Origin of the sequence: Blautia sp. OM07-19 (genome assembly GCF_003481595.1) — a bacterium.
GTDB lineage: Bacteria > Bacillota > Clostridia > Lachnospirales > Lachnospiraceae > Blautia_A > Blautia_A intestinihominis.
This window is the reverse complement of record NZ_QULA01000004.1, coordinates 2,826-60,496: the sequence shown is the minus strand read 5'-3', so window position 1 is coordinate 60,496 and position 57,671 is coordinate 2,826. Positions and strand designations below refer to the sequence as shown.

Annotated in this window: 61 protein-coding genes (1 of these 61 only partly in view); 57 read left to right on the top strand and 4 right to left on the bottom strand. The window is 46.4% G+C overall.

Annotated features, from left to right (window positions below):
- The 16 genes from DXC01_RS04665 to rpsA all read left to right on the top strand — a co-directional run.
- Positions 1–193, top strand: partial view of a D-alanyl-D-alanine carboxypeptidase family protein gene (locus tag DXC01_RS04665; protein ID WP_118698380.1) — the 3' portion only. The gene continues 1,022 nt to the left of window position 1, outside the view; 193 of the gene's 1,215 nt are visible here — the last part of the coding sequence; the start codon falls outside the window, past its left edge; its stop codon occupies positions 191–193.
- 51 nt (positions 194–244) lie between these two features.
- Positions 245–1,273, top strand: a complete 1,029-nt coding sequence (locus DXC01_RS04660) for a molybdopterin-binding protein (RefSeq protein ID WP_022213766.1) — start codon at positions 245–247, stop codon at positions 1,271–1,273.
- Positions 1,274–1,291: 18 nt separating this feature from the next.
- The gene (locus DXC01_RS04655; RefSeq protein WP_022213767.1) at positions 1,292–2,152 is read left to right on the top strand and encodes a metallophosphoesterase; all 861 of its coding nucleotides are present in this window, start codon (positions 1,292–1,294) and stop codon (positions 2,150–2,152) included.
- Positions 2,130–2,915, top strand: a complete 786-nt coding sequence (locus tag DXC01_RS04650; RefSeq protein ID WP_022213768.1) for a segregation and condensation protein A — start codon at positions 2,130–2,132, stop codon at positions 2,913–2,915. Before DXC01_RS04655 ends, DXC01_RS04650 begins: the two co-directional genes overlap by 23 nt.
- 21 nt (positions 2,916–2,936) lie before the next feature.
- On the top strand, positions 2,937–3,506 hold the full coding sequence (scpB, locus tag DXC01_RS04645) for an SMC-Scp complex subunit ScpB (RefSeq protein WP_022213769.1): 570 nt from the start codon (positions 2,937–2,939) through the stop codon (positions 3,504–3,506).
- Positions 3,507–3,518: 12 nt separating this feature from the next.
- Entirely contained in the window at positions 3,519–4,313 is a 795-nt protein-coding gene (locus DXC01_RS04640; protein ID WP_118698379.1) for a zinc dependent phospholipase C family protein, read from the top strand.
- Between the two features lie 85 nt (positions 4,314–4,398).
- Entirely contained in the window at positions 4,399–5,601 is a 1,203-nt protein-coding gene (locus DXC01_RS04635) for a D-alanyl-D-alanine carboxypeptidase family protein (RefSeq protein ID WP_118698378.1), read from the top strand.
- Positions 5,602–5,815: 214 nt separating this feature from the next.
- On the top strand, positions 5,816–7,252 hold the full coding sequence (locus DXC01_RS04630; protein ID WP_118698377.1) for an acyl-CoA carboxylase subunit beta: 1,437 nt from the start codon (positions 5,816–5,818) through the stop codon (positions 7,250–7,252).
- 13 nt (positions 7,253–7,265) lie between these two features.
- A complete protein-coding gene (locus DXC01_RS04625; RefSeq protein ID WP_118698376.1) occupies positions 7,266–8,009 on the top strand; it encodes an OadG family transporter subunit in 744 nt (247 codons plus the stop codon).
- A gap of 24 nt (positions 8,010–8,033) precedes the next feature.
- Entirely contained in the window at positions 8,034–8,402 is a 369-nt protein-coding gene (locus DXC01_RS04620; protein WP_118698375.1) for a biotin/lipoyl-binding carrier protein, read from the top strand.
- A 16-nt stretch (positions 8,403–8,418) separates the two neighbouring features.
- On the top strand, positions 8,419–9,567 hold the full coding sequence (locus DXC01_RS04615) for a sodium ion-translocating decarboxylase subunit beta (protein WP_022213775.1): 1,149 nt from the start codon (positions 8,419–8,421) through the stop codon (positions 9,565–9,567).
- Positions 9,568–9,620: 53 nt separating this feature from the next.
- Positions 9,621–11,033, top strand: a complete 1,413-nt coding sequence (locus DXC01_RS04610) for an oxaloacetate decarboxylase subunit alpha (protein ID WP_118251465.1) — start codon at positions 9,621–9,623, stop codon at positions 11,031–11,033.
- A gap of 98 nt (positions 11,034–11,131) precedes the next feature.
- Positions 11,132–12,373 (top strand): NAD(P)/FAD-dependent oxidoreductase, encoded by a 1,242-nt coding sequence (locus tag DXC01_RS04605; protein WP_118698374.1) that lies wholly within the window; start codon positions 11,132–11,134, stop codon positions 12,371–12,373.
- Positions 12,374–12,389: 16 nt separating this feature from the next.
- Positions 12,390–13,067: a (d)CMP kinase gene (gene cmk, locus DXC01_RS04600; protein ID WP_022213778.1), complete on the top strand. Its 678-nt coding sequence runs from the start codon at positions 12,390–12,392 to the stop codon at positions 13,065–13,067.
- 5 nt (positions 13,068–13,072) lie between these two features.
- Positions 13,073–13,939: a 4-hydroxy-3-methylbut-2-enyl diphosphate reductase gene (ispH, locus tag DXC01_RS04595; RefSeq protein WP_118698373.1), complete on the top strand. Its 867-nt coding sequence runs from the start codon at positions 13,073–13,075 to the stop codon at positions 13,937–13,939.
- On the top strand, positions 13,920–15,002 hold the full coding sequence (gene rpsA, locus DXC01_RS04590) for a 30S ribosomal protein S1 (protein WP_118698372.1): 1,083 nt from the start codon (positions 13,920–13,922) through the stop codon (positions 15,000–15,002). The genes ispH and rpsA overlap by 20 nt, the downstream gene beginning before the upstream one ends.
- 59 nt (positions 15,003–15,061) lie before the next feature.
- Here rpsA and DXC01_RS04585 read toward each other — a convergent pair whose 3' ends face one another.
- On the bottom strand, positions 15,062–16,087 hold the full coding sequence (locus DXC01_RS04585; RefSeq protein ID WP_118698371.1) for a ribonuclease H-like domain-containing protein: 1,026 nt from the start codon (positions 16,085–16,087) through the stop codon (positions 15,062–15,064).
- A 375-nt stretch (positions 16,088–16,462) separates the two neighbouring features.
- Here DXC01_RS04585 and rsxC point away from each other — a divergent pair, with 375 nt between their 5' ends.
- The 17 genes from rsxC to DXC01_RS20250 all read left to right on the top strand — a co-directional run bounded on the left by rsxC (position 16,463) and on the right by DXC01_RS20250 (position 31,522).
- Positions 16,463–17,785 carry an electron transport complex subunit RsxC gene (gene rsxC / locus DXC01_RS04580; RefSeq protein ID WP_118698370.1) on the top strand — a complete coding sequence of 441 codons (1,323 nt, stop codon included), beginning with the start codon at positions 16,463–16,465 and terminating at the stop codon, positions 17,783–17,785.
- Positions 17,786–17,799: 14 nt separating this feature from the next.
- Positions 17,800–18,780: an RnfABCDGE type electron transport complex subunit D gene (locus DXC01_RS04575; protein ID WP_022215158.1), complete on the top strand. Its 981-nt coding sequence runs from the start codon at positions 17,800–17,802 to the stop codon at positions 18,778–18,780.
- Positions 18,777–19,382 (top strand): RnfABCDGE type electron transport complex subunit G, encoded by a 606-nt coding sequence (locus tag DXC01_RS04570; protein ID WP_118251471.1) that lies wholly within the window; start codon positions 18,777–18,779, stop codon positions 19,380–19,382. Before DXC01_RS04575 ends, DXC01_RS04570 begins: the two co-directional genes overlap by 4 nt.
- Positions 19,379–20,089, top strand: coding sequence for an electron transport complex subunit RsxE (gene rsxE, locus DXC01_RS04565; protein WP_022215160.1), 711 nt, complete (start codon positions 19,379–19,381; stop codon positions 20,087–20,089). The genes DXC01_RS04570 and rsxE overlap by 4 nt, the downstream gene beginning before the upstream one ends.
- Positions 20,086–20,664 (top strand): electron transport complex subunit RsxA, encoded by a 579-nt coding sequence (gene rsxA / locus DXC01_RS04560; protein WP_022215161.1) that lies wholly within the window; start codon positions 20,086–20,088, stop codon positions 20,662–20,664. Before rsxE ends, rsxA begins: the two co-directional genes overlap by 4 nt.
- A gap of 17 nt (positions 20,665–20,681) precedes the next feature.
- Entirely contained in the window at positions 20,682–21,473 is a 792-nt protein-coding gene (locus DXC01_RS04555; RefSeq protein WP_022215162.1) for an RnfABCDGE type electron transport complex subunit B, read from the top strand.
- Between the two features lie 149 nt (positions 21,474–21,622).
- On the top strand, positions 21,623–22,234 hold the full coding sequence (gene ruvA / locus DXC01_RS04550) for a Holliday junction branch migration protein RuvA (protein ID WP_022215163.1): 612 nt from the start codon (positions 21,623–21,625) through the stop codon (positions 22,232–22,234).
- 14 nt (positions 22,235–22,248) lie between these two features.
- The gene (gene ruvB / locus DXC01_RS04545; RefSeq protein WP_022215164.1) at positions 22,249–23,247 is read left to right on the top strand and encodes a Holliday junction branch migration DNA helicase RuvB; all 999 of its coding nucleotides are present in this window, start codon (positions 22,249–22,251) and stop codon (positions 23,245–23,247) included.
- A gap of 144 nt (positions 23,248–23,391) precedes the next feature.
- A complete protein-coding gene (gene zapA, locus DXC01_RS04540) occupies positions 23,392–23,799 on the top strand; it encodes a cell division protein ZapA (protein WP_022215165.1) in 408 nt (135 codons plus the stop codon).
- 72 nt (positions 23,800–23,871) lie between these two features.
- Positions 23,872–26,043, top strand: a complete 2,172-nt coding sequence (locus tag DXC01_RS04535; protein ID WP_243111547.1) for a peptidase U32 family protein — start codon at positions 23,872–23,874, stop codon at positions 26,041–26,043.
- 6 nt (positions 26,044–26,049) lie between these two features.
- A complete protein-coding gene (locus tag DXC01_RS04530) occupies positions 26,050–27,423 on the top strand; it encodes an FtsW/RodA/SpoVE family cell cycle protein (RefSeq protein ID WP_022215167.1) in 1,374 nt (457 codons plus the stop codon).
- A complete protein-coding gene (locus tag DXC01_RS04525) occupies positions 27,347–28,828 on the top strand; it encodes a peptidoglycan D,D-transpeptidase FtsI family protein (RefSeq protein WP_199704962.1) in 1,482 nt (493 codons plus the stop codon). Before DXC01_RS04530 ends, DXC01_RS04525 begins: the two co-directional genes overlap by 77 nt.
- A 133-nt stretch (positions 28,829–28,961) precedes the next feature.
- Complete coding sequence (locus tag DXC01_RS04520; protein ID WP_022215169.1) at positions 28,962–29,414, top strand: NUDIX hydrolase; 453 nt, start codon at positions 28,962–28,964, stop codon at positions 29,412–29,414.
- Positions 29,415–29,536: 122 nt separating this feature from the next.
- Positions 29,537–29,848: a hypothetical protein gene (locus DXC01_RS04515; RefSeq protein ID WP_022215170.1), complete on the top strand. Its 312-nt coding sequence runs from the start codon at positions 29,537–29,539 to the stop codon at positions 29,846–29,848.
- A 4-nt stretch (positions 29,849–29,852) separates the two neighbouring features.
- On the top strand, positions 29,853–30,878 hold the full coding sequence (locus DXC01_RS04510; RefSeq protein WP_022215171.1) for a hypothetical protein: 1,026 nt from the start codon (positions 29,853–29,855) through the stop codon (positions 30,876–30,878).
- A 15-nt stretch (positions 30,879–30,893) separates the two neighbouring features.
- Entirely contained in the window at positions 30,894–31,268 is a 375-nt protein-coding gene (locus tag DXC01_RS04505; protein ID WP_022215172.1) for a GerW family sporulation protein, read from the top strand.
- A 116-nt stretch (positions 31,269–31,384) separates the two neighbouring features.
- Positions 31,385–31,522 carry a hypothetical protein gene (locus DXC01_RS20250; protein WP_173905484.1) on the top strand — a complete coding sequence of 46 codons (138 nt, stop codon included), beginning with the start codon at positions 31,385–31,387 and terminating at the stop codon, positions 31,520–31,522.
- A 100-nt stretch (positions 31,523–31,622) separates the two neighbouring features.
- Here the strand turns inward: DXC01_RS20250 and rpmB are convergent, their stop codons facing one another.
- Positions 31,623–31,811 carry a 50S ribosomal protein L28 gene (gene rpmB / locus DXC01_RS04500; protein WP_022215173.1) on the bottom strand — a complete coding sequence of 63 codons (189 nt, stop codon included), beginning with the start codon at positions 31,809–31,811 and terminating at the stop codon, positions 31,623–31,625.
- A gap of 616 nt (positions 31,812–32,427) precedes the next feature.
- Here rpmB and DXC01_RS04495 point away from each other — a divergent pair.
- From DXC01_RS04495 to DXC01_RS04480, 4 genes are all read left to right on the top strand, one after another.
- A complete protein-coding gene (locus tag DXC01_RS04495; RefSeq protein WP_022215174.1) occupies positions 32,428–32,787 on the top strand; it encodes an Asp23/Gls24 family envelope stress response protein in 360 nt (119 codons plus the stop codon).
- A gap of 22 nt (positions 32,788–32,809) precedes the next feature.
- Positions 32,810–34,474, top strand: coding sequence for a DAK2 domain-containing protein (locus DXC01_RS04490; RefSeq protein ID WP_118251474.1), 1,665 nt, complete (start codon positions 32,810–32,812; stop codon positions 34,472–34,474).
- 5 nt (positions 34,475–34,479) lie between these two features.
- A complete protein-coding gene (recG, locus tag DXC01_RS04485; protein ID WP_118698369.1) occupies positions 34,480–36,528 on the top strand; it encodes an ATP-dependent DNA helicase RecG in 2,049 nt (682 codons plus the stop codon).
- Positions 36,529–36,608: 80 nt separating this feature from the next.
- On the top strand, positions 36,609–37,088 hold the full coding sequence (locus DXC01_RS04480) for a DUF6465 family protein (protein ID WP_118251476.1): 480 nt from the start codon (positions 36,609–36,611) through the stop codon (positions 37,086–37,088).
- A gap of 68 nt (positions 37,089–37,156) precedes the next feature.
- Here the strand turns inward: DXC01_RS04480 and DXC01_RS04475 are convergent, their stop codons facing one another.
- Positions 37,157–37,384, bottom strand: a complete 228-nt coding sequence (locus DXC01_RS04475; protein ID WP_022215178.1) for an alpha/beta-type small acid-soluble spore protein — start codon at positions 37,382–37,384, stop codon at positions 37,157–37,159.
- A 277-nt stretch (positions 37,385–37,661) separates the two neighbouring features.
- Here DXC01_RS04475 and DXC01_RS04470 point away from each other — a divergent pair, with 277 nt between their 5' ends.
- From DXC01_RS04470 to DXC01_RS04455, 4 genes are read left to right on the top strand one after another with little or no spacing between them, the layout of a single operon-like run.
- Positions 37,662–38,057, top strand: coding sequence for a methylglyoxal synthase (locus DXC01_RS04470; protein ID WP_022215179.1), 396 nt, complete (start codon positions 37,662–37,664; stop codon positions 38,055–38,057).
- Positions 38,054–38,608, top strand: a complete 555-nt coding sequence (gene rsmD, locus DXC01_RS04465; RefSeq protein ID WP_022215180.1) for a 16S rRNA (guanine(966)-N(2))-methyltransferase RsmD — start codon at positions 38,054–38,056, stop codon at positions 38,606–38,608. The genes DXC01_RS04470 and rsmD overlap by 4 nt, the downstream gene beginning before the upstream one ends.
- A gap of 9 nt (positions 38,609–38,617) precedes the next feature.
- On the top strand, positions 38,618–39,109 hold the full coding sequence (gene coaD, locus DXC01_RS04460) for a pantetheine-phosphate adenylyltransferase (protein ID WP_022215181.1): 492 nt from the start codon (positions 38,618–38,620) through the stop codon (positions 39,107–39,109).
- A gap of 12 nt (positions 39,110–39,121) precedes the next feature.
- Positions 39,122–39,754, top strand: a complete 633-nt coding sequence (locus DXC01_RS04455) for a hypothetical protein (protein ID WP_022215182.1) — start codon at positions 39,122–39,124, stop codon at positions 39,752–39,754.
- On the opposite strand, the gene DXC01_RS04450 is transcribed toward DXC01_RS04455, so the two are convergent.
- Positions 39,731–40,678, bottom strand: coding sequence for a hypothetical protein (locus DXC01_RS04450; protein ID WP_118698368.1), 948 nt, complete (start codon positions 40,676–40,678; stop codon positions 39,731–39,733). The two genes, DXC01_RS04455 and DXC01_RS04450, sit on opposite strands and share 24 nt — an antisense overlap.
- Positions 40,679–40,809: 131 nt before the next feature.
- Here DXC01_RS04450 and DXC01_RS04445 point away from each other — a divergent pair, with 131 nt between their 5' ends.
- The 16 genes from DXC01_RS04445 (at position 40,810) to DXC01_RS04370 (ending at position 57,641) form a co-directional block, all read left to right on the top strand.
- Positions 40,810–42,261, top strand: a complete 1,452-nt coding sequence (locus tag DXC01_RS04445) for an aminoacyl-histidine dipeptidase (protein WP_118698367.1) — start codon at positions 40,810–40,812, stop codon at positions 42,259–42,261.
- Positions 42,262–42,399: 138 nt separating this feature from the next.
- Positions 42,400–43,215 carry a M23 family metallopeptidase gene (locus DXC01_RS04440; protein WP_243111546.1) on the top strand — a complete coding sequence of 272 codons (816 nt, stop codon included), beginning with the start codon at positions 42,400–42,402 and terminating at the stop codon, positions 43,213–43,215.
- A 105-nt stretch (positions 43,216–43,320) separates the two neighbouring features.
- Positions 43,321–44,127, top strand: coding sequence for a GTP pyrophosphokinase (locus DXC01_RS04435; protein ID WP_022215186.1), 807 nt, complete (start codon positions 43,321–43,323; stop codon positions 44,125–44,127).
- A 15-nt stretch (positions 44,128–44,142) separates the two neighbouring features.
- Positions 44,143–46,050: a YgiQ family radical SAM protein gene (locus DXC01_RS04430; RefSeq protein WP_118698366.1), complete on the top strand. Its 1,908-nt coding sequence runs from the start codon at positions 44,143–44,145 to the stop codon at positions 46,048–46,050.
- A gap of 11 nt (positions 46,051–46,061) precedes the next feature.
- On the top strand, positions 46,062–46,685 hold the full coding sequence (locus DXC01_RS04425; protein WP_022215188.1) for a hypothetical protein: 624 nt from the start codon (positions 46,062–46,064) through the stop codon (positions 46,683–46,685).
- A gap of 19 nt (positions 46,686–46,704) precedes the next feature.
- Positions 46,705–47,688: an RluA family pseudouridine synthase gene (locus DXC01_RS04420; RefSeq protein WP_022215189.1), complete on the top strand. Its 984-nt coding sequence runs from the start codon at positions 46,705–46,707 to the stop codon at positions 47,686–47,688.
- The gene (gene lepB, locus DXC01_RS04415) at positions 47,685–48,242 is read left to right on the top strand and encodes a signal peptidase I (RefSeq protein ID WP_022215190.1); all 558 of its coding nucleotides are present in this window, start codon (positions 47,685–47,687) and stop codon (positions 48,240–48,242) included. The genes DXC01_RS04420 and lepB overlap by 4 nt, the downstream gene beginning before the upstream one ends.
- Positions 48,243–48,245: 3 nt before the next feature.
- The gene (locus DXC01_RS04410; protein WP_118698365.1) at positions 48,246–48,779 is read left to right on the top strand and encodes a Holliday junction resolvase RecU; all 534 of its coding nucleotides are present in this window, start codon (positions 48,246–48,248) and stop codon (positions 48,777–48,779) included.
- A 93-nt stretch (positions 48,780–48,872) separates the two neighbouring features.
- Complete coding sequence (hisZ, locus tag DXC01_RS04405) at positions 48,873–49,991, top strand: ATP phosphoribosyltransferase regulatory subunit (RefSeq protein ID WP_118251483.1); 1,119 nt, start codon at positions 48,873–48,875, stop codon at positions 49,989–49,991.
- A gap of 1 nt (position 49,992) precedes the next feature.
- A complete protein-coding gene (gene hisG, locus DXC01_RS04400) occupies positions 49,993–50,637 on the top strand; it encodes an ATP phosphoribosyltransferase (protein ID WP_118698364.1) in 645 nt (214 codons plus the stop codon).
- Between the two features lie 26 nt (positions 50,638–50,663).
- Complete coding sequence (hisD, locus tag DXC01_RS04395; RefSeq protein WP_022215194.1) at positions 50,664–51,965, top strand: histidinol dehydrogenase; 1,302 nt, start codon at positions 50,664–50,666, stop codon at positions 51,963–51,965.
- Between the two features lie 9 nt (positions 51,966–51,974).
- Positions 51,975–52,562, top strand: a complete 588-nt coding sequence (hisB, locus tag DXC01_RS04390) for an imidazoleglycerol-phosphate dehydratase HisB (protein ID WP_022215195.1) — start codon at positions 51,975–51,977, stop codon at positions 52,560–52,562.
- An 18-nt stretch (positions 52,563–52,580) separates the two neighbouring features.
- Entirely contained in the window at positions 52,581–53,861 is a 1,281-nt protein-coding gene (gene hisIE, locus DXC01_RS04385) for a bifunctional phosphoribosyl-AMP cyclohydrolase/phosphoribosyl-ATP diphosphatase HisIE (RefSeq protein WP_118698363.1), read from the top strand.
- 18 nt (positions 53,862–53,879) lie between these two features.
- Positions 53,880–54,614, top strand: coding sequence for a glycosyltransferase family 2 protein (locus tag DXC01_RS04380; protein ID WP_118698362.1), 735 nt, complete (start codon positions 53,880–53,882; stop codon positions 54,612–54,614).
- 72 nt (positions 54,615–54,686) lie between these two features.
- Positions 54,687–56,606, top strand: a complete 1,920-nt coding sequence (locus DXC01_RS04375) for an outer membrane protein assembly factor BamB family protein (protein WP_227222431.1) — start codon at positions 54,687–54,689, stop codon at positions 56,604–56,606.
- A 180-nt stretch (positions 56,607–56,786) separates the two neighbouring features.
- Entirely contained in the window at positions 56,787–57,641 is an 855-nt protein-coding gene (locus DXC01_RS04370) for an AAA family ATPase (protein WP_118698361.1), read from the top strand.
- Positions 57,642–57,671: the final 30 nt, after the last annotated feature.

Here is a 57,671-nt window from a genome sequence, read left to right as displayed (position 1 = left end):
CGAAGCACCGATAAAAAAAGGCGCGAAAGCAGGAGAAGTGATCTATACCGCAGGTGATAAAGAACTTGGACGCCTTACGATCCTTTATGCGGAAGACATTGAACGTGCGGGATATCTCGACTGCCTTCGCAAAACAGCTGGTTATTTATGGCTAACCGCCGGGCAGGAATCTTTTGACAAAGATACACTGTGAGAGGTATAATAATATCCAAATGGTCAAAGCAAAAACTAGGAGAAGAAAACAATGAAAGAAATCAGAACACAAGATGCAGTGGGACATATCCTGTGCCACGACATCACACAGATCATCAAAGATCAGAAAAAGGGAGTTTTATTCAAAAAAGGACATATCGTAAGGGAAGAAGACATACCTGCACTTCTTTCTGTAGGAAAAGAGCATCTTTTCGTGTGGGAGAAAAAGGAGGGGATCCTTCACGAAAACGAGGCAGCAGAGATCCTTTACAAGATTTCCGCAGGAGAGCATATGCATGGAAGTGACATCAAGGAAGGCAAGATCGAGCTGATCGCGGACTGCGACGGTGTGCTTAAGATCCGAAGAGATGCACTTCTTAAGGTAAACTCTCTGGGTGAGATGATGATCGCATCCAGACACGGCGATTTCCCGATCAGAAAGGGCGACAAGATCGCAGGAACCCGTATCATCCCGCTTGTGATCGAGAAGGAAAAAATGGACCGCGCCGAGGAAGTGGCAGGAGAGGAGCCGATCTTTTCCATTCTTCCTTTCAAAAATAAGAAGGCGGGGATCGTGACCACCGGAAGCGAAGTAAAGAACGGACTGATCAAGGATACTTTTACACCGGTCCTTAAAGATAAACTGGAGGAATATGCCTGTCCTGTCATGGGGCAGACCACACCGGGTGATGACCGAAAACAGATCACAGCCGACATTCTGAACTTTATCAAAGAAGGCGCAGACCTTGTGATCTGCAGCGGTGGGATGAGCGTGGACCCGGATGACCGCACACCTGGCGCGATCAAGGATACAGGGGCAGATATCGTCACATACGGAGCTCCGGTGCTTCCGGGAGCCATGCTGCTTCTCGCCTATTATAAGGACGGAGAGCGGACAGTGCCGATCCTCGGACTTCCGGGATGTGTCATGTACGCCAAGAGAACAGTCTTTGACTTGATCCTTCCGCGTGTCATGGCAGATGATCCGATCCGTGCTGAGGAGATCGCAGCCTACGGAGAGGGCGGACTCTGCCTGAACTGTGCATCCTGCACCTTCCCGAACTGCGGTTTCGGTAAATAAAAAATATTGGGGAATTACATGAAAAAAACATTCAGAACCAGAACATATGAGATTCACACAGATAAACTGAAAAACGGACATAAAGTAAGATTTGCATTTCTGACAGATCTTCATGGCCTTATCTATGGCAATAATCATCAGGAATTATATGACGCTGTTCTGAAACATGATCCGGCGGCAGTTCTTGTCGCCGGAGATATGATCGTCAACCGAAAGACTGAGACGCTTCAGGCGGCAGCAGTGCTTCTGAGCCGTCTGAGTGAGAAGATACCGGTTTTTTATACGCTTGGGAACCATGAGTATAAGATGCTTCTGAATCCTGAAGTACGGCAGGAGTACTTGAATTATGAACGGCTGCTCACTAGTGCAGGTGTGTGCTTTCTGCATAATGAGCGCATATCTTCGAATTTTTGTGGAACTGATTTTATCTTTCACGGACTGGAACTTCCAATCGAATATTATCACAAACCGAATTCTCCAAAACTCAGTCTCACAGAGCTGGAAGAACTTCTCGGGACACCGTTCATGTCGGGGATACATATTCTTCTGGCACATAACCCTAAATATGGAAATACGTATCTTTCCTGGGGTGCGGACCTTGTTTTGTCCGGACATTATCATGGGGGAATCCTGCGCTTTGGCGAGAATCACGGGCTGACCTGCCCGCAGTATCTCCTTTTTCCGCCGTATTGCTGCGGCAGATTCCAAAGCGGCAAAAGCACGATGCTTGTCAGTGCAGGGCTTGGAGAGCATACGATACCGATCCGTCTCCACAATCCGAGGGAGCTTCTGGTGATCGAATTCTGTCCGTCTGCCCATAAGGAAGACTCTCACAAAACAGGAAGGAAAACAGCAAATGGCAATACCGGTAAAAATTAACGTCTTTGAAGGACCTCTTGACCTTCTTCTCCATCTGATCGAAAAAAACAAGATCGATATCTATGATATTCCGATCGTGGAGATCACAGATCAGTACATGGAATATATTCACTCCATGGAAAAAGAAGACTTAGGCGTCATGAGCGAATTTCTTGTCATGGCGGCGACACTTCTCGACATCAAGTGTAAAATGCTTCTCCCGAAAGAAGTGAACGAAGAGGGTGAGGAAGAGGATCCGCGAGAAGAACTTGTCCAGAAACTTCTGGAATATAAGATGTATAAATATATGTCCTATGAACTGAAAGACAGGATGGACGGGGCTGTCGGAGTTTTTTATAAGGGAGCTACTGTTCCGGACGAGGTAATGAAGTACAGGGAGCCGGTCGACCCGAGGGAACTTCTTGCGGGACTTACCCTTGAGAAACTGCACAGCATTTATCAGTCGATCCTTAAGAAACAGGAGGACAAGATCGACCCGATCCGAAGCAGATTTGGAACGATCGAGAAAGAAGAAGTCAGTCTTTCCGAAAAAATGCTCGAAATGAAGGAATATGCAGGAAACCACAGGAAATTCAGTTTCCGTCAGCTACTTGTCGGGCAGAAGTCAAGAGTGCAGCTTATCGTGACTTTTCTTTCTATTCTGGAACTGATGAAGATGGGATATATTCACGTGGAGCAGGACGAGCTGTTCGATGATATTCAGGTGGATGTTGTCAGGGACCCTGTAGAATGGACACATTTGACAGAATTTGCAGACGAATAAATACAGAGATTGAGGAATCATATGGAAATAAAGAAATTAGAAGCGGCGATCGAAGCGGTGCTTTTTACCATGGGAGAATCCGTGGAGCTGACGCAGATCGCCAGTGCGATCCAGCAGGACAAGGAGACAACGCGAAAACTTCTCAACAATATGATGGACCGTTATCAGGAGGAAGACAGAGGGATCCAGATCATCGAACTGGAGCAGTCCTATCAGATGTGCACCAAAAAAGAATACTACGAATGTCTGATCCGTCTTGCCCTGCATCCCAAGAAACCGGCACTGACAGATGTCATGCTGGAGACACTTTCTATTATCGCGTACAAACAGCCGGTCACAAAGGCAGAGATCGAGAAGATCCGCGGGGTAAAATGTGACCATGCGATCAACAAACTGGTAGAATATGAGCTTGTAAAAGAGCTTGGACGACTGGATGCGCCGGGACGACCGATCCTCCTTGGGACGACCGAAGAGTTCCTGCGCTGTTTTGGCGTACAGGGGCTGGAAGAACTTCCTGCTGTAGATCCGGTCCGTCTGGAAGATTTTAAGGCGGAAGCCGAGGAAGAAGTACAGCTTCGCCTGGATGTTTAGGAGGAAAATAAAATGCCTACGACCTATGCACATGACTTATTTGGTAAAAAAATTTATCACAAACTTCCGAAGGAGATGCAGATGGTCATTCAGAGAAATGTTAATCTGTACCGGATCGGACTTCACGGACCGGATATCCTGTTTTATCACATGCTGAAACCAAAGGTATCCACAACAGGGATCCGCATGCATAAGGAAAAAGCGGCTCCTTTTTTTGAGAGGGGAATGGCGATCGTGCGGGAAACTCACGATGAGAAGCTTCTTGCCTATCTTCTTGGATTCGGATGCCACTATCTTCTGGACAGCGCCTGCCATCCCTATATCGAGGATATGGCAGCGAAGGAAGTGATCACGCATACCCTTCTTGAGAAAGAATTTGACCGGACATTGATGCTGGAAACTCATAAAAATCCATATCATTATTACCCGGCATGCGGTGTATTTCCGAGGATTACCTATGCCAGAGTGATCCACCGTGCGATCCCCAAAATAGCGACAGGAGATATCCTGAAATCTCTGAGGCGCATGAAGCTGATCACAAACTGTCTGGTTTATGATAACAAGGGCAGGCGTAAGAAATTTCTCACGGTGCTTTCGAGGCTTGCTGGCAAGAAGCTGTCTGATTCCATGATGGAATATTTCATGGCGAAAGACCCGGTCCCGGGGAGCGCAGTTCCGGTCCATGCCCTGCACGGACTGTATGACAGGGAGATAAAGGAAGCACCGCAGTACCTTGAGGAATTATTCAGACTTTCAAAAGAAGACAGACCGCTGGGCGAGAGATGGTATAAGACTTATAACGGCTGACCGGCTTACTGGAACCGGAAGGAACAGAGACATATAATGAGGACAGGTCTGCATAAAATATCCTATAAAGAATAAGAGGTGGGATATGAAACGCAGATATAATATCACGGTCACGATTCTGGTCATAGCAGTTTTTCTGATAAATTCCACAGTCTGTGCTGCTTCCGGGGAAAGCAGTGCGCCCGGAAATCTTTATGCGCTTTCGGCAGTTCTGATGGATGGGGATTCGGGGCGTGTCCTGTATGAAAAAGAGGGCGAAACACCGAGAGCGAATGCAAGCACCACGAAAGTCCTGACCTGCATCCTTGCCCTGGAAAACGGTAAAGGCGATGATTATGTACAGGTTTCTTCCAATGCTGCCGCGCAGCCAGATGTACGGCTTGGTATCCAAAAAGGAGAGCAGTATTATCTGGAAGACCTTTTGTACTCTCTGATGCTGCAGAGCCACAACGATGCCGCGGTCGCGATCGCGGAACATATCGGAGGTTCTGTGGAAGGATTTGCAGCCATGATGAACCAGAAAGCGAAAGAGATCGGCTGTACGGACACACACTTTGTGACACCGAACGGGCTGGACGCCAGAGACAGTGGAGGCAGCCATCATACAACGGCACGGGACCTGGCGCTTATCATGCGCTATGCCATACAGAATCCGATGTTCCTCAAGATCACCGAGACAAGGGACTATTCTTTTTCAGATATTGAGAAGAATCGGACATTTTCTCTCCACAATGCGAATGCGTTCCTGGATATGAGAGAAGGCATCCTGTCAGGAAAAACCGGCTACACAGGAGATGCGGGCTACTGTTATGTCTGTGCAGAGGAAAAAGACGGCAGGACTTTCATTGTTGCCCTTCTGGGAAGCGGCTGGCCGAACCACAAGACTTACAAATGGAAGGATACCGCAGCACTTCTTAATTACGGCGAAGAAAATTATAAATACCGCAGCTGGTGGAAAGACCCCGAGATTCCTCTGATCCAGGTCAAAAATGGATTCACGGGAGATCCTGTCGGCAGAAAGAAGATATATCTGCACGGTCTTCTCGATATCTCCGAAGAACAGAAAGAAACCTGCATGCTTCTTTCTGACAGGGAAAATGTGACCTGTCAGGTAAAAGTGCCGTCTTCGATCGAAGCTCCTGTAAGACGGGGAGATGAGATCGGGCAGGTGACATTCCGGCTGAATGGGGAATTGCTCTCTGCTTACCCGGTACTGGCAGAACAGTCTGTCGGGGAGAGAACTTTCAGCCGGACGCTGGAGCATGTTTCTGATAGATTTTTTCATTAAGGAGATGAAAGAGGGCAAAAAGTCTTTTCCGCGAGGAGAGGGCTTTTCTTTTTTTGGCCAAAAATTTTGTGTTGTTATAAAATAATTTTTAGGGTTAAAAAATTAACAAAAAAAACGAAATGTATTGAAAAAAACTTGAAAACAGGTTACAATTACAATCGGCTAAAATTTTGGTTATATTTTAAAATTTTATAAACATGGAGGGCAAAAGAGAATGAGTAATGCAACACAAAGCTTAGCGAGCACAAGAATCACTTCTTTGCTTGACGCCAACAGTTTTGTTGAAATCGGGAAAAGCGTAACAGCCAGATCCACAGACTTCAACATGACTGAGAAAAAAGCGCCTTCAGACGGTGTTATCACCGGATATGGTGTGATCGATGGGAATCTTGTCTATGTATACAGCCAGGATGCTTCCGTACTGAACGGAACTGTAGGCGAGATGCATGCAAAGAAGATCTCCGCATTATATGACCTTGCTATCAAAACAGGAGCACCTGTGATCGGACTGGTAGATTGTGCAGGAATGCGTCTTCAGGAAGCAACAGATGCACTGGAAGCATTCGGTGGAATCTACTTCAAACAGACAATGGCATCCGGAATGATCCCGCAGATCACAGCGGTATTCGGTACCTGTGGCGGAGGAATGGCAGTTGTTCCGGCACTGACTGATTTCACATTCATCGAAGCCAAAAAAGGCAAAATGTTCGTAAACAGCCCGAACGCACTTGATGGAAACTACACAGAGAAATGTGACACAGCATCCGCTGCTTTCCAGAGCGAGGAGACAGGACTTATCGATGCTGTAGAATCTGAAGAAGAGATCCTTGCTGAGATCCGTCAGCTTGTAAGCCTTCTTCCATCCAACTTCGAAGACAATGATTCTTTCGCAGAGTGCACAGATGATCTGAACCGTGCATGCGAGGATATCGCAGCATGCGCAGGAGATACCTCCATTGCACTTTCCAGAATCGCAGACAACGGAATCTTCTTCGAGACCAAGAGAGACTTCGGCAAAGACGTTGTTACAGGATTCCTTCGTGTAAACGGAATGACTGTAGGTGCAGTGGCCAACAGAACAGAAGTTTACGATGCAGAAGGTGAGAAGGCAGAAGAATTCGACGGCACTCTTTCCGCAAGAGCAGCAAGAAAAGCAGCCGGATTCGTGAAATTCTGTGACGCTTTTGATATCCCGGTACTGACTCTTACAAATGTAACAGGATTCAAGGCAACTGTATGCGGCGAGAAAGTTATGGCTAAATCCGTCGGAGAACTGGTTCATGCATTTGCATCCGCAACCGTTCCGAAGGTAAATGTCATCATCGGCAAAGCATACGGCACAGCTTATGTGGCAATGAACAGCAAATCTGTAGGTGCAGATATCGTTTATGCATGGGACAATGCAGAAATCGGAATGATGGATGCTTCCATGGCAGCAAAGATCATGTACCCGGGATCAGAAGCTTCTGTTATCAACGAGAAAGCTGCAGAGTACAGAGAACTGCAGTCCAGCGTAGAATCTGCCGCAGCAAGAGGATATGTAGATACTGTGATCGCTCCGGCTGACACACGTAAATACGTGATCGGAGCATTTGAGATGCTGTTCACAAAGAGAGAAGACCGTCCAGCTAAGAAACATGGCACAGTCTAAGCGAGGTGAGCATATGAATCAGATGTTAAAGAAAGCATCCACTACCTGCGCTGCTTTTGCCTGCGCCGCATCCCTGATGTTCTCCGGTGCAGCAGTTGTTTGGGCAGATGGTGAGATCGACGAAACCGTCAAAAACCAGATTGAAACTTATGCAGAAGGACTGACAGATGAGATCATCGGACTGTCTGATGATCAGATCGAGCAGTACATGGAGTCCGACGATGCGTTTACTTCAAGTGCAATGACAGCCTGGGACGGAACCAAAGACGACCTGGGTGAGCTGAAGGAAACCGGTGATGTAGAGATCGAATATTCAGGTGATGAATATACAGCAGTTATTCCGGTTGAATTCGAAAAAGAAGACGCTGAATTTACTTATGTATTTGACAAGAACCTGACTCCTACTTCACTGGCAGTCGATATTCAGTATTCTTTTGGAACAACCATGAAGAATGCAGCACTTAACACTCTTATGGGAATCGGTACTGTATTCGTGATTCTGGCCATGCTGATCTTCCTGATCTCCCTGTTCAAATACATTCCGGGTTCAGGAGCACAGCAGGTTAAAAAGAAAAAAGAAGAAGCAGCAACTCCGGCTCCTGCACCGGTTCCGGTGGCAGCAGCACCTGTTCAGGAAGAAACTGATAACTCAGAGCTGATCGCCGTGATCGCAGCAGCGATCGCAGCATCAGAGGGAACTACAACAGACGGATTTGTTGTACGCTCCATCCGTAAGATCAACCGCAAAAAAAGGTAATTGACAATTTTAGGAGGATTAAAAATGAAAAGCTATACAATCACCGTAAATGGAACAGCATATGAAGTTACTGTAGAAGAAACAGGAAGCGTAAGCGCACCGGCAGCAGCTCCAGTAGCAGCACCGAAGGCAGCACCGGCAGCAGCTCCTAAAGCAGCAGCACCGGCAGCAGGAGCAGGCGCAGTCAAAGTTACCGCTTCTGTACCAGGTAAAGTCCTCAAGATCGTAGCTTCCGCAGGACAGGCAGTAAAAGCAGGAGACAACATCGTGATCCTGGAATCCATGAAGATGGAGATCCCGGTTGTAGCTCCTCAGGATGGTACTGTAGCCAGCATCGACACATCCGAAGGCGCATCCGTAGAAAACGGAGATACTCTGGCTACAATGAACTAGGACGGGAGGTAATCAAATGTCTTATGTAATAGAAACCCTGTCCAACCTGATCCATCAGACAGCATTTTTTAACCTGACATGGGGAAACTATCTGATGATCGCGGTGGCGTGTGTATTCTTATTCCTTGCTATCAAAAAAGGTTTTGAGCCGCTTCTTCTGGTTCCGATCGCTTTTGGTATGCTCCTGGTAAATATCTACCCGGACATTATGGCAAATCCGGAAGACATGTCCAACGGTGTTGGTGGTCTTCTGCATTACTTCTATATCCTCGATGAGTGGAGTATCCTTCCGTCCCTGATCTTCATGGGCGTTGGTGCGATGACAGACTTCGGTCCGCTGATCGCCAATCCGAAGAGCTTCCTCCTCGGAGCAGCTGCACAGCTTGGTATCTATGTTGCATACTTCCTTGCGATCTTCCTTGGATTCAACGGAAAAGCAGCAGCAGCGATCTCCATCATCGGTGGAGCAGATGGTCCTACCTCCATTTTCCTTGCCGGAAAACTTGGACAGACCGCTTTAATGGGACCGATCGCGGTGGCGGCATATTCTTATATGTCACTGGTTCCGATCATTCAGCCGCCGATTATGAAACTCTGTACTACAGAAGCAGAACGTAAGATCAAAATGGATCAGCTTCGTCCGGTAACCAAGATCGAGAAGATCCTGTTCCCGATCGTTATCACGATCGTTGTCTGCTTACTTCTTCCTACAACAGCTCCGCTGGTAGGTATGCTGATGCTGGGTAACCTCTTCCGTGAGTCAGGCGTTGTTAAACAGCTTACTGAGACTGCTTCCAATGCCCTGATGTACATCGTAGTTATCCTGCTTGGTACATCTGTAGGTGCTTCTACAAGCGCAGAGGCATTCCTTAATGTTGATACTCTGAAAATCGTTGTTCTCGGTCTTGCAGCATTTGCATTCGGTACTTTCGGCGGATGTATGCTTGGTAAACTGATGTGCAAACTGTCCGGTGGAAAGATCAATCCGCTGATCGGATCCGCTGGTGTATCAGCCGTTCCTATGGCTGCCCGTGTATCCCAGAAAGTCGGCGCAGAAGCAGATCCTACAAACTTCCTGCTGATGCATGCAATGGGACCAAACGTAGCCGGTGTAATCGGAACAGCCGTTGCAGCCGGAACCTTCATGGCTATCTTCGGTGTTTGATCCCGCTGGGTCAGATGCGTTTAGCTGAATTAATAATATAAGGAGAAAACATAATGGCTGAATTAGAAAAAAAACCTGTAAAAATCGTGGAAACTGTTCTCCGTGATGCTCATCAGTCTCTGATCGCAACAAGACTTACCACAGAACAGATGCTCCCGATCGTAGATAAAATGGACAAAGTCGGCTACCACGCAGTAGAGTGCTGGGGTGGAGCTACTTTCGATGCTTCCCTTCGTTTCCTTAAAGAAGACCCATGGGAAAGACTTCGTAAATTACGTGACGGCTTCAAGAACACAAAACTTCAGATGCTGTTCCGTGGACAGAACATCCTTGGATATCGTCCATATGCAGATGACGTAGTAGAATACTTCGTACAGAAATCTGTAGCAAACGGAATCGACATCATCCGTATTTTTGACTGCCTCAACGATATGCGTAACCTTCAGACAGCAGTTAAAGCTGCCAACAAAGAAAAAGCACACGCACAGGTTGCTCTTTCCTACACATTAGGTGATGCATATACTCTTGAGTACTGGGTAAACATCGCAAAACACATCGAAGACATGGGTGCAGATTCCATCTGTATCAAAGATATGGCAGGTCTTCTGCTTCCATATAAAGCAACTGAGCTTGTCGGAGCACTCAAAGATGCTGTTAAGATCCCGATCGATCTTCATACACATTACACCTCTGGTGTTGCTTCCATGACATACCTCAAAGCAGTAGAAGCTGGTGTTGATATCATCGATACTGCAATGTCTCCGTTCGCTCTGGGAACTTCCCAGCCGGCAACAGAGGTTATGGTAGAGACCTTCAAAGGCACACCATATGATACAGGATTTGATCAGAAACTCCTTGCTGAGATCGCTGATTACTTCCGGCCGATCCGTGATGACGCTCTGGACAGCGGCCTTCTGAATCCGAAGAACCTTGGTGTAAACATCAAGACTCTTCTGTATCAGGTACCAGGCGGAATGCTTTCCAACCTGACATCACAGCTCAAAGAGCAGCACGCAGAAGACAAATTCTACGATGTTCTTGAGGAAGTTCCGAAGGTTCGTAAAGACCTCGGTGAGCCGCCGCTCGTAACTCCGTCTTCTCAGATCGTTGGTACACAGGCTGTATTCAACGTGCTCATGGGTGAGAGATACAAGATGGTCACAAAAGAAACAAAGGATATCCTGTTAGGAAAATACGGTGCAACCGTAAAACCATTCAACCAGGATGTACAGAAGAAGTGCATCGGAGATGCAAAACCGATCACCTGCCGTCCGGCAGACCTTCTCGACAATGAGCTGGACAAACTGGAAACAGAAATGTCCGCTTACAAAGAGCAGGATGAGGACGTTCTGTCCTACGCACTGTTCCCGCAGGTTGCTACTGACTTCTTCAAATACCGTCAGGCTCAGGAGAAAAAAGTAGACGAGAAAGCTGCAGACACAGAAAACGGAGCATATCCGGTATAAAAAATAAAAATCCCTGCTTTGGACAGCGTTCCAAATGAAGGAAAATAATCAGGCCCGCCAGATTTTTCTGACGGGCTTGCTTGCAAGAAAGGATTTCCATGAACAAAGTGATAATTGTCGGGGGCGGAGCTGCCGGTATGCTGTGCAGTATCATCGCCGCCAGAAACGGCTGTGAAGTTTTTTTATACGAAAAAAACGAAAAGCTGGGAAAGAAACTCTATATTACAGGAAAAGGAAGATGCAATGTTACAAATAACTGTGAGGTAGAAGACCTGCTCCGCGCAGTGATGACGAACAGCAAATTTCTGTACAGTGCATTTTATACTTTTAACAGCCAGGATATGATGGCACTTCTTGAGGAGACGGGCGTATCGCTCAAGACAGAACGGGGAAACCGCGTTTTTCCACAGTCTGACCGCTCTTCAGACATCATCCGCGGTCTGGAACGTCTTATGAAGAAATATGGCGTTCACGTAAGATTCAGAAGTGAAGTCAGAGAGATTCTGACAAAGGACGGGACTGCGACAGGAATTTCCCTGGCGGACGGAGAAGTTCAGAATGCAGATGCAGTAGTCGTTGCGACAGGCGGACTGTCTTATCCAACGACCGGTTCCACAGGAGACGGATATCGTTTTGCACGGGAGACCGGGCATCAGGTGACGGACTGTATCCCATCGCTTGTTCCGCTTAAGGTCAAAGAAGATTATATTCCGAGGATGACAGGACTTTCACTCAAGAATGTAGAGCTTACAGTCAGACGCGGCAAAAAGATCCTTTATCGGGATTTTGGAGAGATGATGTTTACACATACCGGTGTTACCGGACCGCTGATCTTAAGTGCCAGTGCCAAACTTGGCAAATATCTTGCCAAAGGAGAAGAACTGAGCGCATTTATCGATCTTAAGCCGGCCCTCAGTCCGGAGCAGCTTGATGAGCGGATACTTCGAGAGTTTGAAAATGGCAAGAATAAGCAGTTTAAGAATGTGATAGGAGTCCTTTTCCCGTCATCACTTACACCGGTGATGCTTGAGATCGGTGGAATCCCGGGAGATAAGGTGATCCATGAGATATCCAGAGAAGAACGCCTTGCCTTTGGCACAGTCGTCAAGAATTTCCCGTTCACGATCACGGAGCCGGGAGAATTCAAGGAGGCGGTCATCACACAGGGCGGTGTTTCCGTCAAGGATATCAACCCGGGAAGCATGGAGTCCAAAAAAATCAAAAACCTGTATTTTACAGGTGAAGTTCTTGATCTTGACGCAGTAACAGGGGGCTACAATCTTCAGATCGCGTGGTCCACTGCATACCTTGCTGCTATAGATATAAGCGAAAAAGAGTAACTAGGAGGAAAACAAAATGGTACACAATATTGCAATTGACGGTCCGGCTGGAGCGGGCAAAAGTACAGTGGCCCAAAAAGTAGCAAAAGAACTTTCTTTTGTATACGTGGATACAGGAGCAATGTATCGCGCCATGGCACTTTATCTTCTCAGAAAGGGAGTAAACCGCGAGGAACCGGATGAGATCGGAGAGGCATGTCAGAATGCGGAGATTTCTATTGAGTATCAGAATGGAGAGCAGATCGTTCTTCTCGACGGAGAAAATGTAAATGCACATCTCCGCACAGAAGAAGTGAGTGCAATGGCGTCTGTAAGTTCTGCAGTGCCGCGTGTGAGAGAGAAGCTTCTTGATCTGCAGCGCAAGCTGGCCAGGACCATGAGCGTTGTCATGGACGGCAGAGATATCGGAACAACGATCCTGCCGGATGCAGATGTCAAGATCTATCTTACCGCAAGCTCACTGACAAGGGCACGTCGCCGTTATCTTGAATATCAGGAAAAGGGTGAGGCTTGTGATCTTGCCGAGATCCAGAAAACAATCGAGGAGAGAGATCAGAGAGATATGACCAGAGAGATCTCGCCGCTCTGCCAGGCAGAGGATGCTGTTCTCGTGGATTCCTCAGAACTTACGATCGATGAGACTGTCGAGAAGATCCTTTCTGTCTATCACTCCAAAGTATCAGAAAAGGAATAAACGATATGAAGGTTAAAGTAGCAGAGACTGCAGGCTTCTGTTTCGGAGTCAAGCGGGCTGTCGACAAGGTCTATCAGCTGATCGAGGATGGAGTTTCTCCTATTTATACTCTGGGACCGATCATCCACAATGAAGAAGTTGTCTCTGATCTGGAATCAAGAGGCGTGCGTGTGATTGAAGTAGAGAATCTCGATCATATTAAGAGTGGTACCGTTGTGATCCGCTCTCACGGCGTGGGAAGAGAGATCTATGAGAAGCTTAAGGAGAATGGACTTGAATATGTAGATGTCACCTGCCCATTCGTACTCAAGATCCACCGGATCGTCGAGAAAGAAAGCCTTGCTGGGAAACAGATCTTCATTTTCGGAGATCCGAAGCATCCGGAGGTGCAGGGAATCTGCGGATGGTGCCATGGTCCGTACAGAGTCCTCAAAAACAGAGAAGATGTCGAGAATATGATTCCGGAAGCAGATATGGAAGCATGCGTTGTATCACAGACGACATTTAATTACAACAAATTTAAAGAACTAGTTGAAATTCTCCGCGAAAAGAGGTATTATAATAATGTTTTAAATATTAGCAATATTTTAAACACTATTTGTAATGCTACTGAAGAACGGCAGAAAGAAGCAAAAAACATAGCCGGAGAGGTAGACACTATGCTTGTCATCGGTGGCAGACATAGTTCCAATACTCAAAAGCTGTTTGAAATATGCAAAGAGGAATGTGGAAATACTTACTATATACAAACACCTGTAGACTTGGATTCTGAAATGTTCCATCGCAGTAGTTGTGTAGGTATTACAGCAGGGGCGTCCACCCCAAAGAAAATTATTGAGGAGGTTCAAGAACATGTCAGAATTAAGTTTTGAACAGATGCTGGAGGATTCCGTAAAAACAATCAGAAATGGAGAGATCGTACAGGGTACTGTTATCGATGTCAAAGAGGATGAGATCATCCTGAATATCGGTTATAAAGCAGATGGTATCATCACAAAGAATGAATATTCCAACGATTCTTCCCTGGTACTCACCGATGCAGTCAAAGTTGGTGACACTATGGAAGCAAAAGTCCTGAAAGTGAACGATGGAGAGGGCCAGGTTATCCTGACATACAAACGTCTTGCTGCAGAGAAAGGCAACAAACGTCTGGAAGCTGCTTTTGAATCTCAGGAAGTACTGAAAGCTCCTGTAACACAGGTACTGGATGGCGGACTTTGTGTAAACGTTGAGGAAGCAAGAGTATTCATTCCTGCAAGCCTTGTATCCGATACTTATGAGAAAGATCTTTCCAAATATGCAGATCAGGAGATTGAATTCGTTATCACAGAATTCAACCCAAGAAGACGCCGTATCATCGGTAACCGTAAACAGCTTCTTCTTGCTGAGAAAGCAGAAAAACAGAAAGAACTTATGGAGAGAATCAACGTTGGCGATGTTGTTACAGGCGTTGTTAAAAATGTTACAGATTTCGGTGCATTCATCGATCTCGGTGGAGCAGACGGACTTCTTCATATCTCCGAAATGTCCTGGGGCAGAGTAGAGAACCCGAAGAAAGTATTCAACGTTGGTGACGAAGTTAAAGTTATGATCAAAGAGATCAACGGAGACAAGATCGCACTGTCCATGAAATTCCCGGAAGAGAATCCATGGCTTACAGCTGCTGAGAAATTCGCAGTAGGCAACGTTGTAACTGGTAAAGTTGCACGTATGACAGATTTTGGTGCATTCGTTGAACTGGCACCTGGAATCGATGCACTTCTTCATGTATCCCAGATTTCCAGAGAGCACGTTGCAAAACCATCTGATGTACTTTCCATCGGACAGGAAATCGAAGCAAAGGTTGTTGACTTCAACGGCGAAGACAAGAAGATCAGCCTTAGCATGAAAGCACTGGAAGCTCCTGCACAGGCAGAAGAAGACACAGAGGCTTAATTAATTCCAAATAATATGAAATCCCGACAGATTTAAGGTCTGCCGGGATTTTTTTTGCGTTATTTTCCGAGATTTTTGAGAAGACAGGGGAGAGAATGTGTCAGGTACTGCATCTGTTTCTGTCTGCTGTTGAGGAAACTTTCGTCGCAGCAGAACCAGGTGTAACAGGTCTGGGGCGTGGCTGCTGTCCGCAGGCTCTTGTCCACGTAGCGGCTGAGCGATTTGGGGATTGCCTGATCTTCTCCGGGGAGATATTCATAGTCCTTGTAATTCGGATAATACTGCCGGAGCTTTCCATCCCTGAGATGGAGGAGCAGTTTGGCTTCGGAATCATTGACGGTGAGATAGAATTCCTCTGTGACACAGGAAACGGGAACAGGGACCGGATGCTTTAGCGCCAGCGTGATCACAAGTTCTTCCTGGCCGTGCATGCGGACAGCGGAAGGCTCATATTCGCCAAGATAGAGGAATTTGTAGCTCAGAAGCGTATAGACAGATCCAAGCCCGCATAAGTCTTCCTGATTGTGACCCAGAACCGTTTCCAGTGCGGAGGGGTCCTCCTTTTTTATATAGGAGCGGTATAATCGGATGCACTGACCGCCGTCACAGTGTATTCTGTGTATGGAAGGAAACAGATTTTCCAGGTCGAGCTGCTTCATTCGTGATAATTTAAACAAAGTCTGACACGATCTAAGCGACTGATAGAGATCAATCGACGGAAGCTCTCCAAAAGGGGAAGGAAGACCGTTCCTTCGACACCTTTCCTCGAGATAAGGCTGGTCAAAACGGTTTCCATTGTACTGGATCGTACAGGTTGCGCCCTGTATATAGCGGGTAAATTCCTCGATGATCAGAGATTCTTCTTCGGGAGATTCTGCGAGCCACTGTGTCAGGATCCATAGGTTTTGTTCATGTCGGACGGCTCCGATCAGATAAACGAAGGTAGAATATCGGGACAGACCTGTAGTCTCAATATCGTAAAAAATAGGTGAAAATTCTGACAACTTTAATTCCGCATTCGACAAAAATTTAACAGTATCAGAGTCTGGAAACCCTTGTAAAATCGGCATTTTTTTAACAATCATGGTATTTTTTTCCTTTCTTGATTGTATTTAATTATACACAATATTTTGTGAATTGGGTAGTGAATTTTTAGTGAAAAAGATGTATAGTAGTAATAGAGATGTTACTGTTCACAGGTAGTATCCCGCGAGGTGTTTTGCCATGAATATGGCAAAATCCCGAGACATACAGGGCAAAATCCTATCACCGAAGGTGATTTGGAATGGATTTTGACCAAGTTGCTGTGAACGGAGTGAACAGTAACATAGCGGTTATTGTGAATGGAGTGCACAGTAACTAATCAAGATTTCTACTGCAGAGGGCATCGTCTGCAGCACCAGAAACAAAATAAACATGGGCGGTGGATACCAGCTCATGAAAAAGGAGGAAACGAATATATGGGAAAACTGACCTTTAAGGGCGGAATCCATCCTTACGAAGGTAAGGAACTGGCAAAGAATCATCCGATTGAGAAGTATCTCCCAAAAGGAGACATGGCTTACCTGATGTCTCAGCACATCGGAGCACCGTCTGTTCCATGTGTCAAAAAGGGTGACCAGGTTCTCGCAGGACAGAAGATCGCAGATGCAGGAGGATTTGTATCTGTACCTCTTCACGCATCTGTATCAGGTACTGTTAAGGGGATCGAGAAGCGCCTGAATGCGACAGGCGCCATGATCGATGCGATCATCGTGGAGAACGACCAACAGTATCAGGAAGTGGAGTTCACACCTGCGAAACTGGAAGATCTGACCAAAGAAGAAATCCTGAACCGTATCAAAGAAGGCGGAGTAGTAGGTATGGGTGGAGCCGGTTTCCCGACTCATGTCAAACTGGCACCGAAGGATCCTTCCAAGATCGAATACGTACTGGTAAACGGCGCGGAGTGCGAACCGTACATCACCAGTGACTACCGCAGAATGATGGAAGAACCGGAGAAAGTAGTCGAGGGACTTAAAGTGATCCTGAAACTCTTTGATTCTGCCAAAGGTTATATCTGTATCGAGGACAACAAACCGGACTGTATCGAGAAGATGCAGAAACTGGTCAAGGATATCCCGAGGATTGAAGTCAAAGAACTCATGACCAAATACCCACAGGGTGGTGAGCGTACCCTGATCTACGCGACAACAGGCAGAGAGATCAACTCCAAAATGCTCCCGGCAGATGTTGGATGCGTGGTAGACAACGTAGAGACTGTAGTTGCTGTATACAAGGCTGTTATCCAGGGCAGACCTGTCATGGATCGAGTTGTGACTGTAACAGGTGACGGCATCAAAGAGCCTAAGAACTTCAGTGTTTATACAGGAACCGATATGTCTGAACTGATCGATGCAGCAGGCGGACTGAAAGCCAAGATCGAGAAAATCATCTCCGGTGGTCCGATGATGGGATTCCCGTTATATGACCTTCATATCCCGTGCACCAAGACAAGCTCTGCATTCCTTTTCCTGGAGCATGATGCAGTAGCTGAGGCACAGAAGATCCAGACGGCATGTATCAACTGTGGCCGTTGTGTAGGTGTCTGTCCCGGTCATGTTCTTCCGGCTCGTCTGGCTACGCTGGCTGAACGTGGTGATATGGCAGGTTTTGAAGCACTGGATGGTATGGAATGCTGTGAATGCGGATGCTGCAGTTATATCTGTCCGGCGAAGAGACCGCTGACCCAGAGTATCAAATCTATGCGTAAAATGGTTCTTGCCAGCCGTAAGAAGAAATAGGGGGAGGGAACAAAATGGAACAAATGTTAAATGTATCATCTAATCCTCATGTCAGGGACAAAATGACAACAAGCCGGATCATGCAGCTCGTTGCACTTGCGCTGCTTCCTACCACACTGTTTGGTATCTGGAACTTCGGCTTCCGTGCACTTCTTGTTGTACTCGTGACGGTTGCGTCCAGCGTCTTTTTTGAATGGCTGTATGACCGTCTTATGCATAAAAAGAACACAATCAATGATTTCAGTGCAGTTGTTACAGGACTTCTGCTTGCGCTCAACATGCCGCCGCAGATCCCGCTGTGGATGCCGGTACTCGGCAGTGCCTTTGCAATCATCGTTGTAAAACAGCTTTTCGGCGGTCTGGGACAGAACTTCATGAACCCGGCACTTGCTGCAAGATGTTTCCTGATGATCTCCTTTGCAGGCAAAATGACAGATTTCGCAGTGGACAAGTTGAGCGGATATCACTGTATTGATACTGTTACAGGAGCAACTGCTCTTGCAGAACTTAAGAACAGCGGATTCACAGCAGATTCCATCTCTGTAAAGAACCTGTTCATCGGTAATATTCACGGAACCATCGGTGAGACTTCTGCAATCGCGATCCTGATCGGTGCAGTGATCCTGCTTGCATTCAAAGTCATCGACCTCAAGATCCCGCTTACATATATCGGAAGTTTTGCAGTATTTGTAATCCTTTATATGCTTGGAACAGGCAAGGGATTTGATGTAAACTATCTTTTTAGCCATCTGTTTGGCGGCGGTCTGATGCTTGGTGCATGGTTCATGGCAACTGACTATGTAACGACCCCGATCACACCGAAGGGACAGTTACTTTACGGATGCTGTCTTGGTGTTGTCACAGCGATCTTCCGTCTCTTTGGCGGATCCGCAGAGGGTGTTTCCTATGCGATCATCTTCTGTAACCTTCTGGTACCGCTTATCGAGAAAGTGACCAAACCGGTTGCTTTTGGAAAAGGAGGTAAAAAAGCATGAGTATTGTAAAAGATACGATCGCGATTACAGCGATCACGCTTGTTGCCGGTCTTGCACTTGGCGTAGTCCAGGATATCACAGCAGGTCCTATCGCACAGCAGCAGGAGCAGTCCAAACAGGAAGCATACAAGGCTGTATTTGAAGATGCAGATAGCTTTGAAGTATATGATGTAGATGCTGATGCACTGGCAGCAAACCTTGCAGAGAATAATTTCAATGCACAGACGATCAACGAGATCATGGAAGCCAAGGATGCTTCCGGTGAGACGATCGGCTATGCACTCAACGTTACAGATTCTGAAGGATATGGCGGAGACATCCAGTTCACCATGGGAATTCAGAACGACGGAACCTTAAACGGAATTTCCATCCTGTCCATCAGCGAGACAGCCGGACTTGGTATGAAAGCCAAGAACCCGGATTTCCAGGATCAGTTTAAGGATAAGAACGTAGAGAAATTCGAATATACCAAGACAGGTGCCACATCTGACGACCAGATCGATGCGATCAGTGGTGCCACAATTACTACAAATGCCATGACAAACGGTGTAAATGCCGGCCTTTGTGCATTTCGTTATGTGGAAGGAGGAGCAGAGTCATGAAAGCAAATACACCTGCTGAACGTCTTGTAAACGGTATTATCAAAGAAAACCCGACTTTTGTGCTGGTACTGGGTATGTGTCCTACACTGGCAGTTACCACATCCGCGATCAACGGTATCGGAATGGGACTTACCACAACAGTAGTCCTTGCAATGTCAAACCTTATGATCTCCCTTCTTAGGAAATTCATTCCGGATGGAGTTCGTATGCCGGCATTTATCGTTGTCGTTGCATCTTTCGTAACTATTGTACAGATGCTTTTACAGGGATTTATCCCAAGCCTGTATTCCGCACTTGGAATCTATATCCCTCTGATCGTTGTAAACTGTATCATCCTTGGCCGTGCAGAGGCATATGCTTCCAAGAATCCTCCAATCCCGTCATTATTTGATGGTATTGGTATGGGACTTGGATTTACCTTAAGTATCACCTGCATCGGTGCAGTCCGTGAACTTCTCGGTGCCGGACAGATCTTTGGACATCAGATACTTCCACTCGCAGCAGGCGGAAAGTTCGGATATGAGCCGATCACGATCTTTATCCTTGCACCTGGAGCATTCTTTGTTCTTGCAATGCTTGCAGCGCTCCAGAACAAATTCAAGATCGGTGCTGCCAAGAGAGGCATTGACCCGAGTGAAGGCTGCGGATGCTGCGCAGGCTGTGATACCTGCAACAACACAATGTGCAAAGGAGGCAAGGAAGCATGAAAGAATTATTACTGATCCTGGTAAGCTCTGCGATCGTCAACAACGTAGTCTTAAGCCAGTTCCTCGGACTCTGCCCGTTCTTCGGTGTATCCAAGAGAATCGAAACGGCGGCAGGAATGGGTGGTGCGATCATCTTCGTCATCACATTGTCTTCCTTTGTAACAGGTCTGATCTACAACTTCATCCTGGTACCGACACATATGGAATATTTACAGACGATCGTATTTATCCTTATCATCGCAGCACTTGTCCAGTTTGTTGAAATGTTCCTCAAGAAAGGTATGCCGGCACTTTATCAGTCACTCGGTGTATACCTTCCTCTGATCACAACAAACTGTGCAGTTCTTGGTGTTGCCCTGACAAACGTACAGAAAAGCTACAACATCCTTCAGGGAACTGTAAACGGATTTGCGACAGCAGTCGGATTTACAATCTCTATCACCCTGATGGCTGGTATCAGAGAAAAAATTGAATACAACGATGTTCCGGAATCTTTCCAGGGCTTCCCGAAAGTACTGCTTACAGCAGGTCTGATGGCGATCGCATTCTTCGGATTTTCCGGACTGCTTAAGTAACGAAGGAGGCGTAGATTATGGATATTAATGCAATTATCGTGGCAACTGTCGTTGTTGCAGCAGTGGGCCTCTTTATTGGAATCTTCCTCGGCGTTGCCGGCAAGAAATTTGCGGTAGAAGTCGATGAGAAGGAAGTTGCTGTCCGTGAAGCACTTCCGGGAAACAACTGTGGTGGATGTGGATATCCGGGCTGTGATGGTCTGGCAGCAGCGATCGCCAAAGGAGAAGCACCGGTCAATGCATGTCCGGTAGGCGGCGAAGCAGTTGGAAAAGTGATCGCAGGGATCATGGGACAGGAAGTTGTCGAGAGCGCACGTATGGCTGCTTTCGTAAAATGTACCGGAACTTGTGAAAAAACAAAAGACAACTACACTTACACAGGTGTAGAAGACTGTGAAATGATGGCATTCATCCCGGGCGGCGGTGCCAAAGCCTGTTCCTATGGATGTATGGGATTCGGAAGCTGCGTAAAAGCCTGCCCGTTTGATGCGATCCATATCGTGAACGGTGTTGCAGTCGTAGACCGTGATGCATGTAAAGCCTGTGGTAAATGTATCGCAAAATGCCCGCATCATCTGATCGAGCTTGCACCATACGAGCAGAAGACTTTCGTAGGCTGCAGTTCCCATGCCAAAGGCAAGGCTGTTACAACTGCCTGCGAACTTGGATGTATCGGATGTAAGAAGTGTGAGAAGACCTGTCCGAACGGTGCGATCACTGTTACAGACTTCTGTGCACACATCGATTACGACAAATGTACAAACTGCGGTGCATGTAAAGAAGCATGCCCGAGAAAAGTCATTCTCTAAAACTTCATATCATATGAATAAGATCCCGGCCGTGAGAGGCAATGCTTCTCTGACCGGGATCTTTTCGAATAGATGTTTGCTTTTTGCTTTTTGTTATGTTATGATTGAAAAACAGGAAAAAATTTGATTAGAGCAGGAGTAGAGTTTGCATGATTTCATTCATTTGCGGCCAGGTGGCAGATACAACAGAGAATTCTGTGATCATAGAGACAGGCGGGATCGGATATGAGGTTTTTATGACAGGGACGGCGATCGAGCAGGCGGTCCGTATGGAAGGTAAGGTGAAAGTCCATACATATTTCCATGTGCGTGAGGATGCCATGCAGTTATATGGTTTCTGGAATAAGGACGATCTTCAGATGTTCCGTCTTCTTCTTGGTGTCAACGGGATCGGGCCGAAGGCTGCACTGGGAGTTTTGGCAGGACTTACTTCTGATGAGCTTCGGTTCGCGGTACTCTCTGATGATGTCAAGGCTCTTTCCAAAGCGCCTGGGATCGGTAAAAAAACCGCCCAGAAACTGATCCTTGAACTGAAGGATAAACTGAAACTGGAGGATGCGTTTGAGAAGAAACTGGCACATGAGCAGGAGGCGGCAGTCCTTGCTGGTGCAGATTTCCATGATGGACGCCAGGAGGCAGTGGAAGCCCTGACAGCACTTGGCTACAGCAGTTCCGAGGCACTCAAGGCAGTCCGCAGAGTCACAGATGTAGACCCGGGCGATGTGGAAGCAATCCTCAAGGCTGCCCTCAAACAATTATAATGGAGTAATGATAAATGGAAAAAAGAATGATCACAACAGATGTGACAGAGGAGGATCTGCCTCTGGAGGGAAACCTCCGTCCACAGACCCTCGATGAATACATTGGTCAGGAAAAAACCAAAAACACACTCAAGATCTATATAGAAGCCGCGAAACAGAGACACGATGCCCTCGACCATGTCCTGTTTTACGGACCTCCGGGACTTGGTAAGACTACTTTATCCGGGATCATCGCCAATGAGATGGGAACCCATATGAAGGTAACATCCGGTCCGGCGATCGAGAAGCCGGGTGAGATGGCGGCGATCCTCAATAATCTCCAGGAGGGAGATATCCTGTTTGTGGATGAGATCCACCGCCTGAATCGTCAGGTGGAGGAGGTCCTTTATCCGGCGATGGAGGATTTTGCAATCGACATTATGATCGGCAAGGGTGCTTCTGCGAGATCTATCCGTCTTGATCTTCCGAAATTTACCCTGGTCGGAGCGACAACGAGGGCGGGACTTCTTTCTGCACCGCTCCGGGATCGTTTTGGGGTGATGCACCATCTGGAATTCTATAATAAGGAAGAACTTCAGACGATCATCCTTCGTTCAGCAGATGTCCTTGGTGTTGAGATCGATACGAGGGGTGCGGCAGAGATCGCCAAGCGTTCCAGAGGAACCCCGCGCCTTGCAAACCGTCTTCTCAAGAGAGTCCGTGATTTTGCACAGGTCAAATACGATGGAAAGATCACTTATGATGTAGCTTCTTTTGCACTGGATCTTCTTGAGGTGGATCAATATGGACTGGACAAGATCGACCGGAGGATCCTCAAGACACTGATCGTAAACTTCCAGGGAGGACCGGTTGGTCTGGAGACTCTGGCGGCAGCGATCGGGGAGGATGCAGGCACTCTGGAGGATGTTTATGAGCCATATCTTCTGCAGAATGGCTTCCTCAACAGGACCCCGAGAGGCCGTACAGCGTCCGCACTTGCCTATAAGCATCTCGGAATTGAAAGAAATTCGTAAAAATTCCTATACATTTTTACAAAATTCGATTATAATGGAGTACAGACAAGGCGTGAGGAGTATTACTACGCCATAGATTTGTAAAAATCTGGTCGGCTTCCGTTATGGAAGAAGGATGAAAGTTTAAGATACGGGAGGCTTGTTATGGCAGTCAAAAATACGGCGCAGGTAGTCATCGGAGGGAAGATCATAACTCTTGGTGGTTACGAATCTGAAGAGTATTTCCAGAAAGTGGCATCATATATAAATAACAAAATGTCTGAATTGAGCGAAATGCCGGGATATTCCCGTCAGCCAATGGAGACAAAGCACACCCTGCTCAGCCTGAATGTTACAGATGATTATTTCAAGGCAAAGAAGCAGGCAGAGATCTTTGAGCAGGATCTTCAGCAGAAGGATCAGGAGATGTATGAATTAAAGCATGAACTGATCGCACTCCGCATGAAGATCGAAGAAACTGAGAAGAAAGAACAGGATGCCAGAACACAGAAGGAACTTCTTGAAGGGAAGGTCAAGGAACTGGAAGAAGAGATAGATAAGTTGCTTAAGTAAGAGTAGGGAGGGGATTGCTTCGGTAGTCCTCTTTATTTGTTACAGAATGATCTGATGAAAGGAAAATCTCATTTGAAGAAACAGGAAATAGAATTACTTTCACCGGCAGGTTCCTATGAGGGATTCGAGGCTGCGATCGGAGCCGGTGCAGATGCAGTTTATGTAGGCGGACCGGATTTCGGGGCAAGAGCTTACGCGCAGAATTTTACACAGGAAGAACTGATCCGTGCGATCCGGACAGCGCACATTCATGGCAGGAAGCTGTATCTCACGGTAAACACCCTGCTTAAGAACCGTGAGATCAAGGAGAAACTCTTTGATTCCCTGAAACCGCTGTATGAGGCGGGACTGGATGCGGTCATTGTTCAGGATCTTGGCGTTTTTCAGTTCATCCGCAGAAATTTTCCGGACATGCATATCCATGCCAGCACACAGATGGCAGTTACCGGACCGGAGGGAATGAAATTCCTTGAGGAACAGGGAGCGGCACGTGTCGTTGCTGCCAGGGAATTAAGCCTTGAGGAACTGGCTGCCATGCATAAGAAAAGCAGTATTGAGATCGAAGCGTTTGTCCATGGGGCTCTTTGCTACAGTCTGTCCGGGCAGTGCCTGATGAGCAGCATCCTCGGAGGCAGGAGCGGCAACCGTGGAAGATGCGCACAGCCATGCAGGCTTCCTTACCAGGTCCGTAAGGGAGAAGACAGGAAATTTCCGAAGACAGAGGATTTGTGTCCTCTGAGTCTTAAGGATATCTGTACACTGGATATTCTGCCGGAGATTGTAGAAGCGGGCGTGATGTCGCTCAAGATCGAGGGAAGAATGAAACAGCCGGGATATACAGCCGGGGTGACAGGTATGTATCGGAAATATCTGGACATATTGTTAGAGAACAGACAAAATTATCAGGTGACAGACAAAGACAGGAAATATCTTTTAGATATCTTTAACAGAGGCGGTTCCTGCACGGGCTATTATAAGCAGCACAACGGTCCGTCCATGATGGCATTCTCCAATGAGAAGAAGACCGGCGGCGTATCCGGAGAACTTACGAAATGTAAGGAGAAGATCACCGGAAGCCTGATGCTTTACCCGGAGAGCCCGGCAATCCTGCAGGTTTCCTGCGGGGACAGGCAGGTGGTGGTTTCCGATGGAGAAGTCCAGTTTGCCAAGGAACATCCGATGTCAGAGGAGCGTATCCGCAAACAGATGGAGAAACTGGGAAATACTGAATTTGAATGGGAATCCCTGGATATCCAGATGGATGGAAATATCTTTGTTCCGGTGAAACTTCTTAATGAACTCAGGAGAAACGCTCTGGCAGCATTGGGAGAAGAACTTTGTGCGCCGATGTACCGGAAAGCAGCGGACAGACCAGTGTTTGCCACAATGGAAGGGAGTCCTGCCGGAAAGAATGGCAGTATACCAGGCATGTTCATATCCTGCGAAACGATGGAGCAGGCAGAGACAGCATGGCAGAGAGACGAAGTTCAGGGATTGTATCTTCCATATTTTGTTATGGAGCAGGCAATGGCCAGGGGCATTCAGAACCAGAAAGAACTGTATCTTGCATTTCCTTATATCACCAGAGAACAGGCACCGGAGCATTTTTTTGAGACTGCTTTAAGGTGGCTTGAGGAAGGAATGAAGGGATTTCTTGTGAGAAATCTGGAATCCTATGGAATGCTGAAAAAACAGGGCCTTGAGAAATCTGCGGTTCTGGATGCAACGATGTATACCTGGAATAACGAAGCCGTCGATTTCTGGGAGAAACAGGACATTCTTAAGAATACGGTACCTCTGGAACTGAAAGAAGCGGAAATGCGTCACAGGGATAACAGGAACAGTGAGCTTATCGTATATGGATATATTCCATTGATGCAGTCAGCGCAGTGCGTCCGCAAAAATATCGCTTCCTGTGATATGTGCGAGGGCAGTATGATCCTGAAGGACAGATACGACAAGGAATTTACAGCAGTCTGTGTCTGCCACCCATGGAAAACAGGAACTACAAAAACAAAAGAACGCTGCTATAATATAATCTATAACAGTCTGCCGTATGGACTTCTTAAGGAGTCGAAGCAGGTGCTTGCACTTGGGATGCAGTCCTTACGTATTTCCCTGACTATGGAGACAGCTAAGGAAACAGAGCAGATTCTGGATGAATTTCTGGGGGTATATTATCATAACCGTATACCTGCCGAAAGGAACTTTACCAAAGGACATTTTAAAAGAGGAGCCGAGTAGGGGCATATGATCAATGTAATAGTAGAATTATCCAAATACATTATCCTGACGCTGATGATCGTCTATACGTTTCATTGTTTTTATACCGTGCGTCAGCCGGATGAAGAGGAGAGGAATGAGCTTCTGCGTCAGCAGCTTATCCTGATCTTTTTTATCGACTTCACTGCGTTTCTTGTGATCTACCTCAAGACGTTTGATTACAAGGTGGTACGTTTTTATATAGAAATGCAGATCTTTTTTGCAGTGATCCAGATCCTGTACAGAGTCTTGTACAAGAAAGCATCATTGCTGCTTCTGAATAATATGTGCATGCTTTTGAGTGTTGGATTTATCATGCTGTGCCGTCTTGACATCACGATGGCTACCAAGCAGCTTCTTGTTGCGGCCGGTGCCAGTGCTGTTGCGCTTGCAATACCGGTCATGATCCGTAAGATGCGTTTTCTTCGCAAACTGACCTGGATATATGCAGGAATAGGCGTTGTACTTCTGGGGGCTGTATTTCTTCTGGCCAGAACCAGCTATGGAGCGAAGTTGACACTTTTGGGTGTGCAGCCATCAGAGGCGATCAAGATTACCTTTGTATTCTTTATGGCATCATTTTTGTCCAGAGATACCAGTCTTAAAGCTGTGGTACAGGTATCGGCAGTTGCAGCTTTCCATGTGGGGATACTGGTGCTTTCCAGGGACCTTGGAAGTGCCGTGATCTTTTTTGTGGCTTATCTGGTCATGGTCTATGTATCTACCAGAAATGTCGGATATCTGGGACTTGGACTTGTAGGCGGAAGCGGGGCAGCAGTGGTCGCCTATCATCTGTTTGGACATGTCAGACAGAGAGTCAGCGCATGGAAGGATCCGATGGCAGTTTACCAGAACGAAGGCTACCAGATCGTACAGTCGCTGTTTGCAATCGGAACTGGTGGCTGGTTCGGCATGGGACTCTGCCAGGGCTCACCGGAGTCCATTCCGGTTGTCAAGAATGACTTTATCTTCAGTGCGATCTGCGAGGAACTGGGAGGGATTTTTGCAATCTGCCTGATCTTGGTGTGCATGAGTTTCTTCCTGATGATCGTCAATATCGCGCTGCGTATCATCAATCCTTTTTATAAGCTGATCGCACTGGGACTTGGAACAGAGTATGCTTTCCAGGTGTTCTTAACGATCGGTGGTGCTACCAAATTTATCCCTATGACAGGTGTTACCCTTCCGCTGGTAAGTTACGGAGGAAGTTCTCTTCTGAGCACGATCCTCATGCTGGCGATCATTCAGGGACTGTATATTTTGAGAGAAGACGAGGACGAGGAATTTGAGAAACGAAGAAAAGAAGCGTTACAGAGAATCAGAGCAAGAGAGGAGATCGGCGAAAGAACGCGCCGTATCTAAGAGCCGCAGAGCAAGAAATAAGGAATATACATTTGTATCTGTCTTCTTTGTGCTTATTTTTCTGGGACTGGCGGGATATCTTGTTTATTTCAATACCGTAAAGAGCGACAGTTTTATCAACAGTCCTTACAATACAAGACAGGATACATTTGCAGACAGAGTTGTGCGCGGAAGCATCATATCTTCCGACGGAGAGGTACTTGCACAGACAAATGTCAGTGAAGATGGAACAGAGGAACGGTCTTATCCATATTCCAATATTTTTGCACATGTTGTCGGATATGATACTAATGGAAAAAGCGGACTGGAATCAGAGGCGAACTTCCAGCTTCTGAGTTCCCATGAATTTTTCCTGAGCCAGATCAGAAATGAATTTGCCGGTGCGAAGAATGTCGGGGATACGGTCGTCTCCACTTTGAATGCGGATCTCCAGACAACGGCATACAATTCTCTTGGTGACAGGAGAGGTGCTGTTGTAGTATTGCAGCCATCTACGGGAAAAATCCTTGCGATGGTCAGCAAGCCGGACTTTGATCCGAATACGATCGCAGCAAACTGGGAACAGCTTGTAAATGATGAGACAAACAGCAGTCTTCTGAACCGTGCGACGATGGGACAGTATCCTCCGGGATCTACGTTCAAGATCGTCACAGCGCTGACTTATCTGCGGCAGAATGGGACTTTTAATGGATTTTCCTATGACTGCCAGGGAAGCATCACGAAAGAAGACCATACGATCCGGTGTTATGGCGGGACCGTCCATGGGCAGGAGGATTTTTATGCGGCATTCGCGAAATCCTGTAACTGTGCATTTGCGGAGATGGGAACACAGCTTGGCGGAGCTGCACTTCTTAAGACAAGCGAGAACCTTCTGTTTAATCAGAAGCTTCCGCTGAGATCCTATCGTAAGAGCTCCTTTACTTTAAATGGAAGCTCTGGAGTTCCGCTCACGATGCAGACGGCGATCGGTCAGGGAAATACCCTGGTATCTCCGATGCACATGGCACTGATCACAAGTTCCATTGCAAACGGCGGTGTTCTGATGAAACCATATCTGATCGACAAGGTGCAGAATCATGCCGGTGATGAGGTGGATACCACAGAGCCGGAAGCATATAAACGTCTGATGACAGACAACGAAGCATCTCTCCTCGGAGAACTGATGAAGGGGGTTGTACAGAACGGTACAGCTTCTTCTCTGAATGGAAGAGGCTATACAGTGGCAGGAAAGACCGGTTCTGCTGAATACAACGAAAGTGGTGCAAGCCATTCCTGGTTTGTCGGATATTCTAATGTTGATAATCCGGATATCGTGGTTTCTGTCATCGTCGAGGATGGTGGTACCGGAAGCGAGGCGGCAGTGCCGATCGCGGCGGATGTCTTTGATGCATATTATTTTGACTGATCGAATAACGATTAAGGTTGCCAGTTTGTCCAAAAAGAGTTATACTATTAACAGTTCAGTGTATGAAACTTACAGTTACTGTGAACGGAGTGAACAGTAACAACTCACACGCAGTACAGGAGGAAATTGCAACATGATAGAAGCAACGAGCTGTGGCGGTGTGGTAATTTATCGTGGCAAGATACTGGCACTTTACAAGTCTTATAAGAACCGTTATGAAGGCTGGGTGCTGCCAAAGGGAACTGTAGAACCAGGTGAGACGCATATTCAGACAGCACTTCGGGAAGTGCAGGAAGAATCTGGCGTGAAGGCTACCGTAGTCAAGTATATCGGCAAGAGCCATTATAATTTCACAGTTCCGGAGGATATCGTTACAAAGGAAGTACATTGGTATCTGATGACGGCTGATAATTATCATAGCAGACCTCAGAGAGAAGAGTTTTTTGTGGATTCCGGGTATTACAAATTCCATGAGATCTATCATCTGCTTCGTTTCTCGAATGAGAAGCAGATCGTGGAGAAGGCTTACCAGGAATATCTGGAACTACGGAGTCAGGGACTCTGGGGCAAACAGCGCAGAGATTGAGCATAACTGTTCAGATTTTCTGCATGGAAGATGTACAATAGGGCTGTGTTTCTGACGCAGCCCTGTTTAGATTCCGAAAAAAAGGAAATCCTCTATAATAACAGCCGAAGGAGAAGCAAGCGATGCTGAAATGGTGTAAGGATCTTCGCATTGGCGAGGGCGTAAAGAGAGCAGATAAGATCCGTCGTAAACTGAATCATGGGAAGATCGTGCCGGGTGTCTATCTTATCACTTTTTCAGAAAATCCACGGAACCTTCTGGAGATCATACCGGCTCTGACAATGATCCAGCAGAGTGCTGCAGACATCTGTCCGGAGATCATCGGACTTGCCGGCGATAAGGACGAGGCTGTGGATATGGTTGTGGAGATCATTCAGGAAGTCTACGATGCGACAGGAGATTTTCGGATAGAAGAATATTGGAAGAACAGGTGATGCCATGCTACATATCTTGTGGATGATCATAAAATTTATATTGATCCTTATAGGGATAATACTGGGGCTGATCCTGTTTGCACTGCTGCTGATTTTATTCTGTCCTGTAAGGTATCGGGCAGAAGGGACGAAGGAGGCCGGTTCCTTCCGCACTGCCAGTGGGCGGGCGAAGGTAAGCTGGCTGTTTGGCGGTATCTCATTTTCTCTTGGGTTTCAGAATGGACAGACGGTATCGGATTTCCGGTTATTTGGGATCCCTGTCATGAAAGTCCTGAAGAAACTGAGGAACCGTAAGAACAAGAAGAAAACAGATCCTGACATGGATGATGAGATAGAGTACAGTGAGACTGATGAGGACAGCACTGGAAATGCGACTTATATAGAAGCGAAAGAACTTTCTCGGGATGAGACAAAGCACAGCCGGGGAGTAGCAGAGACCCCGCAGGCATCCTGGCCGGAGATGGAAACATCCGAAGAAGATCTGTCAGATCCGGATATCGAGAAAGAACGCAAATGGCAGCAGACAGCAGAGAAACTTAAGAATCTGTTTTATGATCTGGGGAATAAAGCCAGAAGGATCTGGGACAAAATAAAAGCAGTCTATCGAAGGATCATGAAGATCCCCGCAGATCTGGAGAATCTCTCCCGAAAGAAGGATGCGCTTTGTGACAAGATTGACTGGTGGAAAGCATTTATCGGACATCCACGTACACAGAAAGCCATATCTCTTGTCAAAACCAGGGCATTTCGTCTTTTGCGGCATGTATTTCCGACGAAAGTGGAGGGAGAACTTGTATTTGACTGCACAGATCCGTCGATCACGGGCTCTGTACTTGCAGTCCTTGGAATGACGATCCCGCTTCACAGAAACTGTATCCGTGTCATGCCGCTTTTTGAGAACCGGAATGTTCTCTATGGAAATGTGAATCTGAAGGGCAGAGTATACGGGACCATGCTGGTTAAAACAGCCATAGAGCTGTATTTTGATAAAAATATAAAATACGTCATCAGACGATGGAAACATAAATAAAGGAGGACTGGTGTTATGTCAGGTGAAAACAATTTTAAGGATACTGTAAATTCTCTTTTTAAAGGAATGGATGCATTTATTTCTGCCAAGACAGTTGTCGGAGATGCGATCCATGTCGGAGATACGATCATCCTTCCGCTGGTGGATGTTTCCTTCGGCGTAGGAGCAGGGGCTTTCGAGGGTGACAAGAAGAGCAACGGCGGCGGTGGAATGACCGGTAAACTGACCCCAAGTGCCGTCCTGGTCATCCAGAATGGAACTACCAAACTCGTCAATGTCAAGAATCAGGACGGACTCACCAAAGTCCTCGATATGGTTCCGGATTTTGTAGACAGATTTGCCTCTGGATTCGGCAAGAGTGATGACACAGAAAGTGAGACAGAGATTTAAATAAAAAGTAAGAGATATATCAAAGAGCTTTATCGTGCAGGTGCGGTAAAGCTTTTTGTATTCCACAGGGGTTTTTGGCATAAGATATTATGAGACCATAAGATGAGGGTAAGAGTGTGGGAAGACTTCTGGGATTGATGATTTTCTGCATAGGGATAGGAATTGTGATCGGCATGCTGATACAGGAGAATGTGGTCATTATTGTCACAGCCGGGCTTTGCCTTCTCTGTGGTTATCATATGTTCTGCCATTAACAATGAAAATAGATGTTTTATAGCTTTGTTTATTGTAAAACGAAAAAGAGGCACGGGAAAATTCCCGTGCCCTGCTTGGTCGTTCATACATAATTCGGAATTATGCTCTCTCAACTTTTCCGGATCTCAGACAAGAAGTACATACATACATCTTCTGTGCACCGCCGTTAGCTGTTTTAACTTTAACGGATTTTACATTGGATTTCCACATTTTATTGGATCTTCTATGGGAATGACTTACATTATTTCCGAAATAAGCACCTTTTTCACAAACTGCGCATTTAGCCATGATAGCACCTCCTTGACGCTTTTTTTCAACAGATTTTATTCTACCAGATGAAGCCAGGTTTTGCAAGTAAAAAAATAGAAAATCTCAAAATATTCTTCAAAAGGGCAAAAACAAGGTAAAATATAGCTGTTTTCAGACTATATATTATAAGTATGAAACCGGAACGACAGAGATGAGGAATATTGTAAATATGTAAAAAATGTTATAAAATATGGTAAAAATGAAAAAACGTGTGAAATAATATCTTATTTCAAAATTTAATTATAAAAACACAGATAATTAAAAAATAATAGTAAAATCACTTGAATTATAGGGATGGGAGTGTTAATATAGAATTAAGCAATACATCTTTTTTATCTATGGCAATGCTGCCGTCTGTTTTTTTCTAGAAACATTTCAGAAATCCCTGTTTTTCATCGGATCAGGTCAAAAGCAGGGAGCTGAAATATCAAGAAGAAAAATGCTATCGTGTATGAGCTGGCTGGAGATCAAATCCGACCAGCTTCTTTTTATATTAGAAATCATGAGAACAGCCCATGTCGAAATTAAACATTGTCTTATCCAAAAAAACGGGTTATAATATATTTATATAATAATTTTTTATGGAGGTCACTATATGAATGGACGTATAGATTCCGGCTTAGGGCAGATCGTCATTGATACAGACGTTATTGCTACCTATGCGGGCAGTGTGGCAGTTGAATGTTTCGGGATCGTAGGAATGGCAGCAGTCAGCATGAAGGACGGACTGGTCAAGCTGCTTCGTATGGAAAGCCTGAAACATGGTATCAGTGTCAAGATCACAGAGGACAACAAGATCCGCCTGAATTTCCATGTGATTGTAGCGTATGGCGTAAATATCAGTACGATCGCCGATAACCTTGTCAGCAATGTGAAGTACAAAGTAGAGGATTTCACTGGCATGGAGATCGACAAGATCAATATTTACGTAGAAGGCGTTCGCGCAATAGACTAAGGAATCAGAGGAGGAACACGTGTTGAATATAAAAACCATCGATGCCAGTGTGCTTTCCAGAATGTTCCTGGCAGGAGCCAAGAATCTGGAAGCAAAGAAAGAATGGATCAATGAATTAAACGTATTTCCGGTACCAGACGGAGATACAGGAACCAATATGACAATGACGATCATGTCAGCAGCTGCAGAGGTAAGTGCACTGACAGATCCGGATATGGAGACTCTTGCCAAGGCGATCTCTTCCGGTTCTCTCCGTGGAGCCAGAGGAAACTCAGGTGTTATCCTTTCCCAGTTACTTCGAGGATTCACCAAGAGCGTTAAGAAAGCTAAGGAACTCGATGCACTTGCAGTTGCAGCAGCTATGGACCGTGCAGTAGAGACTGCATACAAGGCAGTTATGAAACCGAAGGAAGGAACCATCCTCACTGTAGCCAGAGAAGCAGCACTCAAGGCTGCAGAGATCGCTCCGGAAGCAGAGGAACTGCAGCCGTTTTTTGAGGAAGTTTTTGCACACGCAGAGGCAACTCTGGCAAAGACACCGGAGATGCTTCCTGTTCTTAAGGAAGCAGGTGTTGTAGACTCCGGTGGACAGGGTCTCCTTGAAGTTTTAAGAGGTGCCATTGACGGCTTCCTCGGCAAAGAAGTAGATTATTCCGACTTTGAGAAGACTGCGGGACCAGCAGTGACCAAGATCTCTCCACAGGCAGAGGCTGATATCAAATTCGGTTACTGTACAGAATTCATCATCCTTCTGGACAAAACGCTTCCGATCGAAGAAGAACACAAATTCAAGGAATTCCTGACTTCCATCGGTGATTCCATCGTTCTCGTTGCAGACGATGAGATCGTCAAAGTCCATGTGCACACCAATCATCCGGGACAGGCGATCGAGCGTGCACTGACTTATGGAGCCCTTTCCCGTATGAAGATCGACAACATGCGCGAAGAACATCAGGAAAAACTTATCAAAGACGCAGAGAAACTTGCCAAACAGCAGGCAGAAGAAGAGAAGAAACAGGAACCGGCAAAGGAAGTTGGCTTCATCGCAGTGTCCGCAGGTGATGGACTCACAGACATCTTCAAAGAACTTGGTGTAGACTATCTGATCGAGGGCGGTCAGACCATGAATCCAAGTACTGAGGATATGCTGAACGCGATCGACAAAGTCAATGCCAAGGCGATCTACATCCTTCCTAATAATAAGAACATCATCCTCGCGGCAAACCAGGCAAGAGATCTTACTGAGGACAAGGAGATCATCGTTGTTCCGACCAAGACGGTTCCACAGGGAGTTACTGCTCTCATCAGCTACGTTCCGGAGAAATCTCTCGAGGAAAACACCGAAGAGATGACCGAGGCGATCGCAAGAGTCAAGACTGGCCAGATCACCTATGCAGTCAGAGATACCAGGATCGAGGATAACGAGATCCATGAGGGAGATATCATGGGTATTGGTGACAAGGGAATCCTTGCAGTCGGAAGCGGCAAAGAAAAAGTTGCAGAGGATACCGTAGCAGCCATGATGACAGATGATGCTGAGGTTATCAGTGTTTATTATGGCGCAGATGCTTCCGAGGAGAAGGCAGAGGAACTCGCAGCTACTCTGGAAGAGAAATATCCGGACTGTGAAGTAGAAGTAAACTATGGCGGACAGCCGATCTATTATTACATCATTTCTGTTGAGTAGGACAAATGGCACAGAGTTTAAGAACCCTAAAAGGTGTAGGAGAGAAGACTGAGAAGCTTTTCCAGAAGGTTGGTATTTACGATACCGACGATCTCCTGCACTACTATCCAAGAAATTATGATGAATATGAAACGCCGGTAGATATCGCAGAGCTTAAGGAGGAGACGGTGCAGGCCGTCTCCGCTGCGGTATGTTCCGGCGTTTATGTTAATTCCGTGAGGGGCAGACAGATCATCTCCGTAAACATCGCTGACCAGAGCGGGAAATTTCCTGTGGTCTGGTTCAATCTTCCATATTTGAAGAAAACCCTCAGGAAAGGAAGCTGGTTTGTTTTCCGCGGCAGGATCGTGCGCAAGCAGGGCAAGCTTGAGATGGAACATCCGGAGATCTTTACCCCGTCAGCATACGAGGAGATCCTGCATAACCTCCAGCCGATATACGGACTGACAGCAGGACTTTCTAACAAGACCGTCGTCAAAATGGTCACACAGCTTCTGGAAACACTTCCGATGCAGAGTGAATACCTCCCGGAAGAACTCAAAGAACGCTACAGACTTGCAGACATCAACTACGCACTCAAGACCATCCATTTCCCAAAAAACAAAGAAGAACTGCTTGTTTCCAGGAAACGCCTTGTTTTTGACGAATTTCTTCTTTTTATCATTTCTGTAAGGCGAATGAAAGAAAAGGCAGAGGAGACTCCGAACTGTTTTCCAGTCAAAGAAACCTGGCTGACAGAGGAGGTCATTGAGCGTCTTCCCTATTCACTTACGAATGCACAGCTTAACGCCTGGCACGAGATTGAGCGCGACCTTGCCGGAAGAACGATGATGTCCCGGCTTGTACAGGGAGATGTTGGAAGCGGCAAGACGATCCTCGCATTTCTTGCGATGTTCCTTGTGGCAGATAATGACTATCAGGCAGCCCTGATGGCACCGACCGAAGTCCTTGCAAGACAGCATTACGAAGGATTCCTGAAACTGATGGAAGAACAGGGACTTTCTTTCCCGACCGTTCTTCTGACCGGTTCTGATACAGCAAAAGAAAAACGTATCGCCTACGAACGCATTGCCTCCGGAGAAGCTGCTATCATCATCGGTACGCATGCGCTGATCCAGGAAAAAGTCGAATACGCAAACCTTGCCCTGGTCATTACAGATGAGCAGCACCGTTTCGGTGTCAAACAGAGGGAAGCCCTGACAACGAGAGGAAATCCGCCTAATGTCCTTGTCATGAGCGCAACACCGATCCCGAGAACACTGGCGATCATCCTCTACGGAGATCTTGATATCTCCGTGATCGATGAACTTCCGGCAAAGCGTCTCCCGATCAAAAACTGCGTTGTCAATACTTCATACCGCCCCAAAGCCTACTCCTTCATAGAGAAACAGGTGCGCCAGGGCAGACAGGCATACGTTATCTGTCCGATGGTAGAGGAGAGCGAGGGCATGGATGCAGAAAACGTCCTCGATTATACGCAGAAGCTTAAAGAAAACCTTCCATCTGACATTCAGATCGAATACCTCCATGGCAAGATGAAACCCAAAGAAAAGAACCGTGTGATGGAGTCTTTCGCAGCCGGCGAGATCCAGGTGCTTGTCTCAACAACGGTCGTTGAGGTAGGTGTGAATGTGCCGAATGCCACTGTCATGATGGTTGAAAATGCCGAACGTTTCGGTCTTGCACAGCTTCACCAGCTCCGCGGCCGTGTAGGACGTGGAGAATACCAGTCTTACTGTATTTTTATCCAGGGAAATCAGGATCAGATTTCGAAACGTCTGGAGATCCTGAACAAATCAAATGATGGCTTTTATATCGCAGGCGAAGACCTCAAACTCCGTGGCCCCGGCGACTTGTTCGGGATCCGTCAGAGTGGTGATATGGAATTTCGGATCGGTGATATCTACAACGATTCCACGATCCTCAAAGAAGCCAGCGAAGCGGCAGAAGAGATCCTTTCCCTGGACCCGGAACTTGATCTTGAACAGCACAGATCTTTGAGAGAACGGATGGAACATTACAGCCAGAATGCGACAGAAAACATCGCCCTCTGAAAAGAAAATATTGCCAAACCCGGGAAAACGTGGTATTTTAGTACCGTAAAAACTATTTTTCACCTTGTAAGGAGGCTATTATGGCTACAAGAACAACGACAAAAAAGGCAGAACCTAAGACAACAACTGCGAAGACGGCTATCGAAAAAGAGGCTCCTGCAAAGCTCGCTGCAGAACCGGAGACAAAAGAGCCGGTCAAAGCAACAGTAACCGAGAAAATAACTGAAGAAGTAAAAACACCTGCAAAGAAGACAACCAGAAAGAGAACTGCTGTCAAGAAGACAACCGAAGAAAAGACAACAGAGAAGAAAACCACTGCGAAGAGAACAACCAGAAAAGCAGCTGCAAAGAAAGCAGAAGCAACTACAGAAGTATTCGTACAGTGGCTTGGCAAAGAGATATATGCAAAGGATGTTGTTGAGAGCATCAAAAAGATCTGGACAGAAGAGATGGGCAGAAAAGAATCAGAACTTGAAGACTTAAAAGTATATATCAAACCAGAAGACAATGGGGCACACTATGTCATCAATGGTGATATTACAGGATTTCTTGGATTATAAGAACAATAAAAAGCTCAGATGATCTGTTCATCTGAGCTTTTTGACCCTTTCAGGCAGAGAGATAAAGATTAATACTGACCGCCCTGGCTTCCGGAAGACATCTGTCTTTCCTGCTGCTCGATCATTTTTTTAACCATATATCCGCCGACAGAACCATTCTGTTTGGAGGTAAGGTTTCCGTTGTATCCATCTGTGAGCGGTACACCTAATTCATTTGCTACTTCGAATTTAAAACGGTCCAGTGCGCCTTTTGCTTCTGGTACGACTGCTTTGTTAGAAGAAGTATTGTTTGACATGATTGATTCCTCCTTGGTTGTTTTTGTGTTTGTGTTACAATGCTAGTATGTGGATTTATCGAAATAATACACTGGAATTTAGCGTATAATCTGCCAGAAATATGAAAATATTAAATTTCTATGAATTATGTATAAGTTTGAAAGATTTAATTGCACTTTTTTTGGTAACTTGTTATAATAAACAAAAATAAGTGTTACTGTTTACCACGTTAACAGTAACAAATAAGCTTAAAACTAAAAAACCAGTAATGTATTGGTGAAAATGGAGAGATGAACGATGAATTTAGGAATCATTGCACACAACAGCAAAAAGGTACTTATCGAAGATTTCTGTATCGCCTACAAGAATATTCTCGCCAAGCATGAGGTTTATGCTACCGGAACAACCGGAAGGCGGATTGAGGAAGCCACAAACCTTCATGTGCATAAGTTCCTTGCAGGAAGTATAGGCGGAGATAAGCAATTTATGGAAATGGTAGAACGACAGGATCTTGACATGGTCATCCTGTTTTACAATCCGGTCATGATGGATCCGAAAGAACCGGACATCCACGCCATCGTTATGAGGTGTGATCAATATAATATACCGGTCGCTACGAATATCGCAACGGCAGAACTTCTGATTCTCGGACTTGCACGCGGCGACCTGGATTGGAGACTGAATCTGAAATGAGAGTAATCGCTGGAACTGCCAGACGTCTTGCACTCAAGACAGTGCCTGGCATGGAAACAAGACCAACTACAGACAGAATCAAAGAAACTCTGTTTAATATTCTGCAGCCATACATTCCGGACAGCACCTTCCTGGATCTTTTCAGTGGAAGCGGTGGAATCGGGATCGAGGCACTCAGCAGAGGCGCAGAACATGCGACCTTCGTTGAGAAAAATCCCAAGGCATGCGCCTGCATCCGGGAAAATCTTGCATTTACAAAGCTGGCTGAACATGGTAAACTGCTGAACATGGATGTACTGCAGGCTCTTCGTTCTATGGAAGGGCAGGCTGCATTCGACTGTGTTTTTATGGATCCACCGTATAACAATGAGCTGGAGAGACAGGTGCTGGAGTATCTGCAGGATAGCTCCCTCGCGGATGAGGATACCCTGATCATCGTTGAGGCAGACCTTCATACGGACTTCTCTTATGTGGAAGAATTTGGCTATGAACTGAGCCGTTCCAAAGAATACAAGACCAATAAGCATATTTTTTTGCACAAAAGAAAGTGAGAAATACCTATGGTAACAGCAGTTTATCCGGGAAGTTTTGATCCGGCAACCTATGGTCATCTGGATGTCATCAGGCGCGCAAGCGTATCTTTTGACAGAGTTGTAGTCGGGGTTTTGCAGAATTCTGCAAAAAGTCCGTTGTTTTCTGTGGAAGAACGTGTTAATATATTAGAAAAGGCGACCAGGGATATCCCGAATGTGATTATCAAGCCATTTGACGGACTTTCTGTGAACTTTGCCAGAGAGAATCAGGCCCAGGTCATTGTACGTGGGCTTCGTGCGGTTACTGATTTTGAGTATGAGCTTCAGATGGCTCAGACCAACCGCGTTCTGGCTCCGGATGTAGATACCGTATTCCTGACCACAAGTCTGGAGTACGCTTATGTAAGCTCCACCATTATGAAGGAAGTAGCCCGATTTGGAGGAGATTTATCCAGTTTTGCACCGGCAGAGATCATTCAGGAACTACTCCTGAAGATGCAGGAAAAAGACAAAATATAAGGAGAATGTACTATGAGCAGCAGAATTGAACAGCTTATCGACGAAATCGATGAATTTATAGAAGGCTGTAAATTTCAGCCTTTATCAGCAACCAAGATCGTTGTAAATAAAGAAGAGATGGAAGAGTACTTAAGAGAACTTCGTCTTAAGACTCCGGATGAGATCAAGAGATATCAGAAGATCATCAGCAACAAAGATGCGATCCTTGAGGATGCACAGACCAAGGCAGATGCCCTGATCGCAGATGCACAGACCAAGGCACAGGAGCTCGTTACACAGCACGAGATCATGCAGAAGGCTTACGCACAGGCGAACGAGACCATCAACGCTGCCAACAAGCAGGCACAGGAGATCCTGGATTCCGCTACACAGGATGCCAACAGCATTCGTCTGAGCGCGATCACTTACACAGATGACATGATGGCAAACATCGGATCTGTCCTGAACCAGACACTGGAGGATGCAGGCGGCAAATACAAGACTTTCATCGACTCTCTGCAGAGTTGTCTGGAAGTTGTAAACCACAATCGCCAGGAGCTGGCACCTCAGACAGCACAGGCAGCAGCGATCACAGGTTCTTACCATGACGAACCTGCCAAGGAAGCTGAGGATGACAATCTCTTAGATGATCTTGGCGAAGAATAAGAATAGTAGTATGACGATCAGCGCATTCACAAGCTTGGATGCGAGATAGGGAAGCAGGGAGAGTTCTTCTGTCACGAGGCTTCGTGTTTGTGCAGTGATGCAGGCACCGCCGAGTACGACAGTGACCAGGGCACAGAGATATTTTATTTCCGGTTTCAAACCTGAGAGTGCGAGACTGTGAAGCCCGGTAGTCATTTCCAGGAGGCAGAACAGCACATACGAAAGTATGGACTGACTTTTCCAGAAATGACGTACACAGGCAGTCAGGATCGAGAACATAAGAATATACCCGCCCAGTTTGGTGATCGTTTCGAAACCGTTCATAATAGAGGCATCCAGTATGGCTCCCGGAGAGCTGTCAGAGGATGTCTCTTTTTTTGATGTGTATATCGGGGAGAAGCCAGCAGTGTACCGGCTGCCTGTACGAAAAAACCACAGGCGCATGCACAGCATGGTGAGGAAGGCGGAGCCGAGAAGAAGCGAGAATACCTCCAAAGCAGAGACCTGCCCGTTCATGCAGGTATGTATCAGATAAGAACTGATGAACATGGGACTGGCGTGGTTGGTAAAAGTCAGGAGATACTGTGCTTCCCTGCGACTGATCTTTCGGCTGGCATAGAGATCGGAAGTAAGTTTGGCTCCCATGGGATAACCACAGAGCAGCCCAAAAAGAACGGCATAAGCTCCGGCAGGAGAAACACCGAAGATTTTTTGCCAGATGGATTCCATGGGGGTTAGGCGCTGGCCGATCATATCTGTTCGGATCAGGACTCCAGTCAGGATCATGAAAGGCAATAGCGTCGGCAGCAGGATATTGAGCCAGAGCTGCATTCCTTCCTGTGCGGAAGCCAGACTTTCCCGTGGAAAAAATAAAAGAAACACAAGCAATACGAGACTTACGACGGTATAGAGAATTTTTTTCATAAAAAAATCTTTTTTTCTTTACTATACGAAATACCCGGGACAAATATGAGGAAAAAATCCAGAAACCCTTGAAATCAAAAAGATTTCTGGGTAATATAAACTATACTGCAGTAATAATGGAGGAAATCAAAATGAGAGTTTTAGAAAACTGTGAACCAAAAAGAGTATTTTATTATTTTGAAGAAATCTGTAAGATTCCGCATGGTTCCCGCAATACAAAGCAGATCAGTGATTATCTGGTGAATTTTGCGAAGGATCATGGATTTGATTATGTACAGGATGAACTGAATAACGTTGTCATCTACAAACCTGCAACTGCCGGATATGAGAATGCACCGACTGTGATCCTTCAGGGTCATATGGATATGGTATGCGAGAAACGTCCGGATGTAGAGCATGATTTCGAGAAAGACGGATTGAACCTTTCTGTTAAGGACGGATATGTAAGCGCAAATGGAACCACACTTGGTGGTGATGACGGAATCGCTGTTGCTTATGCACTGGCACTTCTGGACAGCACAGATATTCCGCATCCGGCACTGGAAGTTCTGGTCACTGTAGACGAGGAGATCGGACTTCTTGGAGCAGTAGGACTTGACTGCAGCGTTCTCAAAGGAAAACGTATGATTAACATGGATTCCGAAGCAGAAGGAAGTCTCTGGATCAGCTGTGCAGGCGGTCTTTCCGCAGTCAGCAGCATTCCGGTGAAGAGAGTCGAGGCAGAAGGAAAGAAGATCGGAGTCAAGATCTGCGGACTGATGGGTGGACATTCCGGAGCAGAGATCGACAAGAAACGCGCAAATGCCAACGTTCTTATGGCACGTTTCCTTTACGGACTCAAGAACAAGGCAGATTATGAGATGATTTCTCTTGAGGGTGGTCAGAAGGACAATGCGATCACAAGAGAAGCTGTCGCAGAACTCCTGATCGACGGCGACCAGACAGAAGCAGTCAAAGCTTATGCAGCCAAAGTACAGGAAGGTCTTCGTGAGGAATACGAAGGCAGCGATGCAAGGATCATCATCCAGATCACAGAGGGCGATGTGGAGACAGCAATGGTCCTTTATCCGACCAGCAGAGAGAAGGTTCTCTTCTATCTGATGGAAGTTCCGTTCGGCATCCAGAAGATGAGCGGAAGCATCGAGGGGCTGGTAGAGACTTCTACCAATATCGGTATTGTCAAACTTTATGAGGATGAATTCTTTGCAAGCTCCAGTGTCAGAAGTTCCGTAGAGGCAGCAAGAGATGCACTTTCTGACAGGATCCAGTATCTGACAGAGTTCCTTGGTGGCGAGTACACCATCCAGGGTGCTTATCCGGCATGGGAGTACCGCAAGGAATCTCCGCTCCGTGACAAGATGGTATCCGTATACGAAGAAATGTACGGACAGAAACCGGCAGTTGTTGCGATCCATGCAGGACTGGAGTGTGGACTTTTCTACAAGAAGATCGAAGGACTTGACTGCGTATCTCTGGGACCAAACATGAAGGACATCCATACTTCAGAGGAAGTTCTGGATATCGCATCCACAGAACGTGTATGGAATTACCTTGTTAAAGTTCTGGAACAGTTAAAAGACTGATAAAACAAAACTAAGTTTCTACGACAGAGGCTTCTGAGCGGTGATCGCCGGGAGCCTCTGTTTTTGGCGTAATAATGATGTAAGAGAGAGAATAGAATAAAAATTGACGATATCGTATAAAGGCAGAATTTCAGGCTCATGAGACGATGGCTCTGGAAAAGTTTCTTCTGTTTTTTTATTCTTACCTGCATCACTGGCGCCCAGAAGATCCTTCTGGAGCGAAGCCGGGCATCGATACTGGATGAAAAAACATGTGAGACGGCTGCGTTTCGGGAGCAGCATCTTCCGACGGAATTATACCGGCAGCTTCGAAACCAGGATGAAAGTTCAGGAAATACAGACTGGATCGAAAATCTGACGACGACAATGCTGAACGGGAAATTTTATCCCGGGAGATGTTCTTCTGACAGGGAGCCTTATCTGAGATATAAATATAAAGAATATACAGATCTGTGCAGTTTTTACCAGGCGGTCTGGAAGGATGTCAGATATTTTCCGGTCGCAGCAGATGACATCTCATTTGAGGACGGCTGGATGGAAGAGAGAAGCTTTGGGGGAGAGCGTGTTCATGAAGGCTGTGATCTTTTTGGAGGTTGCGGGGCAGCAGATTTTTATCCGATCATCAGTATGACGGACGGAAGTGTAGAAGCGGTCGGCTGGCTCCCCTTAGGTGGCTATCGGATCGGTATCCGTTCTCCTTCAGGAGGCTATTTTTATTATGCACACCTTTCTTCCTATGAGCGGGACTGGAAGGAGGGAGATTCCATAAAAGCGGGAGAAATCCTTGGGTTTATGGGCGATACCGGTTATGGCAGTGAAGGTACAAAGGGAAAATTTCCGGTACATCTGCATCTCGGGATCTACATTCAGACACCGTATTCGAGGGAGATGAGCGTAAACCCATACTGGGTGCTGAAGGCCGTTCAGAAAAAAATCAGAAAGTGTGTATATTAATTACATATCCATGCAAAAATGTGCTATAATGCAAAAGTAGTTTCGCTTTAAATCAAGAGGAAGCCGGGGCTACTTTTGCTACAAGCCACCAAGGGAGCGATTTTTATGGAAATACAGTTATGGAGAAGTATATTATGTCCATATGAACTGGCTGTCAAGGAGCTGATGGTCAAGTTTGAACATATTATAGAAGAACACAAGCAGAACGATCTTTATTCTCCGATCGAGCAGGTCAGCGGACGCGTCAAGAGCCTGCCAAGCATTCTGGAAAAGATGCAGCGCAAACACATTCCCATGGAACGCATGGAGGAAGAACTGGAGGATATCGCAGGTATCCGCATTATCTGCCAGTTTGAGGAAGACATTGATACCGTTGCTGCGATCATTCAGAAGCGTACCGATATGACGATCAAGAGTGAGAAGAACTATCTGAAGCACATCAAACAGAGTGGATACAGAAGTTATCACCTGATCATTTATTATACAGTTGAAACGATAAACGGACCAAAGAAGATCCAGGCGGAGATCCAGATCCGTACCATGGCGATGAATTTCTGGGCGACGATCGAGCATTCTCTCCAGTACAAATACAAAGGTGAGATGCCGCTTCACGTGGCAGAGCGCCTGAGCAACGCCGCAGATGCGATCATTGCGCTGGATCAGGAGATGTCCTCTGTCCGCGATGAGATCATGGATGCACAGAACTCTTCGCAGATGCAGTCGAATCTTGTCAAGGATATTCTTCTCAGCATCGAAAATCTTTACAAGATTTCAAACAAAAGGGAAGTTGCCAAGATCCAGGACGAGTTTCTCCGCGTATTCCGGACGAAGGATCTGCAGCAGCTTGCACGTTTTCACAGACAGCTTGATATCATCGCAGAGGGATATCGGGCACAGTCGGTATCATTTTAGGAGAAGAACATATACATGCAGGATTTTTTACCAGTAACCAAAAAAGAAATGCAGCAGAGAGGATGGGAACAGGTGGATTTTGTCTATCTGACAGGAGATGCTTATGTAGACCATCCTTCTTTTGGTACAGCGATCATATCAAGACTTCTGGAGAGCAGAGGCTACCGCGTGGGGATCATCCCACAGCCGGACTGGCGTAAGAAAGAAAGCGTCCAGGTATTTGGCGAACCGCGTCTTGGTTTTCTTGTCAGTGCCGGAAATATGGATTCCATGGTGAACCATTACACCGTTTCCAAGAAACACCGCCAGAAGGATTCCTATTCACCAGGCGGCGAGATGGGACTGCGCCCGGACATGCCTACCGTGGTGTACAGTAACCTGATCCGTCAGACGTATAAACATACACCGATCATCCTGGGCGGGATCGAGGCAAGCCTTCGACGCCTCGCACACTATGATTATTGGGAAAACAAGGTGCGCCGCAGTGTCCTTCTGGATTCCGGGGCGGATCTTATTTCTTATGGAATGGGAGAGCATTCGATCATCCAGATCGCGGAGGCGCTTCAGAGCGGCCTTCCGGTAGATGAGATCACTTTCATTCCGGGAACCGTTTATAAGTGCAAAGATCTGTCGCGCGCTTATGATCCGATCATCCTTCCGTCCTATGAGACAGTATCTTCGGACAAAAAAGCCTATGCCGAAAGCTTTGCCGAGCAGTACAGAAATACCGACCCGTTTACTGCCAGACCGATGGCAGAGAGCTACGGAAATCGAGGATGCGTGATCCAGAACCCGCCGGCACTTCCACTGAGCCAGCAGGAGATGGACGATGTTTACGACCTTCCCTATCAGAATACCTGGCATCCGATGTATGACGCCAAAGGCGGAATCCCTGCTCTGGAGGAGATCAAATTCAGCCTGACGAGCAACAGGGGCTGTTTCGGCGGCTGTAATTTCTGTGCTCTGACGTTCCATCAGGGACGCATTCTCCAGACGAGAAGTCATGAGTCCATTCTCAAAGAAGCAAAAAAAATGACTCATGATCCGGATTTCAAGGGCTATATCCATGATATCGGAGGCCCTACCGCAGACTTCAGGCAGCCATCCTGTCAGAAGCAGCTCACCAAAGGTGTCTGCCAGAACCGGCAGTGTCTTTTCCCGAAACCGTGCGGAAACCTTACCGTAGACCATACCGATTACGTGGCACTTCTTCGGAAACTCCGCAAGATCTCCGGAGTCAAGAAAGTTTTCGTCCGCTCCGGAGTCCGATTTGACTATGTAGTAGCGGACAAAAGCCCAGTTTTTTTGCAGGAACTTGTGAAATACCATGTAAGCGGACAGCTTCGTGTCGCGCCGGAACACGTTTCCGACCAGGTACTTCACTATATGGGAAAACCATCCCATCAGGTCTATCAGCAGTTTCTGGATCAGTATGAGAAGGCAAACGCGGCGACAGGCAAGAAGCAGTACGCCGTCCCATACTTTATGTCCTCCCATCCGGGATGTACGATGAAGGAAGCGGTGAAGCTTGCAGAATACGTGCGTGACCTTGGATTTACACCGGAACAGGTGCAGGATTTTTACCCGACTCCATCGACCCTTTCCACCTGTATGTATTACACCGGTATCCATCCGCTTACAGGGGAGAAGGTTTACATTCCGCGTGACCCGCATGAAAAAGCCATCCAGCGTGCGCTGATGCAGTATAAGAACCCGGCAAACAGAAGCCTTGTACTGGAGGGGCTCAAGATCGCAGGACGCATGGATCTGGTCGGTTTCGGCCCGAAATGTCTGCTCCGCCCGGAGAGAGACCGAAGGAAAGAATCCGGCAGAAATCCATCAGGAGGAGACCGCAGGAAGCCACAGAACCAGGGACGTAAGCCCGCAAAGAAAACGATCCGCAATACGCATAAGAAAAAATAAGGAGCTTATAGATGAGCAAAACAAACAATAAAAATAAAGTAAGGAAGGGCGACTACGGCTACATTGCCGCCGAAAAAAAGAAACGCATTCTGATCACGGCAGCTCTGTTCGCAGCACCGCTTCTGATCTTTTTTTCAGCAATGATCTACTTTAAGACCAGACTGACTGTATGGACTGTGATCGCAGTGGTCGGCTGCCTTCCGGCATGTAAATCTGTAGTAAGCCTGATCATGATCTTCCGTGCAAAACCGGTCGCACCGCAGGTATATCAGGAAATCAGTAAACATGCGGGCGAACTGGTCATGTCCTATGAAATGTATATGACTTTTTATGAGAAGAGCGCATCGATCGATGCATTTGCGATCTGCGGCAACACAGTTGTCGGTTTCAGCAGTGATCCAAAGATCGATGCCGCATTCATGGAACAGGAGGCGCAGAAGATCCTCCGCGGCAACGGATTCAAGGCAAATGTCAAGATCTTTACCAGACTGCCGCAGTTTCTGGAACGTCTGGATTCCATGAACGAGCACAGAGAATCCCTGGAAGAAGGAATTAAATTCCGCCCGGATGAGAAATATCCGGAACTTTCCAGAAATGAACTGATCAAGCACACGATCCTGGCGATCTGTGTCTGATAGAAAGAGGAACAGAGAAATGAAGGAGTTTCAGATTCGGGACAATGAGGCAGGACAGAGATTTGACAAGTACCTGTCCAAACTTCTTCGGAATGCTCCGAAAAGTTTTTTCTACAAAATGCTCCGCAAAAAAAATATCACACTGAACGGTAAGAAGGCGACCGGAAACGAGAAGCTGGAAGCAGGAGACCAGGTAAAGTTATTTTTGAGCGATGAGACATTTGATAAATTCAGCCAGCAGGACAAGGCCGCCAGAGCGGTAACGACGCTGGATGTACTTTATGAAGATGCAGATGTCCTTCTTATCAACAAGCCGGCTGGGATGCTCTCGCAGCCAGATGATACGAAGGAACCTTCGATGGTAGAGTATGTGATCGGCTATCTTCTGGAGAAGGGCGAGCTTACAGAGGAAGACCTGCGGACGTTCCGCCCGTCTGTCTGCAACCGTCTTGACAAGAATACGAGCGGCATCATCGCGGCAGGCAAGTCTCTGGCAGGCCTTCAGGAACTTTCAGAATTATTCCACGACCGGACGGTACATAAGGAATACCTCTGTATTGTAAAGGGAGTCCTTCGCGAGAAGAAGCACATCAAGGGTTATCTGTACAAAGATACGAAACAGAATAAAGTAGCGATCTATAAGCAAAAGCAGAAAGAAGCACAGCCGATCGAGACAGTTTACGAACCGCTGGAGGATAACGGTGAAGTGACCCTTCTCAAAGTAGGACTGATCACGGGACGTACGCATCAGATCCGTGCACATCTTGCTTCTGAGGGGCATCCGCTGGCAGGAGATACCAAATATGGACAGGATGCATTCAACCGCCGTTACAGGGAAAAATACCAGCTGAAGCATCAGCTGCTGCATGCTTTCCGACTGAGTTTTCCAGACGGAATGGAAGGACGGCTTTCGGATCTGTCCGGCAAATGCTTCCGTGCACCGCTGCCGGCACAGTTTGAGCGTATCATAAAAGAAGAAAAGTTAGGGGAGAAATTATTATGAAAATCTGGAATGAAGTCTGGGACTACATCAAAATGTTCATCATCGTGATCGTCGTAGTTCTGGTCGTAAACAATGTAGTTCTTATCAACGCAAAGATCCCGTCTGAATCTATGGAGCAGACGATCATGACCGGTGACCGTATCTTCGGTTTCCGTATGGCATATGGCATTAATTTTGACTTCTTCGGAACTCATGTTTCCAAGAAAATGAAAGATCCGGAGCGTTACGACATCATCATCTTCAAATATCCTGATGATGAGAGCCAGCTCTTTATCAAACGACTGATCGGCCTTCCGGGAGACACCGTTGAGATCAAAAACGGCAAAGTCTTTATCAACGGCGAAGAGGACGAAGAAGCAAACAGTCATGTACCGGAAACACCGACCGGCAATTATGGTCCGTACGTTGTGCCGGAGGGATGCTATTTCATGCTTGGTGATAACCGCGAGCATTCCAAGGATTCCAGATTCTGGAGCAATACGTTCGTGACTTATGATGAGATCGTCGGCAAAGCAATCATCAGATATTATCCATCCATCAAGGTTCTGGAATAAACAATGGCAACATGGAACAGCAGAGGTCTTCGAGGTTCAACACTCGAAGACCTTGTCAATCGTACCAACGAACAGTATGCGGAGAAGAAGCTCGCTCTGATCCAGAAGATCCCGACACCGATCACTCCGGTCCGTATGGACAAAGAAAACCGGCACATCACACTTGCCTATTTTGAGCAGAAAAGTACCGTGGATTATATCGGGGCAGTACAGGGGATCCCGGTCTGTTTCGATGCCAAGGAATGCTGTGTGGATACGTTTCCTTTAAGTAACGTCCATTCTCATCAGGTATCTTTTATGGAGGCGTTTGAGCAGCAGGGCGGCATCGCATTCTTTCTTATCTTTTTCAGTCATGCAGATCGTTTTTATTATCTTCCATTCCGCGACCTTATGGTATTCTGGAAGCGCATGGAGAATGGCGGACGCAAAAGTTTCCGAAGAGAAGAACTGAAAGAAGAGTTTTATCTGCCGAAGCAGAGCGGATTTCTGGTGCCATATCTGGAAGGAATCCAGCAGGATCTCAAAATGCGGGATTGACAAGCATGGAAATATCCACTATAATCGTTAGTGTTTTACATAGTAACATGGTAGCATACTAAAGCGTATGGCTGCCCGCGAGGAGGATAAAATATGCAGCGTATTTTTCATACACCAGAGGGTGTACGTGATATTTACAATGGAGAGTGCAGCCAGAAGCATCATCTGCAGGCGGAGATCTACAAGGTATTCCGTTCCTACGGATATGAAGAGATAGAGACACCGAGCATCGAATATTTTGAGGTGTTCAGCAAAGAGGTAGGAACCGTTCCTTCCAGAGATCTTTATAAATTTTTTGACAGAGAAGGAAACACTCTGGTACTGAGACCTGACTTCACACCGTCCGTATCCAGAGCATGTGCGACTTATTTTAACCCGGATCAGCAGGTAGTGACACTGTGCTATACCGGAAATACATTTGTAAACAATTCAAGCTATCAGGGACGTCTCAAAGAGACCACACAGATGGGCGTTGAGCGTATCGGAGATGATTCTCCGGAGGCAGATGCAGAACTTCTTGCGATGACGATCGAGAGCCTTCTTGCATCAGGACTTACCGAATTCCAGATCAGTGTAGGACAGGTAGATTACTTCAAATCCCTTCTCAAAGATGCGGGATTAGAGGAAGAAGTAGAAGAGCGTCTCCGCTCCCTGATCTCCCAGAAGAACTACTTCGGCGTAGAAGATCTGGTAAAAGAACAGAAACTTTCTGAATCTCTGGAAAAAGCATTCCTTGAACTTCCACACCTGTTCGGGACCAGCGAAGTACTTGCAAAGGCAAGAAGTCTGACTGACAACACATGCGCGCTTGCAGCAGTAGAGCGTCTGGAGGAGATCTATGAGATCCTCAAAGTTTACGGTTATGAGAAATACGTAAGTTTTGATTTCGGCATGCTCAGCAAGATCCAGTACTACACAGGGATCATTTTCCAGGCATACACTTATGGGATCGGTGAGCCGGTAGTCAAGGGCGGCCGTTACAACGAACTTCTGAAACATTTCGGCAAACCGGCAGCATCCATCGGTTTTGTCATCGTTGTTGACAACCTTCTGATGGCACTTTCCAGACAGAAGATCGAAGTTGCAAAGGATGAGGCTCCTGTAGTCCTCACTTACACAGAAGAGAACAGAAGAGAAGCGATCCTGGAAGCACAGAGACTTCGTAAAGAGGGAACCTGCGTAGCCCTGCGCTGTGAGAAGGAGGAAGACTGATATGAGATACCTGACGATTGCCCTGACAAAAGGAAGACTTGCCGAGAAAACTCTGGATATGCTGGAGCAGATCGGGATCACCTGCGAGGAGATGAGAGACAAGAGCTCCCGCAAACTGATCTTTGTAAATGAAGAACTGAAACTCCGCTTTTTCCTTGCAAAAGGTCCTGACGTACCGACCTATGTAGAGTACGGTGCAGCAGATATCGGCGTGACAGGAAAGGATATCATCCTTGAAGAAGGAAGAAAATTATATGAAGTCATGGACTTAGGTTTCGGTAAATGCCGCATGTGCGTCTGCGGACCGGAGAGTGCCAGAGAGCTTTTACATAATAACCAGCTGATCCGTGTGGCGACCAAATATCCGAACATCGCCAAGGATTATTTTTACAATCAGAAACACCAGACCGTAGAGCTGATCAAATTAAATGGTTCCATCGAGCTTGCACCGATCGTAGGCCTGTCCGAAGTGATCGTAGATATCGTAGAGACAGGAAGCACACTCCGTGAAAACGGCCTCAAGGTCCTTGAAGAAGTCTGCCCGCTTTCTGCAAGAATGGTCGTAAACCAGGTCAGCATGAAGATGGAAGGCGAACGGATCCACAAACTGATCAGCGACCTGAGAAATGTAGTGATCGATAAATAATACTGTTGACAGAAGGGATGATGACAATGCGTACAGTAGCACTGACAAAAGAAAGCACAAAAGATATTCTCGAAAATCTTCTCAAAAGAAGCCCGAACAATTACGGGAAATTTGAATCCGCAGTTGATGAGATCCTTAAGAATGTAAAGGAAAAAGGCGACGAGGCTCTTTTTGCATACACAAAGGAATTTGACAAGACGGAAGTTACTAAAGAAACCATCCGCGTTACAGAGGAAGAGATCAAAGAAGCTTATGAAGCAGTAGATCCGGCCCTGATCGAAGTGATCCGCAAAGCACTGGTAAATATCAGAAGCTATCACGAGAAACAGAGACAGAACAGCTGGTTCACCACAGAAGCCAAGGGAACCATGCTCGGACAGAAAGTGACACCGCTTGAGAGAGTCGGCGTTTATGTTCCTGGCGGCAAGGCTGTCTATCCGTCTTCTGTACTTATGAACATCGTACCTGCCAAGGTTGCAGGTGTAGACCAGATCGTTATGACCACACCTCCGGGAAAAGACGGCAAAGTCAATCCATCCACTCTGGTAGCGGCAAAAGAAGCCGGTGCAGATGAGATCTACAAAGTCGGCGGTGCACAGGCGATCGGAGCACTTGCATACGGAACAGAGAGCATCCCGAAGGTAGACAAGATCGTAGGACCTGGAAACATTTTCGTAGCTCTTGCAAAGAAAGCTGTTTACGGTTATGTCAGCATTGACTCTATCGCAGGACCAAGTGAGATCCTGGTTCTTGCAGATGAGACTGCAAATCCTAGATATGTGGCAGCAGACCTTCTGTCCCAGGCAGAGCATGACGAACTGGCTTCCGCGATCCTGATCACAACAAGCAGAGAATTTGCAGCAAAAGTCAGCGAGGAAGTAGATGGATTTGTCAAGATCCTTTCCCGTAAAGAGATCATCCAGAAATCCCTGGATAACTTCGGTTACATCCTGATCGCCGAAAATATGGACAAGGCGATCGAGGCAGCAAATGCCATTGCATCTGAACATATGGAGATCGTGACTGCCAATCCGTTTGAAGTCATGATGAAAGTAAGAAATGCCGGTGCGATCTTTATCGGAGAGAACAGTTCCGAGCCGCTGGGCGACTATTTTGCAGGACCGAACCACGTACTGCCGACAAACGGAACAGCGAAGTTCTTCTCTGCTCTTTCTGTAGATGATTTTGTAAAGAAATCAAGCATCGTATACTATTCAAGAGAAGCATTACGTGAGATCCACAAAGATATCGAACAGTTTGCAACTTCAGAACAGCTGACAGCACATGCAAATTCTATCGCTGTCCGTTTTGAGGATGAAGAACAGTAGGAGGACCAAATGACCAGAGAAGCATCTGTAGAACGCAATACAAAGGAAACAGAGATCAAACTGAAACTGGTTCTGGACGGAACCGGATATTCAGATATTGAGACAGGCGTGGGCTTTTTTGACCACATGCTTGACGGATTTACACGTCACGGACTTTTTGATTTAAGCGTCCGTGTACATGGGGATCTGAATGTAGATGATCACCATACGATCGAGGACACCGGAATCGTTCTCGGCAATGCGATCAAAGAAGCAGTCGGAGACAAAAAAGGCATCCGCCGCTACGGAAGCTGCATTCTTCCGATGGATGAAGTACTTGTCCTCTGTGCAGTCGATCTGTCCGGCCGTCCGTATTTCTCCTGGGATGCGGAATTTACCTCAGAAAAGATCGGAGATATGGCGACAGAAATGGTGAAAGAATTTTTCTATGCGATCTCTTATTCCTGTGGAATGAACCTGCATATTAAGGTGCTGACAGGCGGAAACAGCCATCACATGGCGGAGGCAATGTTCAAGAGTTTTGCCAAGGCACTGGATCAGGCAACTTCTTTTGACCCGAGGATCACAGATGTACTTTCCACCAAGGGAAGTCTGTAAGGCAGGGAGGATGATCTTATGAGCAAAAAACTACTGATTCCCTGTTTATATTTGCAGGCAGGCAGGGCGGTCACCGGATTCGGACAGAGAAATCTTTTTGGCGACGGCGATGTAGAGAAACTGGCACGTTTTTACAGTGACAACGGTGCAGATGAACTTCTGGTCTTTGACTTTTCTTCCGGTGATGAGGAGCATGAGCATGCGATCGCGCGGATCAAGGAGATCTGTGCGGCATCTGAGGTACCGGTCATGGCAGCCGGAAATATCAACCGTGCAGAGGATGTCAAGAAACTGATCTATGCCGGATGTGCAAAAGTTGTTCTGAATTTTGCCAAAGACAGCAATGTGGAACTTCTCGGAGAAGTGTCCAGACGTTTTGGAAGGGAGAAGATGCTGGTCTGCATTTCTTCTTCGGAGGAATATAATGATCACAGAGAACAGATCCATGAATTTGCATCCGGAATCCTTGCCCTGGATGCAGTTCCGAAGATGGAGGAAACTTCCAGCCTGCCGGTGATCCTTCATACGGAGGAAAGAAATACGAAAGCATTACAGGAACTTCTTTCAGATCCTCTGGTCGGAGGCTTAAGTGGAAGTTTTATCAGTGCTCTGGAACTGGATCTCAATGAGTTTAAACAGACCTGTAAGGAAGCGGGGATTGCTGTCAACACCTACGAGAGCGCGATCAGCTGGTCTGAATTCAAGCTGAACAGCGACGGGATGGTGCCGGTCATCGTCCAGGATTACAAGACAGATCAGGTGCTGATGCTTGCCTACATGAACGAAGATGCCTTCAATATGACGGTAAAAACAGGAAAAATGACCTACTGGAGCCGCAGCCGCCAGGAACTCTGGATAAAAGGACTGACTTCCGGTCATTTTCAGTATGTGAAATCCTTGCATTTAGACTGCGATAATGATACAATTCTCGCAAAGGTAGATCAGATTGGTGCAGCCTGCCATACAGGAAGCAGATCCTGTTTCTTTAAAGAACTCATGAAGAAAGAATATGACGATACGAACCCGCTCAGGGTTTTCCAGGAGGTCTATGATGTGATCGCAGACCGTAAGGTTCATCCGAAGGAAGGTTCTTATACGAATTATCTTTTTGACAAAGGAATCGATAAAATCCTCAAGAAAGTTGGTGAGGAGTGCACAGAGATCGTGATTGCAGCAAAAAATCCGGACAAAGAAGAAATCAAATATGAGATTTCTGATTTTCTGTACCACGCTATGGTGCTGATGGTGGAGAAAGGTGTGACCTGGGAGGAGATCACCAGGGAACTTGTCCGCAGATAATATATAGGAGTTTATATAGTGAGTGCAGCAGGAGAGAAGTTATATATCGTTATCCCGGCATATAACGAGCGCGATAACATTTATAAGGTACTGGATGACTGGTATCCGGTGGTAGAGAAGCATTCCGGCGGTGGAGAGTCCCGTCTGGTCGTGATCGATGATGGAAGTAAGGATGACACTTATGCGATCATGCAGGAGTATGCCAGGACACATCCATTATTTGAGCCTCTGACCAAGCCGAATGGCGGTCATGGAGCAACCGTATTGTATGGATATCATTATGCACTGGAACATGGAGCAGATTACATATTCCAGACAGATTCTGACGGACAGACACTTCCGGAGGAGTTTGAACCATTCTGGAAACAGAAGGAATCCTACGATATGGTCATCGGCTGGAGAAACAAACGTCAGGATGGAGGAAACCGTGTCTTTGTCACCAGGACACTTCGTCTGGTCATCCGTGTCTGTTTTGGAGTTTCTGTGACAGATGCCAACACCCCGTTCCGTCTGATGAAAGCATCGACACTTCAGAAATATATCGGCCTTATCCCGAAGGATTTCAATCTTTCCAATGTCATTCTTTCTGTGATCTATGCAAAGAAAGGCTGTAAGGTCAAATACATCCCGATTACCTTCCGCCCGAGACAGGGTGGAGTGAATTCCATCAACATGAAAAAGATCTTCGGAATCGGCAGACAGGCTGTCAGAGATTTCCGAAAAATTAATAAGGTATTGTCCCGGAGAGTTTGATTCTCCGGGATTTTTGTTGTATAATGGGGAGAGTTTGTGCCGAAATATGGCAGATTTTTTGAGGAGGGAGTAATGGAACAGAAAAGAAATACACATGTCAGACAGAGCCGGTATCAAGCGAAACCTGCCCCGGCTTCATCAAGAAAAAAGGCGGCAGCACCAAAGTCTGCCCGTCCGGGAGGCAATCATCACCAGCAGGATGTGAGAAAACATCCGAATCAGGCAGCAGTACATCATACTACAGCTTCCAGACAGCGAAGCCGCCGCAGAAAAAGACGTTTCCGTCTGAAACCGCAGGTTAAGATTGCGGGGATCCTTATTCTGGTATTCCTGCTTGGGCTTGCGGGAAGCAGGATTTTTTCATCAGGAAAAGGATCTGACAACAAGAAAACCAAAGAGGCTATGGTCAAAAGTGCCAAAGCAGAGGATGATGTTGTTGAAATGGAAGAGACAAAGGAGATTGCTTTTGAACCTCACTGCGTAGATTCAACAAAGCCGGAGAATCTGATCAGCTATACAAATATAGAAGTAGATGGAAATCAGCTTGAAAATATTTCTGATTATCAGCCGGATGGAGATATTCAGTTTAATGTAGGAGAAGATTATACAGATGTGGACGGAATTGTTACATTCAGAGGAAACAGTTTCCGTGATAATCCTACACATGGTTATGCAAATATGACCAACTATAAGCTCAATGGATTATGGTCTGCAGATACCGGTTCCCTTGCATCCGGTGACACCGTCTGGACCGGAAGCGGCTGGACCGGACAGCCACTGCTGATGAAATGGCCAAAAGAAGTCAAAGCCCACATGAACATGACAGAAAAAGCCAAGGCAGACGACGATCTGGTGGAAGTGATCTACGCCTGCATGGACGGAAATGTTTATTTCCTCGATCTCAAAACAGGAGAAAAAACACGTGATCCTCTGTATCTGGGCTACACCTTCAAAGGTGCAGGCGCACTCGATCCGCGAGGATACCCGATCATGTATGTCGGGGCTGGATATAACAGCGACGAGGGAACTGCTAGAGTTTTTGTTGTCAATCTGATCGACTGCAGTGTTATGTACACATTTGGGGACAATGATGAGTTTTCCCTTCGAGGTTCTTTAAGTTTCTTCGACGGTTCCGCACTGGTCGATGAAGAGACAGACACTCTGATCTATCCGGGAGAAAATGGGATCCTGTATCTCATCAAGCTGAATACCAGCTATGATAAGGAGACAGGCTCTCTGTCCATCAATCCGGGTAAGATCGTGAAATGGCGCTATTATGGAACAAGATCCAGCACAGAGTCTTTCTGGCTTGGTATGGAGGATAGCGCGGCTGTTTACAAAGGTTATGTATTTATGGCAGACAACGGTGGTAACCTGATGTGTCTGAACTTAAACACTCTGGAGCTTGTATGGGTACAGGATACCCTGGACGATTCCAACTCCACACCGGTTCTGGAAATTGAGAATGGTCATCTTTACCTGTATGTAAGTACCTCCTTCCGTCTGGGATGGAGAAGCAATGATTCTGCGACCATCCCAATCTGGAAGATCGATGCAGAGACAGGAGAGATCATCTGGCACACAGATTATGAATGCTACACAGACGACGGCGTTTCCGGCGGTGTCCAGTCCACGATCGCCTGTGGCAAAAACAGCCTTTCCGATTACATATATGTCACAGTCTCCAAGACTTCCGACAACGCTTCCGGCGTTCTTGCCTGCCTTAAGAAATCCGACGGCTCCAAAGCCTGGGAAGACTCCTCTTCCTACGCCTGGTCTTCACCGGTCTGCGTCTACAACGAAGACGGAACCGGCAAAGTCCTCTACTGCAACAGCACCGGCGATGTCCGTCTCCTCGATGGCAAAACAGGAGAACTTAATGATACCCTGTCCATCAGCGACGGCGTCATCGAAGCCTCCCCGGCGGTATATGATAATATGGCGGTTGTTGGCACGAGGGACTGTAAGATATGGGGGATTGAGTTACAGTAAAACAGAACGATGTAAAAAAGCCACCAGCTTGGGTTATATATTGATATTTCAATAAGACTCAGGCTGGCGTTTTTTATAAAAATGTATATTTGAAAATCAAGCCAAAAAAATTAAAATAATGAATAAAATCAATCGTATTTCTTCTAAAAAATGGATATACTGTAATCAGAGGTGAAAATTATGCTGATAGAATTTCGATTCAAAAATTACAGATCATTCAGAGACGAGGCAGTTCTTTCAATGGAAGCAGTAGGGCTTAGCTCTTTCAAAAAAAGCCTGATTGAACAAAATAAGATGAAACTTTTACCGGGAGCTGCCATTTACGGAAAAAATGGTGGTGGTAAAAGTAATGTAATACGAGCTTTCTGGCTGGGAGTGCAGTTTATCCGCAATGCACAGAGAATACAGCATGAAAAAGCTTCTATGCCGGTGGTACCGTTTTTACTTGATGATTATTCTGCAAATAATCCAACAGAGTTTGCATTTGACTATATTGCTGATGGTATTAAATACTGGTACTCATTTGAGGCAACAAAGGAAAAAATTATAAGAGAATCTTTATATCATGCACCGAAGGGGCAGAAAGCCTTAGTATTTTCAAGAGAACAGCAGAAATTTAATTTTACAGAAGATAAAGCTCGAAGAAAACTGATCAGCGAGACGGTGGCAGAGAATCAGTTGTTCTTTTCTGTTGCATGTACAATGAACGATGCAGTTTGCACGAAAGCTATGAAATGGTTTCGAGAAGATATTTTTTTCTCGAGAGACTACACAGATATTCCACAGCAGTTACTGGAATATTCAGGAGACAGCAATATGCTGAATGCAATTTCGGAATATGCAAAGGCTGCTGATTTTGGCATAGAAGAAATGCAGTTTGAGATAGAAAATAAAGAGATTGACGGAGCAATTGATTTTCCTGAAAATATTCCAGAGGGGATGAAATCGGCATTAACATCCTTTATACAGATCTTGTCAGAAACTTCAAATAATTCAGAAGGAAAAGTGACATGCTCCCACCACTTAAATCTCTGATTTTGAAGTGGGGGCTTCTTGCTCAATGGC

What these genes read in the sequence shown, in the direction of transcription:
- DXC01_RS04660 (WP_022213766.1), top strand. Translation starts at nt 245, where the DNA reads ATGAAAGAAATCAGAACACAAGATGCAGTGGGACATATCCTGTGCCAC.
- DXC01_RS04655 (WP_022213767.1), top strand. Translation starts at nt 1,292, where the DNA reads ATGAAAAAAACATTCAGAACCAGAACATATGAGATTCACACAGATAAA.
- DXC01_RS04650 (WP_022213768.1), top strand. Translation starts at nt 2,130, where the DNA reads ATGGCAATACCGGTAAAAATTAACGTCTTTGAAGGACCTCTTGACCTT.
- scpB (WP_022213769.1), top strand. Translation starts at nt 2,937, where the DNA reads ATGGAAATAAAGAAATTAGAAGCGGCGATCGAAGCGGTGCTTTTTACC.
- DXC01_RS04640 (WP_118698379.1), top strand. Translation starts at nt 3,519, where the DNA reads ATGCCTACGACCTATGCACATGACTTATTTGGTAAAAAAATTTATCAC.
- DXC01_RS04635 (WP_118698378.1), top strand. Translation starts at nt 4,399, where the DNA reads ATGAAACGCAGATATAATATCACGGTCACGATTCTGGTCATAGCAGTT.
- DXC01_RS04630 (WP_118698377.1), top strand. Translation starts at nt 5,816, where the DNA reads ATGAGTAATGCAACACAAAGCTTAGCGAGCACAAGAATCACTTCTTTG.
- DXC01_RS04625 (WP_118698376.1), top strand. Translation starts at nt 7,266, where the DNA reads ATGAATCAGATGTTAAAGAAAGCATCCACTACCTGCGCTGCTTTTGCC.
- DXC01_RS04620 (WP_118698375.1), top strand. Translation starts at nt 8,034, where the DNA reads ATGAAAAGCTATACAATCACCGTAAATGGAACAGCATATGAAGTTACT.
- DXC01_RS04615 (WP_022213775.1), top strand. Translation starts at nt 8,419, where the DNA reads ATGTCTTATGTAATAGAAACCCTGTCCAACCTGATCCATCAGACAGCA.
- DXC01_RS04610 (WP_118251465.1), top strand. Translation starts at nt 9,621, where the DNA reads ATGGCTGAATTAGAAAAAAAACCTGTAAAAATCGTGGAAACTGTTCTC.
- DXC01_RS04605 (WP_118698374.1), top strand. Translation starts at nt 11,132, where the DNA reads ATGAACAAAGTGATAATTGTCGGGGGCGGAGCTGCCGGTATGCTGTGC.
- cmk (WP_022213778.1), top strand. Translation starts at nt 12,390, where the DNA reads ATGGTACACAATATTGCAATTGACGGTCCGGCTGGAGCGGGCAAAAGT.
- ispH (WP_118698373.1), top strand. Translation starts at nt 13,073, where the DNA reads ATGAAGGTTAAAGTAGCAGAGACTGCAGGCTTCTGTTTCGGAGTCAAG.
- rpsA (WP_118698372.1), top strand. Translation starts at nt 13,920, where the DNA reads ATGTCAGAATTAAGTTTTGAACAGATGCTGGAGGATTCCGTAAAAACA.
- DXC01_RS04585 (WP_118698371.1), bottom strand. Translation starts at nt 16,087, where the DNA reads ATGATTGTTAAAAAAATGCCGATTTTACAAGGGTTTCCAGACTCTGAT.
- rsxC (WP_118698370.1), top strand. Translation starts at nt 16,463, where the DNA reads ATGGGAAAACTGACCTTTAAGGGCGGAATCCATCCTTACGAAGGTAAG.
- DXC01_RS04575 (WP_022215158.1), top strand. Translation starts at nt 17,800, where the DNA reads ATGGAACAAATGTTAAATGTATCATCTAATCCTCATGTCAGGGACAAA.
- DXC01_RS04570 (WP_118251471.1), top strand. Translation starts at nt 18,777, where the DNA reads ATGAGTATTGTAAAAGATACGATCGCGATTACAGCGATCACGCTTGTT.
- rsxE (WP_022215160.1), top strand. Translation starts at nt 19,379, where the DNA reads ATGAAAGCAAATACACCTGCTGAACGTCTTGTAAACGGTATTATCAAA.
- rsxA (WP_022215161.1), top strand. Translation starts at nt 20,086, where the DNA reads ATGAAAGAATTATTACTGATCCTGGTAAGCTCTGCGATCGTCAACAAC.
- DXC01_RS04555 (WP_022215162.1), top strand. Translation starts at nt 20,682, where the DNA reads ATGGATATTAATGCAATTATCGTGGCAACTGTCGTTGTTGCAGCAGTG.
- ruvA (WP_022215163.1), top strand. Translation starts at nt 21,623, where the DNA reads ATGATTTCATTCATTTGCGGCCAGGTGGCAGATACAACAGAGAATTCT.
- ruvB (WP_022215164.1), top strand. Translation starts at nt 22,249, where the DNA reads ATGGAAAAAAGAATGATCACAACAGATGTGACAGAGGAGGATCTGCCT.
- zapA (WP_022215165.1), top strand. Translation starts at nt 23,392, where the DNA reads ATGGCAGTCAAAAATACGGCGCAGGTAGTCATCGGAGGGAAGATCATA.
- DXC01_RS04530 (WP_022215167.1), top strand. Translation starts at nt 26,050, where the DNA reads ATGATCAATGTAATAGTAGAATTATCCAAATACATTATCCTGACGCTG.
- DXC01_RS04520 (WP_022215169.1), top strand. Translation starts at nt 28,962, where the DNA reads ATGATAGAAGCAACGAGCTGTGGCGGTGTGGTAATTTATCGTGGCAAG.
- DXC01_RS04515 (WP_022215170.1), top strand. Translation starts at nt 29,537, where the DNA reads ATGCTGAAATGGTGTAAGGATCTTCGCATTGGCGAGGGCGTAAAGAGA.
- DXC01_RS04510 (WP_022215171.1), top strand. Translation starts at nt 29,853, where the DNA reads ATGCTACATATCTTGTGGATGATCATAAAATTTATATTGATCCTTATA.
- DXC01_RS04505 (WP_022215172.1), top strand. Translation starts at nt 30,894, where the DNA reads ATGTCAGGTGAAAACAATTTTAAGGATACTGTAAATTCTCTTTTTAAA.
- rpmB (WP_022215173.1), bottom strand. Translation starts at nt 31,811, where the DNA reads ATGGCTAAATGCGCAGTTTGTGAAAAAGGTGCTTATTTCGGAAATAAT.
- DXC01_RS04495 (WP_022215174.1), top strand. Translation starts at nt 32,428, where the DNA reads ATGAATGGACGTATAGATTCCGGCTTAGGGCAGATCGTCATTGATACA.
- recG (WP_118698369.1), top strand. Translation starts at nt 34,480, where the DNA reads ATGGCACAGAGTTTAAGAACCCTAAAAGGTGTAGGAGAGAAGACTGAG.
- DXC01_RS04480 (WP_118251476.1), top strand. Translation starts at nt 36,609, where the DNA reads ATGGCTACAAGAACAACGACAAAAAAGGCAGAACCTAAGACAACAACT.
- DXC01_RS04475 (WP_022215178.1), bottom strand. Translation starts at nt 37,384, where the DNA reads ATGTCAAACAATACTTCTTCTAACAAAGCAGTCGTACCAGAAGCAAAA.
- DXC01_RS04470 (WP_022215179.1), top strand. Translation starts at nt 37,662, where the DNA reads ATGAATTTAGGAATCATTGCACACAACAGCAAAAAGGTACTTATCGAA.
- rsmD (WP_022215180.1), top strand. Translation starts at nt 38,054, where the DNA reads ATGAGAGTAATCGCTGGAACTGCCAGACGTCTTGCACTCAAGACAGTG.
- coaD (WP_022215181.1), top strand. Translation starts at nt 38,618, where the DNA reads ATGGTAACAGCAGTTTATCCGGGAAGTTTTGATCCGGCAACCTATGGT.
- DXC01_RS04455 (WP_022215182.1), top strand. Translation starts at nt 39,122, where the DNA reads ATGAGCAGCAGAATTGAACAGCTTATCGACGAAATCGATGAATTTATA.
- DXC01_RS04450 (WP_118698368.1), bottom strand. Translation starts at nt 40,678, where the DNA reads ATGAAAAAAATTCTCTATACCGTCGTAAGTCTCGTATTGCTTGTGTTT.
- DXC01_RS04445 (WP_118698367.1), top strand. Translation starts at nt 40,810, where the DNA reads ATGAGAGTTTTAGAAAACTGTGAACCAAAAAGAGTATTTTATTATTTT.
- DXC01_RS04440 (WP_243111546.1), top strand. Translation starts at nt 42,400, where the DNA reads ATGAGACGATGGCTCTGGAAAAGTTTCTTCTGTTTTTTTATTCTTACC.
- DXC01_RS04435 (WP_022215186.1), top strand. Translation starts at nt 43,321, where the DNA reads ATGGAAATACAGTTATGGAGAAGTATATTATGTCCATATGAACTGGCT.
- DXC01_RS04430 (WP_118698366.1), top strand. Translation starts at nt 44,143, where the DNA reads ATGCAGGATTTTTTACCAGTAACCAAAAAAGAAATGCAGCAGAGAGGA.
- DXC01_RS04425 (WP_022215188.1), top strand. Translation starts at nt 46,062, where the DNA reads ATGAGCAAAACAAACAATAAAAATAAAGTAAGGAAGGGCGACTACGGC.
- DXC01_RS04420 (WP_022215189.1), top strand. Translation starts at nt 46,705, where the DNA reads ATGAAGGAGTTTCAGATTCGGGACAATGAGGCAGGACAGAGATTTGAC.
- lepB (WP_022215190.1), top strand. Translation starts at nt 47,685, where the DNA reads ATGAAAATCTGGAATGAAGTCTGGGACTACATCAAAATGTTCATCATC.
- DXC01_RS04410 (WP_118698365.1), top strand. Translation starts at nt 48,246, where the DNA reads ATGGCAACATGGAACAGCAGAGGTCTTCGAGGTTCAACACTCGAAGAC.
- hisZ (WP_118251483.1), top strand. Translation starts at nt 48,873, where the DNA reads ATGCAGCGTATTTTTCATACACCAGAGGGTGTACGTGATATTTACAAT.
- hisG (WP_118698364.1), top strand. Translation starts at nt 49,993, where the DNA reads ATGAGATACCTGACGATTGCCCTGACAAAAGGAAGACTTGCCGAGAAA.
- hisD (WP_022215194.1), top strand. Translation starts at nt 50,664, where the DNA reads ATGCGTACAGTAGCACTGACAAAAGAAAGCACAAAAGATATTCTCGAA.
- hisB (WP_022215195.1), top strand. Translation starts at nt 51,975, where the DNA reads ATGACCAGAGAAGCATCTGTAGAACGCAATACAAAGGAAACAGAGATC.
- hisIE (WP_118698363.1), top strand. Translation starts at nt 52,581, where the DNA reads ATGAGCAAAAAACTACTGATTCCCTGTTTATATTTGCAGGCAGGCAGG.
- DXC01_RS04375 (WP_227222431.1), top strand. Translation starts at nt 54,687, where the DNA reads ATGGAACAGAAAAGAAATACACATGTCAGACAGAGCCGGTATCAAGCG.
- DXC01_RS04370 (WP_118698361.1), top strand. Translation starts at nt 56,787, where the DNA reads ATGCTGATAGAATTTCGATTCAAAAATTACAGATCATTCAGAGACGAG.